Source organism: Brevundimonas sp. EU05-FHT14B07 (assembly GCF_058790795.1).
This window is the reverse complement of sequence record NZ_JBYTCZ010000001.1, coordinates 166398-221855: the sequence shown is the minus strand read 5'-3', so window position 1 is coordinate 221855 and position 55458 is coordinate 166398. Positions and strand designations below refer to the sequence as shown.

Here is a 55458-nt window from a genome sequence, read left to right as displayed (position 1 = left end):
CCAGGCTGTCGCCGACATAGTCGCCGACCCCGTGGAAGATCTCGGGCGTCATATAGTTGTGGGCCAGGATTACGGCGTCGCGCTCGCGCTTCAGCCGGTTGATCTCGCTGATCAGGCGCGCCTGTTCGGGCCACTCCAAAGGCGTGACGTGGTCCTTGACCTTGGCCCACACCCCGGCGGTTTCCCGCGCCAGCTCTTTCGTCAGACCAAAGGCGCCGTCAGCCATGATCATCTCCATACCCTTATGCTCACATTTAGCATAAGCAGGCGCAATGTAGGCCTATGCGGGCGCTGTGCAAGAGGAAATGCATGCCGCCTCCTATCCGCCACCGAAGACAAAGATTTGCAAAAACCGTTCCCATTTCGGCGAATATCGCCTAGACGGCAGCCCACTTCTTTGCTTCCAAGCGCCTATCCGCAGCATTTCCATGCAGGACACCATCCGCCGCATCCTCACCGCCCGCGTCTATGACGTGGCGGAGGAAACGCCCCTCGACCCGCTGCGCCGCCTGTCGGCCCGGCTCGACCGGCCCGTCCTGCTGAAGCGCGAGGACTTGCAGCCGGTCTTTTCGTTCAAAATCCGCGGCGCCTACAACAAGATCGCCGGCCTGTCGGAGGACGAACTGTCCAGGGGCGTCATATGCGCCTCGGCCGGCAATCACGCGCAGGGAGTCGCCCTGGCGGCCGCACGTCGCGACATTCCCGCCACCATCGTAATGCCCACCACCACCCCCGGCATAAAGGTCGCGGCCGTCCGCGCCCTGGGCGGCGAAGTGGTTCTGCGTGGCGACAGCTTCGACGAAGCCTACGCCCACGCCCGTGATCTGGAGGGCCGGACCGGCGCGGCGTTCATCCATCCCTTCGACGACCCCGACGTCATCGCGGGCCAGGGCACGGTGGGCCTAGAGATCGCCCGGCAGCACGCCGACCCGATCGAAGCCATCTTCGTGCCCATCGGCGGCGGGGGCTTGGCGGCCGGCGTCGCGGCGATCGTCAAATTCCTGCGGCCCGAGACCCGAATCATCGGCGTCGAACCGGTGGATGCCCCGACCATGAAGACCGCCATCGACGCGGGTGAGGTCGTGACCCTGAACGAGGTCGGCCTGTTCGCCGACGGCGTCGCCGTGCGGCGAGCGGGAACCGAGACCTTCCGCCTCTGCAAGGATTTGCTGGACGAGATCGTGTTGGTGGACACCGACGCCATCTGCGCCGCGATCAAGGACATCTTCGACGACAGCCGCGCCATCGCCGAGCCCTCGGGCGCCGTGGCATTGGCGGGGCTGAAGGCTTGGGCCGCCGCCCACCCCGGAAGCGGCAGTCTGATCGCCATCAACTCGGGCGCCAATCTGAACTTCGACCGGTTGCGCCACGTCGCCGAACGGGCCGAGATCGGAGAGGGTGCCGAGGCGCTGCTGGCCGTGGCGATGAAGGACGACCGCGACGACTACCGTCGATTCCTGGACAGTCTGGACGGTCGTTCGGTCACCGAGTTCAACTATCGCTGGTCCGGCGACGGGCAGGCGCAAATCTTCGTCGGCGTGGCCCTGCGAAACGGTCCGCACGAGCGCGACGACCTGATCGCGGCCCTGCGTTCGGGCGGCTACGCCGTCGAGGACATGAGCGACAATGAGACCGCCAAGCTGCATGTCCGCTACATGGTCGGCGGCCGCACTGTCGGCCTGCTCCACGAACGCATCCTGCGCTTCCAGTTCCCCGAACGCCCCGGCGCCTTCCTGCGGTTCCTGAACAGCCTCCAGCCCGCCTGGGCCCTGACGCTGTTTCACTATCGCAACCACGGCGACGACGTCGGCCGGGTGCTGGCGGGCATCAGCGTACCGCCCCGGGAACAGGGCCAACTGACCGCCGCCCTGGCCGATCTGGGCTACCCTTACGTCGATGAGACCGCCAATCCGGCGTGCCGGCTGTTTCTGGACGGCGCATGACTACGTAGCGCCGCCTTAACGGGGTGTTTGGGGAACGGGGCGCATAAGCGCGGGCCTACGGAGCCCGTCATGTCTGCGTTCAATCGCCTGTCCATCGCCCTGAAGCTCGCCGTCGTGGCGGGGCTCGCCATCGGCGCCTTGATGATCGTCGCGGCCATCTGCGTGACGGCCTATTCCGGCGCGATCGTCCGCGACATGGCGGGCCGGTACGCCGAAAGCGCTGCGCAAGAGGCCTCGCAAGAAATCCGCAACGAGATCGTCTCGGCGGGCACGGGCGCCAAAACCCTGGCGGCAACCCTGGGCGCCGCACGACAGACGGGCCTGACCGACCGCGCCGCTTATATGGCCCTGGTCAAGCCGAACGCCGAAGCGACCGATCAGGTCATGGGCGCCTGGTTCATGGCTGCCCCTGACGCCGTCGGCGCCGACGCCGCCCACATTGGTGATGCGGCGACCAGTTCGAACGTCAACGGACGACTTTCAGTCTATTGGGTGCGCCGCGACGGCCAGATTTCCCTGGAACCTGAGGCAGACGGCTCGGACTTCGAACAGGCCTATTACACCGAGCCGATGGCCAGCGGCGCGCCGGTCGTGGTCGAACCGTACGAAGAGAACATTGGCGGCGGCAAGGTCGCGATGACCTCGGTCGCCTATCCGGTGCACGCCAACGGCCGCATCATCGGCGTCGCGGGCCTGGATATCACCTTGGCCAACCTGTCGCAGCGTCTGGCGGCGATGAAACCGCTGGGCACGGGCCGCGTGACCTTGGTGTCGAACAAGGGCGTCTGGGTCGCCCATCCGGACGCCGCAGTGCGAGGTCAAGCCTATGCGGACGCTGGCGCGGACATCGTGCGCAACGTCATCGCCAAACGCCAAGCCCAGGCGGTCGAGGGCGTCAGCGTGAACGGCGAGCCGGTTCGACGTCTGGTCCAGCCCGTGATCCTGCCCGGCCAAAAGGCGACCTGGGCCGTCGTGCTGGACATCCCCGTCAAGACGATCGAGGGCCCGGCGCGGCAGTTGGCCTTGATGCTTCTGGTCGGCGGCGTTCTGATCATCGCCGCCATCATCGTCGCCCTTCTGATCACCAGTGACCGTCTGATCCGACGCCCACTGGCGCGTCTGACGGCCGATGTGCAGACCATGAGCGATGGACGCTATGACATCCCCGTGGCCGGCGCGGACAAGGCCGACGAACTGGGCCAGATTGCGCGGGCGCTCGAAGGGTTCAGGATCGAGCTTGCGGACGGTCTGACCCGTCGCGACCAGCAACAGCGCGAACGTGCGGCCGCCGAGACAGATCGTCGCCGGCACGCCGAGGAGACCGAGCTTTTCGCCGCCTCGCAAACCCGCGCCGTCGAGACTTTGGGCGAAGGTCTGTCGCGCCTCGCCGCCGGCGAACTGGCTTGGCGGATGCCGGAGGCGGGCTTCACCGCCGACACGCGTCGCATCCCGGAAGATTACAACGCCGCCCTGCATCAACTGCACACGACGATGACCGGCATCTGGACCACGGCCCAGTCGATGCGCGGCGGATGTCAGGACATCGCCGCCGCCGCCGACAGCCTGTCGCGCCGCACCGAGCAGCAGGCCGCCGGTCTGGAGCAGACCGCCGCCGCGCTGGACGAGCTGACTCAGACAGTGCGCAGTAGCGCCGAAAACGCCGAGCGCGCCCGAGACATCACTCAGGCCGCTCAGGCGGCGGCGGACAAGGGCGAGGCCGTCGTGCAAGACGCAATCGGCGCCATGTCAGAGATCGAGCAGTCCTCGACCCAAATCAACCAGATCGTCGGCGTCATCGACGAGATCGCCTTCCAGACCAGCCTGCTGGCCCTGAACGCCGGCGTCGAGGCCGCCCGGGCCGGGGAAGCCGGACGCGGTTTCGCCGTCGTCGCATCCGAGGTGCGGGGCCTGGCCGAACGGTCAGCCAGCGCCGCAAAAGAGATCAAGGCGCTGATCGCCCTGTCGCAAAGCAATGTGCAGCGCGGATCCGACCAGGTGTCGCTGACGCGCGATAGCCTCAGCGCCATCGCTGTCCAAGTGGCGGAGGCTAACGCCCTGGTTCGCTCCATCGCCGCCGCGACGCGCGAACAGTCGGTCGGCATCGGCGAGATCAATATGGCGATCAATCAGATGGACCAGTTCACGCAGCAGAACGCCGCCATGGTCGAGGAATCCACAGCCGCCAGCCACGCCCTGACGAACGAGGCCGGCGAACTGGAGGGTCTGATCAGCCGCTTCGACCTGGGTCAGGCGGCGCAGTCGAGACGCGCCGCCTGATCAAGCGACGGGCGCCACATTAGAGCCCGTCTGACAATCTTCACGCCTTGTCGATGGCGGCGGCGATCTGATCGCTGGAATGGCCGGTCAGATCCTTGGCGATCTCGCCGACCAGCTTGGCTTGAAGGTCCTTGTGCCAATGCTTGCGCAGTTCGCCGAGCGTCTTGGGCGCTGCGATCACGAGCAGTTCGTCGATCTTATTGGTGACCGACCATTTGTTCAGCACCTCGGCGACGCCCATGGCGAAACCGTCCTCGGCCTGGGTGTCATTGTCGGGGTTGGCTTCATTGGATCGGCGGCCGGCCGAACCCGAAACCCGATCCGCGATGGCCGGGGTTTCCAGCGGCGTCAGCTTGATGTCCGAAGCGTTCGTATTCTTGAACAGGGCCAGCTTCTCGCCATCGACCACCGCCACCAGCGCGCCATTGGAAAGTTTCATCGTCGATACTCCAGTCTGTAGGGATCGAGACAACGAACCGGGACGCAGGCCGTTGCCTCGCGCCGCCGATCCCATAGTGTCGCGCGACAAAACCGCCGGGAGATGAACCATGCCTGACGTCCTGCCGCTGGACCGCCGCCGCCTGATGGCCCTGGGCGCATCGGGCGCCGCGGCTGCGATCCTGCCGGGGTGCGCGACCATGACGGCTGCGTCGCCGCGCCAATCGATATGGACCTTCGATCGCCTGACCGACATCGGGGGGATCGAAACCCGCGTCGAGGGCGCGCCGAGCCTGATCGACAGTCCGTTTGGCCGAGCGGTTCAGTTCGACGGCGTGGACGACGCCCTGTTCATCAATCAGCATCCGCTGGCCGGGGCCGAAACCTTCACCTTCGAGGCCCTGTTCCGACCCGACGGCGGCGCCTTCGAACAGCGCTGGTTTCATCTCGCCGAAGAGGCGCCGGCCGATCAGCCGCCGTCGCAGACGCGCTTCCTGTTCGAGATCCGCGTGGTTCAGGACCGTTGGTACCTGGACGCCTTCACGCGCGGCCCCGGTTACAACCACACCCTGATCTTCCCCGAGCGGCTCCATCCCTGCGGACAGTGGTTTCACGTCGCGCAAACCTTCGACGGCGTCCTGTACCGCGCCTATGTAGACGGCGTCCTGCAGGGCGAGCACCCGCTGTCGTTCAAGCCGCAAGGGCCAGGCCGCGCCTCGGTCGGTTGCCGCATCAACCGCGTGAATTACTTCAAGGGCGCGGTGCGTCAGGCCCGCTTCACCCACGCCGCCCTGCCGCCCGAACGCTTCACGCGGGGCTAAAGCAATCGCCCGCCCGCCTCATGCGCCAGCAGCCAGCGTTTGCGCTCCAGTCCGCCCGCATAGCCGGTCAACGTCCCGTTCGCGCCGATCACGCGGTGGCACGGCACGATGACACCGACCGGATTGGCGCCGTTGGCCAGGCCTACGGCGCGGACGGCCTTTGGCGCGCCGATGGCCGCAGCGAGCTGACCATAGGTGCGGGTCTCGCCGGTCGGGATGTCGCGCAAGGCCTTCCACACTGCGCGTTGGAAATCCGTGCCGCCGGTGCGGACCGCAATGGCGTCGAAGGCGGTAAGCTCGCCGCCGAACCAGGCCTCGACCGCCCGACGGACCGGCTCCGGAGCGCGGCCTTCGGTCAGCACGACCTCACCGTAGTGTCGGCGCAACAACAGGCGCAGACGGGCTTCGTAGTCGTGGAAGTCCAAGGCCCGCACCGCGCCGTCGGCGTCGGTGACGACCAGCATCTCGCCTACAGGGGACGGTATGCGATCCAGGGTCAGATGCATGTCAGGCTGCTTGATCATCTCGCCGCTCCTCGCTCAGGGCCCAGTAGAGTCCGCCATAGGCCCGCCACGGCCGCCACCGCTCGGCGCGCGCCAGCAGCGCGGCGTCCGTCGTCGCCAGCCGGTCGCTGGGCGCATCCGCGCCGGCATCGATCCAGTCGCCCGCAAGTCTTAGCCCCGGCCTGGCCCTGATTGCGGCATGCAGAACGGGGTCGGCCGACAGGTCGCGCGTGATCGCCTCGGGGTCGGCGGCGAGGTCGAACACGCGTCGCACCCGCGCCAGCACGCCCGGCAAGGCTTTCAGATTGTCGATCCGCGCCTCGACCGCCGCCTTGCCCGGCTGAGCGGGGCGCACCGTCACCGCACCGTCCGTGCCATCCACGTCGGGGCGCAGCCGCCGGGTCCAGGCGCCGTTGACCACTGCTTCGCCCGCGACGCCGCGAGTCGCCAAGGTCGTCATCATGGCGTCCCAGTAATAGGGCGGGCGATAGGACAGACCGATCTTGATCACCCCGCCCGCTTCGGCCTCGACCTTGCGGTGCCGCAGCTCGGACGGCGCGCGGCCGTACAGGGCCTGAAACGTCTCGTTGAAGCGTCGCACGCTGCCGAAGCCGGAAGCCATCGCCACCTCGGCCATCGACAGGTCGGTCTCGTGGATCAGCTGTTTGGCCAGGAGGACGCGCCGTGTCTGGGCCACGCTGACCGGGGCGGCGCCCAGATGCTGGCGGAACAGGCGGCGCAGCTGCCGCTCCCCCATGCCCAGACGTGTCGCCAGGGCCTCCGCATTTCCGGTATCCAGCGCCCCCGCCTCGATCAGGGCCAAGGCGCGGCTGACAGTGTTCGACGTGCCGCGCCAGGCGCCCATTTCCGGCGCCGTCTCGGGCCTGCACCGCAGACAGGCCCGCAAGCCCGCCGCCTCGGCCGCTGCGGCGCTGGGGTGAAAGGCCACATTCTCGCGCTTCGGCGTCCGCGCCGGGCAGACGGGCCGACAGTAGATGCCCGTCGAGGTCACGCCGGTGAAGAAACGCCCGTCGAAACGGGCGTCCCGCGCCACGACGGCGCGCCAGCAGGCCTTCTGATCCAACAGCTGATCCATGCCCGCAGGATGCGCCGCCCGCCCGACGATGTCTCGCGGTTTTCGGACATGGATCGGATCAGTCTCTCAGGAAGAACAAGGCCTCCACCGTCGTGTCCAGGGCCCGCGCCAGTTCCAGGGCCAGCACGGTCGAGGGCACGAAGACGCCGTTCTCGACCGTGTTGATGGTCTTGCGCGAGACGCTGGCCTTGTCGGCCAGCCCCTGCTGCGTCAGGCCTGCGGCGGTGCGCGCCTCCTTCAGCCGCGAGCCGAGCCTGGGATCACCCATCGCGACCGGCCTCGCGATCCAGCCAGGCGAATCGCAGACCCGCTGACGCCCCGCCCAGCGCCAGGACATAGGGCAGAGCCAGCACGCCATAGTCCGCGCGCCACAGACCCAGACCCAGCGCTACGGTCACCCCGCCCATCAGCACGACGAAGGCCAGGATCATCGATCGCGCCCGCAGCACCTGCGTCAGCTCGTCTTCCATCAAGCGGCGATTTTTCTGCGCATTCCAATCCCAGCCCATGACGAGCACGGGAATCAGCCAGCCGTACAGAACCGGCAGCAGGATCTGCACATAGGCGCCGAGGTTGTGGTCGCCGCCCAGCACCCGCTGCATGGCCAGATGCGCCTGAGCCATGAAGAGCAGCAACACCAACGGATAGAGGACCAGCTGTTGCGTACGCCCCCGCTGCAGCTTTTCGCGGCGTGCGCCGTCCCGGCTCTCCGCCACACCGATCGCCTGTCCGGGGCGGCCGCACCAGGCCATCATGGCTCCGATGAGCATCAGCCCGAAGCCGAAGCCCGCCGCCACGCCCGCCGTCGTCGCCTGGTCGCCCTCTGTTCCATGCATGAGCGCGAAACCCGCCCCGCCCGCCAGGGCGGCGGCGCCAATGACGAGCATGGCGACGCCGCCCCACCAGTATCGACGCCGGCTCGATTGCACCCGCAGAACTGCGGCGTTTTCGTCCTTGTTCACGACTTCCTCCTGAAGTAACCTTGAGGTGACATATCACCTATAGGTTACACGCCGTCAAGAGGGGATGTCGCCTTATCGACCGACGACCAGTCGCGCCGCCGCGCGGATGACCCGCACCACCTCTGCGGCGAAGGCCCAGACGACCACGACCATCAGGATCGTCGCCACCCCGCCCACATCGTCGCCGGAGCGGCCGATCAGAACCCGAATCCGATCCACGAAATCGGTGGCGCTGCCGACCCAGATCAGCGGCGACAGCGCCGACCAGAACCAGACCCACAGCAGGCCCCAGGCGGCGGCGACACCGAACGCCAGGTCGCCCAGCGCCGTGACCCGCACATTGCCGCCCGACGCCGCCCGCATCAGATCGAAACCGATGCGGCAGGCGGCGAACAGGGCGACCGGCCAATAGGCGACCCGCACCATGTCGGCCAGAATGCGCCCATAATCGACGCCGTCGACGACTCCGGCCAGTTCCTCCGGCCGGATCGGCGCGACCTGCAACAGGCCCGTCCACCACAGCAGCACCACGGTCCAGCCGATGGCGCTGGCCACCGCACGCGCTACGGGCGACATCTCGGCGCTCTTGCGCACGGCGCGGCCTGACTTGGCCTGACCCATGTTCCGTCCCGACCAGTCGCCGTTCGCCAGCTTCTGTCCCCACTGTTCGGCGTCGAAATCGCCACCCAGCTCAAACAGGCCCAGATCCTTGACGCGCCATTTGGCGATGAAGTCCGGCTTCTTCGACTGACGCTCCAGAACGAAGCCGACGGCGGTGAGCAAACCGACGACCGTGATCGCACCGCTGATCAGACTGGCGATCCCCTGCCCGATCGCCTGGCCCACATAGACATCGCCGACCAGAACCCGCACCGCCAGGCCGATCAGGGTGACGGCCGCCATGACCGTCAGCCCGACCTTCAGCCCGAACATCCACCACGGATAAAGCTCAGGCCCGATCAGCGCCTGCGGTCCTGCGCGATAGCGCGCCGCTACGCTCAGCGGGTGACCGACTTCGCGCAGCAGGCCCTCGACCTCGTCGTCGGTCGGCGCCCGGCGCAGATGCGCCTCCAGCGCCTCCAGACGCCCCATGATCTCGTCGCGCAGCTCGGCGACGATGTCGTCACGGTTGTCCTTCGGCAGCTGGGCCGCCACGGCCTTCAGATAACGCTCGACCAGGTCCATGCCGGTCTCTCCCTCTTTCCCGATGTTCACAGCATCTTCTCCAGCGAGGCCGACAGGCCGCGCCATTCCACAGCGAGCCTTTCCAGCATCGCCTCCCCGCGCGGCGACAGGCGGTAGAACCGCTTCTTGCGCCGCTCCTCCTCGCGCCATTCGCTGTCCAGCAGCCCCTGGCTCTCCAGCCGGCGCAGCAGCGGATAGAGGGTGCTCTCCTCCATCTCGACCCCGACCTCGCCCAGGGCGACCCGCAGCGAATAGCCGTATTGCTCGCGCCGCAAGCTCGCCAGCACGGCCAGGATCAACGACCCCCGCCGCAGCTCCAGCCGCAGACTCTCGAACAGCAACGCCTCGTCGTTCTCGCTCACCCGCCAACCTCCATGCGTCACATAGTGTGTGACGCACAGTGTATGGGACATACTGTGTGAGGGAGTCAAGAGGAGATCACAGCCTTGCAACGCCAAGATGAAATGGGCTTAGGTCGCCCGGCCTCGGGGGACGCCAATGAGCCAACTACTGATCACGGAATATCTGAACGATCTGGCGACGCTGAAGCGCGTCTCCGGCGCCCAGCGAGAGTCCGTGGTGCGCGAGGCCTTCAAGGACCTGCTGAAAAAGTGGGGCCGGTCACAGAGCCTGGTCTTCATCCCCGAGCACGAGATTATCACCACGGCCAAGGTCCGAAACTACGTGGACGGCGCCCTGATGCACGATCTGCGCGTCCCCTTCGGCTACTGGGAGGCCAAGGACGCGGACGACGATCTGGACGAGGAGATCACCAAGAAGTTCAGGCGCGGCTACCCCAACACCAACATCATCTTTGAAGATTCGACCCAGGCTGTCCTGATCCAGAACGGCGCTGAGGTGATGCGGTGCAAGACCGACGACGGGCCAGGGCTGCAACGCCTGCTTGAGCTGTTCTTCGGCTGGCAGCGGCCCGAGATCGCCGAGTTTAGAAAGGCCATCGCCCAGTTCAAGGCCGACCTGCCGGCGGTTCTGACGGAACTGCGCCGCCGCATCGACGAGGCGCAAGGCTCAAACGCCGCCTTTCAGGCCGACGCCGCCGCCTTCCTGAAACAGGCCAAGTCCGCGATCAATCCGTCGGTGACGGCCGATGATGTGCGCGAAATGCTGATCCAGCACATCCTGACGGAAGACATTTTCGCCCGCGTGTTCGGCAATAATGATTTTCACCACGAGAACAACGTCGCCAAGGCCCTACATGCCTTGGACTCCAGCTTCTGGCGCGGCGACGTCAAACGCCAGACCTTGGCGGCGCTGGAGCCCTATTACGCCGCCATCCGCTCGACCGCCGCCCTGATCAGCTCCCATTCGGAGAAGCAGGGCTTCCTGAAGGCGATCTACGAGAACTTCTACAAGGTCTATAATCCCAAGGCGGCCGACAAGCTGGGCGTGGTCTACACCCCCAACGAGATCGTGCGCTTCATGATCGAGTCGACCGACTGGCTGTGCGAGCGGCACTTCAAGAAGTCGCTGATCGACCGGGACGTGAACATCCTGGATCCCGCTACCGGCACGGGCACCTTCATCGTCGAACTGATGGAGCATTTCCGGGGACGGCCTGAGAAGCTGGTCTACAAATATCTGACCGAGCTGTACGCCAACGAAGTCGCGATCCTGCCCTACTACGTCGCCAATCTGAACATCGAGGCGACCTACGCCGCCATCGTGGGCAAGTATGAGGAGTTCCCGGGCCTTTGCTTCGTGGACACCCTGGATAACGTCGCGGCGCTCGGCATCTATTCCGGTCACCAGCACGACCTGTTCGCCACGATTTCGGACGAGAATTCCGAGCGGGTGCGGCGTCAGAACAGCCGCAAGATCAGCGTCGTCATCGGCAATCCGCCCTACAACGCCTGGCAGGAAAACTACAACCAGAACAACGCCAATCGGCCCTATCACCGGGTCGATCAGCGGATCAGCGCCACCTACATCAAGGAAGGCACGGCCCAGAACAAGAATAGCGTCTATGACATGTACACCCGCTTCGTCCGCTGGGCCTCGGACCGGGTGAAGGACGAGGGCGTCATCGCCTTCATCATCGGCCGCAAACCCTTCGCCAAGGCCGCCTACGACGGGTTCCGCAAGGTGATCGCGCGCGAGTTCGCGGAAATCTGGGTCTTCGACCTGGGCGGCGACGTTCGCGACAACCCTAAGCTGTCGGGCACCAAGCACAATGTCTTCGGCATCCAGACCGGCGTCGCCATGATGTTTCTGGTCAAGAAGAAAGGTCACAAGGGCGGGGCCGTCATTCGCTACGCGCGGCGGCCTGAGATGGAGACGGCCGAGGACAAACTTCAGGCGATCTCGTCCATCGGCGGGCTGCGGCAGTTGCAAGTGGAGACCATCCAACCGAACCGGAAGAACGATTGGCTCGATGTGAGCGAAAACGACTGGAGCCAATTCCTCCCTGTTGTTTCCTCTTCAACGGGTACGGTGAGCACCCGGAGCGATGACCGGGCCCTGTTCGGATTGGCGACGCAAGGCGTCGAGACTAAGCGAGATGAGTGGTCTTACGATCAATCGGATTTAGCGCTGACCAATAAGATCAGGTTTTTCATCGACGGGTATGAGCGACGACGTCGAGGTGATTCAGAAACTGGTATTGCACCGATCAAATGGGATCGAGAATTGGATAAGCACGTGAAACGTGCCGTCCAAAAGCAGTTCAACGACCGTCAGATTAGACGTGCGGAGTACCGCCCATTCTCACCAAGATTCATTTACTACGACCGCCACATAAACGCTTTCCATTTCCAAACACCCGCCGTCTTTCCAGATAGCGCACCACATCCCGCCATCGTTTTCACCGACCCGCACGCGCAAAAACCCTGGATGACCCTCGCGACAGCGTGGATTCCTGATCGCCATTTTGTTGGCGCGGCGGCGGCGGCAATCTGCGCTAGTCGATCACGCTTCAACAAAGAAGGCGACCGCCTCGACAACATCACCGACTGGGCGCTGAAATCGTTCACCGACCGCTACGGCAAAGCCGCCGCGCTCACCAAGGACGACATCTTCGCCTATGTCTATGCGGTGCTGCACGACCCGTTATACCGCGAGACCTACGCCCTGAACCTGAAGCGCGAGTTCCCGCGCATTCCCCTCTATCCCGACTTCCGCCGCTGGCGGGACTGGGGCCAGGCCCTGCTGGACCTCCACATCGGCTACGAGGCCGTCGAACCGCATCCCCTGACCCGCACCGATGCGCCCGACCCCAAACGGGCCGAGGGCACGACCCCGGCGGTCAAGCTGAAGTCCGATCCGGACAAGGGCGTCGTCGTCCTGGACGCCGACACCCAGCTGTCGGGCATACCGACCGAGGCCTGGCGTTATCGCCTGGGCAACCGCTCGGCCATCGACTGGGTGCTGGACCAGCACAAGGAAAAGACGCCGAAGGACCCGACCATCCGCGAGAAGTTCAACACCTACCGCTTCGCCGACTACAAGGAGACGGTCATCGACCTGCTGGCCCGCGTCGTCACCGTCAGCCTGCAAACCCTCGCCGTCACCGACGCCATGGCGGATTTGCCTACATCCGCCAGAGAACAGAAGAAAGTCGAAGCCTGATGATTGCTCCGTCAGACATACCGCCCATGGAAGCCTTCATGTGGCCGATCATCGAGCGACTTAAGGCGCATGGCCGATCGTTAAGCAACGCGGAGATGCTCCAAGACGTAGCGCAGCACATGGCCCTCTCCGAAGAAGCGATGTCGGTCCGGCATGGCAAGTGGAATCAGCTGGTCGTCGATCAACGGCTGGGTTTCGCGCGCAGCTGGCTGAAACTCGGAGGGGCGATCGACAACAGCCAACGCGGAGTTTGGAGTCTAACCGCTGACGGGCTTGCTATGACGCCCGACCAAGTCGCGGCCATCCCCAAGCAGGTCCAGAAAGCTTATAGCGACGCCAAGAAGGGCGCCGCCAACCCCGAGGACGCGGGCCAGCCGCCGGCGGTCGTAGCCGAGTTAGAGGGCGGGGATTGGAAGGACAGGCTGCTGTCCGTCCTTACGACCGTTGATCCCGCCGCATTTGAGCGGTTGTGCCAGCGCCTCTTGCGTGAGTTTGGCTTCATCAAAGTCGAAGTCACTGGCAAGTCGGGCGACGGCGGCATCGACGGCACGGGCGTGCTGCGGGTCAATCTGCTGTCCTTCCACGTGCTGTTCCAGTGCAAACGCTATTCCGGCTCGGTCGGCGCGGGGGCAGTGCGCGACTTTCGCGGCGCCATGGTCGGGCGGACCGACAAGGGACTGATCATCACAACCGGGACCTTCACCGCCGATGCGCGGCGCGAGGCCACGCGCGATGGGGCGCCCGCCATCGATCTGGTGGATGGTGATGCCCTGTGCGATCTGCTCAAGGATCGCCGCCTGGGCGTGGTCGTGGAAATGGTCGAACAGGTCACGGTGAACGAGGCCGCCTTCGCGGGGTTCTGACCGCGCAACCCTTGCGGTCGTGCGGCGCTATGGCGAGAGACCTCCTCACGCACTAAGTTCTGTTCATGAACCGTTCTTCGACGCCGAAGCCCGCCGCCGCCAAGCCGGCCAAGCCCGTTCACGTGCCCAATCCGGGAGTGCAGGAGGCCTCGGCCGCCTTCATCCGCGACACGGGCCAGAAGTGGGGCAAGATGCCGATGTTCGCCCCGGTCGCCGGGCCACGCCTGACGCCGGAGGAGCCGGTCGCCGCGCCCGCCGACTGGGTGCCGCACCGCCCCTCGCACGAGGGCAAGAAGAAGGGCGGCCGCTTCCGGCTGGAGACCAAATACACCCCCGCCGGCGACCAACCCGCCGCCATCGCCGAACTGGTGGCCCAGGCCCAGGCCGGGGACCGCGACCAGGTGCTGCTGGGCGTCACCGGCTCGGGCAAGACCTTCACCATGGCCAAGGTGATCGAGGAAACTCAGCGCCCCGCCCTGATCCTGGCGCCGAACAAGACGCTGGCGGCCCAGCTCTATTCCGAATTTAAGTCTTTCTTCCCCGACAACGCGGTCGAATACTTCGTCAGCTACTACGACTACTATCAGCCGGAAGCTTATGTTCCTCGGACTGACACCTACATTGAAAAGGACTCGTCGATCAATGAGCAGATCGACCGGATGCGGCACTCTGCGACTAGAGCTATACTAGAACGCGAAGACGTCATTGTTGTGGCGTCGGTGTCCTGCATCTACGGCATTGGATCGGTTGAGACCTATACGGCGATGACGTTCACGCTGAAGGTGGGGGATCAGATCGACGAGGCGAAGCTGCGGGCGGATCTGATCGCACTGCAGTACAAGCGCAACGACCTGAACTTCGACCGGGGGATGTTCAGGAAGCGGGGCGACGTGATCGAAATCTTCCCGGTCCACCTGGAAGACCGGGCGTGGCGCATCAGCCTGTTCGGGGACGAGTTGGAGGCGATCCAGGAGTTCGATCCGCTGACGGGCAAGAAGACGGCCGATCTGAACGAGATCACCGTCTATGCGGCCAGCCACTATGTGACCCCGCGCCCGACGCTGAACCAGGCCGCCGCCGGCATCAAGGCGGAGCTGAAGGAGACGCTGGACTGGATGGTCGAGAACGGCAAGCTGCTGGAGGCCCAGCGGCTGGAGCAACGCACCCGGTTCGACCTGGAGATGATGGAGGCCACAGGCAGCTGCGCCGGCATCGAGAACTACAGCCGCTGGCTGACCGGCCGCGCGCCGGGCGAGCCGCCGCCGACCTTCTTCGAATACATCCCCGACAACGCCCTGCTGTTCGTGGACGAGAGCCACGTCACCATCGGCCAGATCAACGGCATGTTCCGGGGCGACTACCGCCGCAAATCGACGCTGGCGGAATACGGCTTCCGCCTGCCCTCCTGCATCGACAACCGCCCGCTGAAGTTCGAGGAATGGGAGGCCATGCGCCCCCAGACGGTGCACGTCAGCGCCACCCCCGGCCCGTGGGAGATGGAACAGGCGGGCGGCGTCTTCGTCGAACAGGTCATCCGCCCCACCGGCCTGATCGACCCGCCGGTCGAAATCCGCCCCGTCTCGGGCAAGACCCGCAACCAAGTCGACGACGTCATCGACGAGGTCAAGGCGACGACGGCCAAGGGCTATCGCAGCCTGGTCACCACTCTGACCAAGAAGATGGCCGAGGACCTGACCGAATACATGCATGAGCAGGGCATCCGCGTCCGCTACATGCACTCCGACGTCGATACGCTGGAGCGGATCGAGATCCTGCGCGACCTGCGGCTGGGCACGTTCGACTGCCTGATCGGCATCAACCTGCTGCGCGAGGGTCTGGACATCCCCGAGTGCGGCCTGGTCGCCATCCTGGATGCGGACAAGGAGGGCTTCCTGCGCTCGGAGACCTCACTGATCCAGACCATCGGCCGCGCCGCGCGCAATGTGGACGGCCGCGTCATCCTGTACGCCGACCGCATGACCGGCAGTATGGAGCGCGCCATCGCCGAGACGGACCGCCGTCGCGAACGCCAGGTCGCCTACAACACCGAACACGGCATCACGCCCGAAACGGTCAAGCGCGACATCAAGGAGATCATGGACAGCCCCTATGAGTCGCGCGAGATGGATCGCTTGACCAAGCCGGGCGTGGCCGAAGCCTCCAAACCCTTCGTCGGCTCCAACTTCCAGGCCGCCCTGCGCGACCTGGAAGGCCGCATGCGCGAGGCCGCCTCCAACCTGGAGTTCGAGGAAGCCGGCCGCCTGCGCGACGAGATCAAGCGCATGAAGCTGATGGACCTGGAGTTCGCCAACGAAGCCCTGACCGGCGCGGGGGAAGCGGTCGACAAGTCGGCGCCGAAGCGCTGGCGCGCGGAAGCGGCGGCGGAGGCGCAGGAGCGGTTCAGGAAGGGGCGGCTGTAGGTAGCGACCTTAAAACGCGCGCTATCTCACCCCAATTACGAAGTGGGATTTACAGAGTTTATGACTTTTAAATATAGCGGGTCTTGAATATATTTCAGAAGATCATTTTTTAAGTTCACTCTCATCGAGACGCTTAGCTTTTTACAGATAAGAACATGAAGAGCTAAAAGAAATCTGTCTATTGTGTAGTTAGACTTGTTTTTTCCGTTCAGGATATACATCCTGACTTCCGGGTCCAGTTTAGGCGCTGTCTCATATATGTGGTCTAGAGACATAATAACGGAGTTTGCAGACGACATCCGATGCGCTTCAATAGTCTTGCGGACAGCCAATTTTGAAGACGATGTGCGAAATTTTGGCAGTGATGCCGCAACCTGCCGTGACATCGATTCAGACACCGACCATAACTCTTTGGTGTCTTTCAGCATCTTATGAAGATCAGCTGCATACCCGTATTTCGCGATAAGTCTTAAAGCACCGATAAAATAGAACTCGCTTCTTGCAACAAAAATCTTTTCGCTCAGCGTTTGCCCTAACAACTTAGCGCCCTTATGAACTGTTGAACTCGGCTGAACTGGCCAGTTGAGGATCACGTTTACAGACTGAAAAACTGAAGCGTCATCAAGAGCGTGTTCACTAATTAGATATTTTTTAATAACGTCAAATAATTTTTTAGACGGACCGATCGCTGCAAAGTATCTCCAGACCGAATCTCTTAATGTCGGCTGATCGATTATTGCTTTAGAACAATAATCTACGAGCGAATCGTCTTTCAGATTTGTGAATAGGGTAATATATCGCTTTGCGACCTTGTCCCAATGCCCAGTTTTTGGCATCACAGAAAAAGCTAGAAAATTTTTCTTGGCTCTTTTTATCAATGCTAATTTACGGGCTGGATCGTTAGCGAACTTATTCGCTTTTATTATTTCATCGTCTAGGTATGAATTTTCCGCTTGATAGAAATATTTCTTTGCTTGAGCTGCGCTTAGGACGCTAGTCTTTCCAGCGTTTAGGCGTAACCCTCGTGTCATTAGTAGCTGATCCAAATCTCTGGCTGTAGTTTTTGCCTCTTCATAACTTGAAGCTGGTATCGTCATGTCATCGACCCACCTCACAAATGTGTCGTTAGTTTTGAACTTCAGGTAGCTATCTATCTCGTAAAGATACGCGTGCGCCAATAAACGTGGCGCATCAAAATTTACCTGCGGCAGGCCCCGGCCGGATGGAGGAAGGTAATCCGGCCTCCAACTGACAGCATCAAGCACTTTAAACATAACATCCAACACAACTTCATCTATTCTCGCCACAGACGACAATATACTTCTGAGATGGATATAATCGATATTATCGAAATAATTTGCGACGTCGGTTGTGCATATATGCGAGTAAGATTTCGCTAAATTGAACCTCAAACTGGCGAATTTTTTCCACCTCCGAAACCATATATAATCTGAGTCAAATCCGACAGTCGCCCCAGCAAAGCCATGACTCCGGCTGAAAAATGCGTTACTAGATGGCTGTTTCGCAAGAACCCGCTTTAATATGTGCTCAACGACGCATTGCAAGACGACGCAGTCTTGAGCACACGGTATTATCAAAGTTCGATTTACGCCATTTGATTTTTCAACTCGAACGGGCGTGGAAGCGCTGGGCATATAAGTGCCGTCAAGAATTTCCGAGCGCAAACTTTCGAAGTATGTTTTCCGCCCCCAGTGGAAATCGTTATAATCATATAGGTCTAGAACTTCCTGATCGCGTAATCCGGGTCGGACATATTTAGTCCAGCACCTTTCCATCTCAGAAAGTGAAAACGCTTGCTGAAGTACAGCTCGCCGCGCCGCTAATCTGGGCGTATTTAGAAGAGCCTTGCCGCTGCTAGATGGTGTGAGTGCCACTGAATCCCCCCGCGCTTTTAACTATGGGCAGGAATTACTAGCAAGAGTTCATAAGGCAGCCAGCCGACTTTGACCAAACCTACAATGCTCGCGCAGCGTCTTTTCCGCACGGCTCTTGCCGACCAGCGTCACGTTCGATGCCTCCGATTTCAACACCCGTTTCAGTTGTGCCCAGATGGTCTCTATTTCCGGGCCATGGCGGCGCGGGTCAGGCCCTGAGCCTTCATTGCCTTTCTGATCCTTCTCCCCTTGCGGGAGAAGGATCAGACGTCAGAGTTCATCCAGCGTCTTGTCCCATTCCTCCATCGTCACGATTCCCCGCAGCGGGCCCAGATAGAGGTCGAGGCCCTGGGAGATGCGGCGGTCTTGTTCGCGTTCGATGACGGGGTCGAGGCCGGCGGCGCGGAGCTGGTCCTCGAGGGCGGCGATGCGGCGGTCCAGCTGGACGCGGCGGGCCAGTTGGGCGCTGCTCCATTCATCGTTGGCGCGGGTCAGCTTCTGCTTCGCCTGCCAGTACTGGCCGCGCAGTTCCCATTCGCTCTTGTCGCTGGTGTTCATGGCGAAGCGGTTCTCGGCTTCGGCCTCATTGGTCAGGATGTCGAAAACCAGTTGCAGGGGGGCGTTTTTTCACCGTCAGGCGGGCGGCCCGGCCGGGGCCGTCGCGGTCGGCCAGTTTGCGATAGGTCTCGGCCAAGGCCGCCAGGGCGCGGGCCTGGGCGAAGTCCTGGGCGTGCAGGGCGCGGCCCGAGGCCTGGGCGGCGGCGCGGGCCAGGGCCGCCGGGTCATTCGGGTCGTCGGGCGACAGGTCGGCCGCGTCGTGGGGCGACAGGGGTTGGGGCGCGGGCGTCGCGGCCTCGCTGCGCGGATGGCGGGACCAGCCCTGCTTCGTCGCGCGGGCGCGAATGGCGGCCTCGGTCACGTCGTGGCGGGCGGCGACGGTCTTGGCGTCGAGGCCGGACAGATAGTCCTTTCGGACCTGGGTCCAGACCTCGGGCGGTTTGATCTTGTAGCGGCGTTTTTCCATGCGGACATTATGGGGCGGTCTTTACCCCAGGCCGGGAGAAGGCCGATTTTCGAGGCTAGAGATCTGATTTTCCACATCGCGAGATGTGAGGTGTTGCGCGCCAGCTGTGCATGAGGCGCGGGTGCGACCGATGATGACGCAGGGGCGTGCGACACCCCTGTCGCATGAGCCAGGGCATACATCGCAAGATCCGGCCGGACGCCGTCTGGGCCGAGGTCAGGAAGGCGTGGGAGGACGGCGAGACCGCGCGGTCGGTCGCCGCGCGCTATGACGTCGGGGTGCCCGCCCTGTGGAAGCGGCGCGAGGCGGAGGGCTGGAAACGGCCCGAGCCGACGGTGGCGCCGATCGAGCCGGCCGAGGGCTGGGACCGGCATATCCAGGCGCGGCGGGACGCCTTCAACGCCCAGCTGGAGGACGCGCGGGCGCTGGCGGAATGTCTGGCGGCGGCGATGACGGACGAGCGGCTGAGCCGGGCGCCGCACTGGCATATTCCGTGGCTGTATCACTGGCGCGCGACGCATCTGGGGCCCGAGGCGACGGCGCGGGACCGGGCGCGGGCGATCGAGATGGGCCAGCCGTGGGCCGAGCGGTTCTGGGACGCGGACGGGGCGCTGAAGCCGCTGGCGTGGCTGGATCTGGAGATGGCGCGGCTGCATCCCGAGGACTGGCGCGCGGCCATCGGCCTGCCCGACGGCCTGCCAGAGGCGGCGACGCGATACGCGCCCTGATGGGCGCCGCAGTTGACTTATCGGCGATAAGCGCCCATTTGCGCGGCGTCGCACACTCGCGATCTCCGGCGTCTCCAGCGCGTGTGGGTCCCCTTCGGACCTGTCTGTAGAAGCCGCCGGCCCCTCATATCCATTCGCTGCCCGGACACGCGGGGCGGCGCCCGATCCACCCCGCAGGCCTCCTCCCCGAGGCCCCGTCGGGACTGGCGGTGCGCGGCCCGACGGCGTCATGCCATGGCTGATAGCGCCCTGCCGCTACGCGAAAGACAGACTGCTGTGAGCACCACATTCGAATCCATGGGCCTGAACAAGGCCCTTCTCCAGGCGCTGGCCTCGACCGGCTATACCAAGCCGACCCCGATCCAGGAAAAGGCCATCCCCGACGTCATGGCCGGCAAGGACCTGCTGGGCATCGCCCAGACCGGCACCGGCAAGACCGCCGCCTTCGCCCTGCCGATCCTGCATCGCCTGGCCGAAAACCGCATCGCGCCCAAGCCGCGCACGACCCGCGTGCTGGTCCTGAGCCCCACGCGTGAGCTGGCCACCCAGATCGGCGACAGCTTCAAGGCTTACGGCGCGCACCTGGGCTTCCGGGTCGCGGTGATCTTCGGCGGCGTGAAATACGGCGGTCAGGAGCGGGCCCTGCAACAGGGTCTGGACATCCTGGTCGCCGCGCCCGGCCGCCTGCTGGACCACATCCAGCAGAAGAACCTGGACCTGTCCTCGACCGAGATCTTCGTCCTGGACGAGGCCGACCAGATGCTGGACCTGGGCTTCATCAAGCCGATCCGCCAGATCGTCTCCAAGATCCCGGCCAAGCGTCAGAACCTGTTCTTCTCGGCGACCATGCCCGGCGAGATCGGCAAGCTGGCGGGCGAACTGCTGAAGGACCCGGTCAAGGTCCAGGTCACGCCGCAGTCGACCACGGTGCAGCGCATCAGCCAGTCGGTCGTCTATATCGAACAGGGCCGCAAACGCGCCCTGCTGACCGAGATGTTCAGCGATCCCGAGTACACGCGCTGCCTGGTCTTCACCAAGACCAAGCACGGCGCCGACAAGGTCGCGGCCTATCTGGAAGCCGGCGGCGTCGAGGCCGGGGCCATCCACGGTAACAAGAGTCAGCCCCAGCGTGAACGCACCCTGGCCGCTTTCAAGGCCGGCAAGCTGCGCGTCCTGGTCGCCACCGACATCGCCGCGCGCGGCATCGACGTGGACGGCGTCTCGCACGTCGTGAACTTCGAACTGCCGCACGTGCCGGAAAGCTATGTCCACCGCATCGGCCGCACCGCGCGGGCGGGCAAGGACGGCACCGCCGTCAGCTTCGTCGCCGGCGACGAGATGAAGCTGCTGCGCGACATCGAGAAGGTCACGCGCCAGAAGATCCCGGCCATCGACCGCCGTAACGATAAGGCCCTGGGCCACCTGGACGCCACCATCATGGCCACCGGCGTCGGCAAGAAGGCGACGATGCCGGAACGCGAGGGCGGCGAGCGCAACGAGGGCGGCCAGGGACGGGGCGGTCGCGGCCGTCGCGCGCCACACCGCGAGGGCGTGCGTCCGGAAGGCGGCGGCCAGCCGCACCGCCAGCGTCGCAACCGCCCGGGCGAGACCCCGGCGGCCCCGCGTCCCGAGCGCGCCTACAACCCCCTGGCTGGCGAGCGCGTCCCCTCCATCAACGATAACGTCAAACCGGCCGAGGGCGAAATGAAGCGCCGCCCCCGCCGCCGCCCGTCGAACGGCGGCAAAGGCTACGGCGGCGCCGCCAAGGGCTGAGCCTGAGGATCGGGGAGCGTTTGCTCCTCACCGCCTTCATGTTGAGGCGATAAAAAAAACGGCGGCTCCTGCGAAGGAGCCGCCGTTCTTATGTCAGCCGGTGCTGAGCGGAACTTAGAAGTTCCAGGTCGCGCCCAGCGAGAAGCCGACGCCCGAGCCTTGCGCTTCGCCGCGCAGGTTCGAGACGACAAGGCCGTTGCCATAGACGTCGCGCGTGTCGTTGATCGTCGCGGTGTCGATGTCGATGTAGGTCACAGCGCCGTCGAAGGTCATCGAACCGATCGTCTTGGACAGACCGGCGGCGTAGAGCCAGCGGTCGCCGTCCGGAATACGGGCGGTGCGGTGATCGTCCGGCGTCGGGGTCGGGTCGTAACCCAGGCCGGCGCGGAAGGTCATCGACGGATCGATCTTGTAGTCGAAGCCGATCGCGCCGGTGGTGACGTCGTCATAGTCCTGAACGATGGTCGAGCCGCCGCCGGTGTAGGCGACGCGGATGGCGTCGAACTCGCTCCAGCCGATCTGGTTGACCTGGGCGTTCAGGGTCAGGCGATCGTTGACGGCGTAGCGGGCCGAGACGGTGGCGTACCAAGGCGTGGTGAAGGAGGCGCCGCCATCGGTAGAGACGTTGGCGCCGGCCAGGACGCCGGTGAGGCCCGAGATGTTTACCGAACCTTCCAGCTCGTGTTCGATCTTGGAGCGGTAAGACAGACCCAGGTCCAGCTTGCCGAAGTGCATCTGGGCGCCGGCGTTCCATCCGTAATCCCAGCCGTCGCCTTCCAGTTGGTTGCGGCCATCGGTCGACGGCGAGACGACATAGGCGGGCGACAGGACGGCCGGGATCGGCACGTTCGGCAGGGCCGACGACAGGGTCGCCTTGGCGTATTGGGCGTCGAAACCGGCGCCGATGTCCAGCCAGTCGGTGACCGTCATGGCGGCGACCAGGCTGACGTTGGCCGAGCGCAGTTCCGACGTCAGAGCGTCGTAACGCGCGAAGTCGGTCGGCTCATATTTGGTGGTGAAGTTGTAGGGCGCCTGGACGGCCAGGCCGACGTTGAAGCGGTCGCCGATCGGCATGGAGACGGCGAAGTTCGGCACGATGCCGCTTTCGACCACGTCATGGACGTGCGGGTCGCCGTTGACGGGAGCCGAGCGGCTGACGACGCCGACGCCCGGAACCGGAACGTTGTAGGTCAGGCTCGAGCCGGTGTTGTCGACGTCGGAGTCCAGGATCAGGCCGTGGGCGCCGAGGTAAACTTCGCGCTGGGTTCCGGCGATGGCGGCGGGGTTCCACCACAGCGACTGGACGCCCTTATCGGCGCCGACGCCGGCGTTGGCGCGACCCTGGCCGCGGGTCGATTGTTCCTGGACATAGAAGGAGCCGGCCATGGCCGGGGCGGCGACGCCGGCCAGCAGGGCGGTCGTCAGGGCGATCCCGCCCACGCGGGCGAAGTTCCTGGAGGTCATTTCATACACCTAAGTAAGCGCCGGCCGCATTACGCGCGGTCGATCAGGGGAGGAGCCCTCTCAGCGTTCGCGGCGCGAAAGCGTTGCGGGCAAGGCCCCCATCGGACCGGAAACAGGCGAAACCGTGGCGCCCGAGCCGCACACGATCACGGCTTTGCGAGGTTACGCAGCGGCAACGTCGATGCCCAGATTACGCAGTTCTGCGATCAAATCATGCGCCGCCGCATGGATCTGATCGGCGTTGCGGCCACGAATAACCAGATGGATTCCCATCTCGCCGACGCTGCCATGGCCGAAGGGGTAGCTGCCGAAGGACAGGTCGCGGCGCTGGTTGGCTGCTGCGCGTAACACATCCGCCACAGCCCCCTCGCCCACGCCTCTGACCTTCAAGGTCTGGGCATGAACGATGGCGCTGGTGCGCAGGCGCGGGGCCACATCCTCCAGCATCGCCTCCATGATCTTGGGCACGCCGGCCATGACGAAGACATTGCCAATCTGGAAGCCGGGCGCATCGGTGACCGGATTGGCGATCAGAACGCCGCCTTCCGGGATGCGCGCCATGCGACGGCGCGCGGCGTTGAAGTCGTCGCCATAGCGGCGCGACAGGATCGCCAGCGCGTCGGGATGTTCAGGCAGGGCCACGCCGAAGGCGGCCGCCACGGCGTCGGCGGTGATGTCGTCATGGGTCGGACCGATGCCGCCGGTGGTGAAGACATAGTCCCAGCGTGAGCGGAGGGCGTCCAACGCCTCGACGATCCGGCCGTGATCGTCGCTGACGACCCGCGCCTCCATCAGGTCGATCCCCAACGCCGCCAGAAAGCGGGCGATGGTGTTGGTGTTGGTGTCCTGGGTCCGGCCCGACAGGATTTCGTCTCCAATGACCAGCACGGCAGCGGTCGGGCCGGAACGGTCGGTGTCAGCGTCGGTCATGCGGGAATCCGGGGGCAGGCTTGAGGTTTCATGCTATAACGCCCATCTGCGGCGAACGGATTGCGCCGTATCCCGCCTTTTGCAGACCGATCGCCCCATGTACGAAACGCCCGAACTCGAAACCGACGTCCTGGTCCGCTCCAGCGCCATCCGCATCCATGAGGCGGAAGACTTCGAGGGCATGCGCAAGGCCGGCCGTCTGGTCGCCGAGGCGCTGGACATGATCGCGGCGCATGTGAAGCCGGGCGTCCTGACCAGCACGATCGACGATCTGGTGCGCGAGTTCACCCTGGACAACGGCGGCCTGCCCGCCTGCCTGGGCTACAAGGGCTACGAGAAGACCGTCTGCACCTCGATCAACCACGTCGTTTGCCACGGCATTCCCGGCGACCGGGTGCTGAAGGACGGCGACATCGTCAACATCGACCACACCGTGATCGTGGACGGCTGGCACGGCGATTCCAGCCGCATGTATGCGGTGGGCGAGATCAATGCGCGGGCCAAGAAGCTGATTGACGTGACCTATCAGTCGCTGGATCTGGGCCTGGAGCAGGTCAAGCCGGGCAACACGTTCGGCGACATCGGCTATGCGATCCAGAAGTTCGTCGAGGCCCAGCGGATGAGCGTGGTGCGCGACTTCTGCGGCCACGGCATCGGCCGAGTCTTCCACGACAGCCCCAACGTCCTGCACTACGGCCGTCGCGGCGAGGGCGCGGTGCTGAAACCCGGCATGTTCTTCACCGTCGAGCCGATGGTGAACCTGGGCAAGCCGCACGTGAAGGTGTTGTCCGACGGGTGGACCGCCGTGACGCGCGACAAGTCCCTGTCGGCCCAGTGCGAGCACACCATCGGGGTGACGGAAGACGGACTGGAAATCTTCACGGCGTCGCCGGCGGGGCTGTTCCGACCGAACTGACGGACGGCGGCGGCGCGCTTTAGAGACAGGCACTTTCTCGATCGATAGCGCGACGCTAGGTTGCCGGAACGCAACCTGATGGATTCGCCGATGAGGAATGTCTGCGCTATGATAGGCCTAGCGGTGCTGCTGCTGGGCTGCGCCGCTGATCGCGCGCCTTCCAAGCCAAGCGCCATCGGAATGATGTCTGATCAGGGCACAGAGCTCGAGCGCTGCGTTCCGCTGAAAACCAAGGTCATATTCAGTTGCTGGTGGTCGGGCCCTGACGCCCCGCTAACCCACTGCGTCAACTACGCCGAAGACGAACCTTCCTGCGGCTTGAAAGCTCAGGTCGGCGCCTATCTCAACAGAGGCGCGCCCGGCGGCGGCAACGCCTACGAGCGCAAAAGTGGGACGTGGCAGCTCATATCGTTCTATGCGGACAGCGAAGGCCGCGTCGGCATGGCGGCGGAGCGCATGGATGGAACGCGGTTCCTCAGCCGTCACGACCAATCTCCCCCCGCAAGCGGATCAACGGTCCCGCCCGTATGGCCTCGTTGGCCGCGTGGGTTGGAGTTTGGCCCTGAACAGGCTGCGCCGTGACCACGCCGGAGACCGGGAAACCGACGCAGGCCGACACTGAAGTGAAGCCCAAACCGCGCCACAGCGGTCATCGCGACCGGCTACGTGAGCGGGCGGCCAAGGGCGGCCTGGGCGCCCTGCCCGACTATGAGTTGCTGGAGCTGCTGTTGTTTCGCAGCGTGCCGTACAAGGACACCAAGCCGCTGGCCAAGGATCTGGTAGCGCGGTTCGGAGGCCTGGAAGGCATTGGGGCGGCCAGCCATGAGGCGATTGAGGATCAGGTGGCGCGGTCGATGGGATACGCCGTCGGCAAGGCGACGCGGGCGGTGGCGCTGGACCTTCAGCTGATCTTCGACGTGACGCGGCGGATCGCGAAGGAGCCGACGGCGAAACGGCCGGTGATCTCGTCGTGGACGGCGCTCTTGGCCTATGTCCGCGTCGCCTTGCAGCACGAGCCGCGCGAGCAGTTCCGGGTGCTTTATCTGGACAAGAAGAACCAGTTGATCCTGGACGAGGTGCAGAACCGCGGCACGGTCGATCATGCGCCGGTCTATCCGCGCGAGGTCGTGCGGCGCGCGCTGGAGCTGTCGGCCAGCGCCCTGATCCTGGTGCATAACCATCCGTCGGGCGATCCCACCCCCAGCCACCCCGACATCGAGATCACGAAACAGGTTGTGCAGGCCGGCCGCGCCCTTAACGTCGAGGTTCACGACCATCTGGTCGTCGGCCGCGACGGGGTGGCCAGCTTCAAGCAACTGGGCCTGATGTGAACGACAGGATTCTGACGACCGAGCGACTGGTGATGAGCCCCGTCTCGACCGACGATTTCGGTGAGCTGCTGACGCTGTGGTCCGATGAGGACTTCACGCGCTACATCATGGGCCGGGCGCTGGGGCGGGAAGAGGTGTGGTTCCGGCTTCTGCGCGATCTCGGCCATTGGGGGGCGATGGGCCATGGCAACTGGACGATCCGGCAGCGGGACGGCGGCGCCTATCTGGGCAGCGTCGGGGTGTTCGACTATCGCCGCGAGATGGAGCCGCCGTTCGATGCGCCGGAGCTGGGCTGGGGCGTGGCGCCGAGGTTTCAGGGGCGGGGCTATGCGGCCGAGGCCCTGACGGCGGCGCTGGCCTGGACCGACTGGAGGCTGGAGGGGCGAACCGTGTGCATGATCTCGCCCGAGAACCTGGCCTCGCTGAAGCTGGCGGCGCGGGTCGGTTATCGTCCCTATGCGCGCGCGACCTACAAGGATCATCCGGTCCAGTTGTTCGAACGCCCCCGCCGCGCGCCGTAGGTCGGCATTAAGGATTATCGGGCAAACTGGCGTCCAACGAAGTGTGAGTGCCCGCCATGCCCATGTCCGTGGAAACACTGCGCCAGCATCTGGTCGAAGCCTTCGCCGACGCCGAGATCGAGATCGAGGATCTGGCGGGCGACGGCGACCACTATCGCGCGCGGATCGTGTCGAGCGCCTTCACCGGCCTGCCGCGCGTGCGTCAGCACCAGATGGTCTATGCCGCGCTGAAGGGTCAGATGGGCGGCGAACTGCACGCCCTGGCGCTTGAGACCTCCGCGCCGGTCAAGGAGGGCTGACGGCCATGCGCTATCGCCCTTTCGGCGTCTCCGGCGCCGCCATCTCCAACCTGACGCTCAGCTTCGGCGCCGACGTGCTGAAGCGCGGGCGCGAGGCCGGGCTGGACCTGCTGTATTCGGCGCTCGAAGCCGGGGTGAACAGCTATCGGCTGGAGACCGCCGACCCGGTGGCGGCCGAGGTGCTGGGCGAGGCCTTGTCGCACGTCGACCGCAAGCTGGTCTATGTCAGCCTGACCCTGGGCGCCGGCGACGGCCGCGACCAGCAGCGCGACTTCTCGGCACAAGGCATGACGGCGGCCATCGACCGGGTGCTGCACTTCTCGGGGCTGGGCTGGATCGACGTGGCAGTGCTGCACGAGCCGGGCGAGACCGAACTGGCGCAATCGTCTCTCAGCGCGCTGAAGGCCATGCGCGCCACCGGACGGATCAAGCTTTTGGGCATCGCCGGCGGCGGCGACGTGATGGACGCCTATGTGTCGACAGGGGCGTTCGACGCCCTGCTGACGCCATTCGACATCAACGCCGACTGGAAGATCCGAAACCGCATCCGCTCGGCGCGCGAGCAGGACATGGCGGTCTTCGCCTATGACTTCTACGCCGACCGGCGCGCGCGGGCGCCCGATGCGCCGATCTTCAAAAAGGGTCTGTTCGGCTTCGGCAAGGACAAGCGTCCCGTCGATACGCCCAAGAAGGACGCCTTCGGCTTCTTGTACCGCACCCAAAACTGGACGGCCGAGGCGATCTGCCTGTCCTACGTGCTGACCGACCCGTCGGTATCCAGCGTGATCGTCAATCCGACCGACACCGATCGGTTGGCGACATTGGCCGCCGCGCCCGAGCGGGACATGCCGCCGGGCTTGGCTGCGCAGATCGAGATGGCGCGCGTCGTGGCCAATCAGGCGGCCTGACCGTACTTCCCGGCTGTGCAGAACGTCGCGGACGCCTTGACCGCGCCCGTTTGGCTCCCTAGCTGACGGGCTTCACGAAAGGCCCGTATCCGTGACCGACACCGCCCAAGCCGCCGATCCCGTCCACGCCTTCATCGGCGAAACCGTCGCCCAGAACGACGTGGTTTTGTTCATGAAGGGCACGCCGGACCAGCCGCGCTGCGGCTTCTCGTCCCTCGCGGTGCAGATCCTGGACCATGTCGGCGCCGGCTTCGTGGGCGTGGACGTGCTGCAGGACGAAGCCCTGCGCGAAGGCATCAAGAGCTTCACCGACTGGCCCACCATTCCGCAGCTCTATGTGAAGGGCGAGTTCGTGGGCGGATCGGACATCATCCGCGAGATGTTCCAGGCCGGCGAACTTCAGGCCCTTATGGTCGAGAAGGGCGTGCCGCTCGGCGAGGCCTGATGGCCAGGAAGACCCTCACGCCGCGCGAGGACCGCGAGGTCTTCGTCGTGCCGCTGGACGTGCGGCCCGAGCACATCGACGCCAACGGCCACGTCAACAACGTCGTCTATGTCGGCTGGCTGCAGGATGCGGGCACGGCCCACTGGAACGCGCGCTTTGACGAGGCGACGCGGTCGAAATGGTCGTGGGTCGCGACCCGGCACGAGATCGACTATCTGCGCGGCATCGAGCCCGGCGCAGAGGGCGTGGTCGCCCGCACTTGGGTCGGCGATCCGCAGGGACCGCGCTTCACCCGCTATGTACGGATCGAGGACGCCCAAGGCCGCGTCTGCGCCCAAGGCGTCACCGAATGGGTGCTGGTGGACGCTGCGACCCTGAGGCCGCAGCGCATTCCGCCAGACATGCTGCCCGTGTTCGAGACGCCTACTTCAGCGCATTGAGGATGCGGGCCGGCGTGCCGGGCTCCAGGCCCAGGTCGACATAGGTCCAGCGCAATTCGACGCCGTCCGGGACCAGGGCCTTGCACAGGTCCTGTTTGGTGCGGCGAAGCGTGATCTCGGCTGGCGAGCCGTCCGACACCGACACTTCGAAATCCGACGCCTGGGTGCAGCCGTTGGAATCGACGCGCGCGACCAGGGCGCCGTCGGCGAACCGGGCTTCGCGGATGGCCTCGGCCGGCGGGGCGTCGTCGCGGCGCAGGTTCACCGAGACATTCTCGCCCGCGTCGCTGTCATAGATGACGCAGGCCGACAGCAACGGCGCGACCAGGGCCGCGACCGCCAGACCCTTGATCATCTGGCCCTTGATCATCGGGCCCTTGACCAGGCTGCGCATCACTGGCCCGAGGCCGGCGCGGTGATGACGCGCGTGGTCGGCTTTTCGGTCGAGACGATGATGCAGCCCGACAGCAGCGGGGCGGCGATGGCGATGGCGAGAGCGAGACGAAGCATTGGTGTGTTCCCCAGTTGAAGCTTGACCCTTTTGTGCCGCGCGGGCCGGGCGCGCACACGTGAATAATCGGAAAGCTGGGTGAACAATCGGAAAGGATCGGGGTTGAACGTGACCGCAACCGCCATAGCTACAGTCCCCCCTCTCCTGCCCCACGGATCGTCCTTCATGAGCCAGCTGTTCTCGCCCCGCGCCGTCGGCCCCCTGACGCTGAAGAACCGCGTCGCCATCGCGCCGATGTGCCAGTATTCGGCCATCGACGGCGTGCCTCAGCCCTGGCACGTGCAGCATCTGGGACGACTGGCGATCTCCGGCGCTGGACTGATCATCGTCGAGGCGACGGGGGTCGAGGCGGCGGGACGGATCACGCCGGACGACACCGGCCTGTGGAACGACGGCCAGGAAGAGGCCTTCGCCCGGATCATTCGCGACATCCGCACCTACAGCGACACCCCGATTGGCATCCAACTGGCCCACGCCGGACGCAAGGCTTCGACCAGCGCGCCGTGGAAAGGTGGCGGCGCCCTGACGGCCGAAGACGGCGCGTGGGAAACCTTCAGCGCCTCGGCCGAACCGTTCAAGGATGACTGGCACACGCCGACCGCCATGACCCCGGCCGACATGGACCGCGTGGTCGCCGCCTTCGAGGACGCGGCGAGGCGGGCGGACCGGGCCGGGTTCGATCTGGTCGAACTGCACGCCGCCCACGGCTATCTGCTGACCCAGTTCCTGTCGCCGGTGTCCAACCACCGCACCGACGAGTTCGGCGGATCCTATGAGAACCGGGCGCGATTCCCGCTGCGGGTCGCCCAGGCCCTGCGCGACGCCTGGCCCCGGACCAAGGCGCTTGGCGTACGCTTCAACGGCTCGGACTGGGTCGAGGGCGGCATCGCCCTGGACGAGGTGACGGCAATTGGTCAGGCGCTGCACGACATGGGCTACGACTATCTGCACCTGACGTCGGGCGGGAACGTCGCGCAGGCGCAAATCCCGGCCGGTGAGCCGGGCTATCAGCTGCGGTTCGCCCAGGCCGTGAAGGCGGCGACGCCTCAGGCCAATGTCATGGCCGTCGGCATGATCTTCGATCCGCAGCAGGCCGAGGACATCGTGGCGTCCGGTCAGGCGGACTTCATAGCCATTGCACGCGCGGCGCTGGACGACCCGCACTGGGCGCACCATGCAGCCGTAGCCCTGGGCGAGGACGAAGGCCTGCCGGTCCAGTATCGCGGCGCCGGCAAGGGCGTTTGGCCGGCATACGGCAAGGCCGACGTTTAAGGCCTGATCAGGCGGCCTTTTCCATCGACGGATCGACGGCCCATAGAACGCGTGCAGCGGCTTGAACCTCTGCATCGGCCGTCTTTTGCGGGCGGCCGAGCAGATAGCCCTGGACCTCGTCGCAGCCCTGGTCGCGCAGGAAGGCCAGCTGCTCCAGCGTCTCGACGCCCTCGGCCAGGACGGGGATATGCAGGCTCTCGCCCAGGGCCAGGACGGCGCGAATGATGGCGGCCGATTGAGGTCCGCCGTCCAGTTCGGACATGAAGGAGCGATCCAGCTTGATCTTGTCGAACGGGAAGGCGCGCAGGGTCGACAGCGATGAATAGCCGGTGCCGAAGTCGTCCATGGCGATGGAGACGCCCAGCAGCTTCAACTGACGCAGGACGTGGGTCGTGCGCTCCATGTCGGTGATCATGGCCGTCTCGGTGATCTCCAGCTCAAGCCGCGACGGCGCCAGGCCGGTCTCCACCAAGACCTGATGCACCAGGCGCGGCAGGTCGACGTGGCCTAGCTGCACCGGCGACAGGTTGACGGCGATCTTGTGCGGTTCGGTCCAGCTGGCGGCCTCGGCGCAGGCGGTGCGCAGCACCCATTCGCCGATCGGCAGGATCAGACCGTTCTCTTCAGCCAGAGGAATGAAGTCGGCCGGCGAAATGAAGGTCCCGTCCGGCTGGATCCAGCGCAGCAGCACCTCGTAACCCGTGATGTCGCCGGTATCGACGGCGGCCTGCAGCTGCCAGTTCAGGCTGAACTGGCCCTGATCCAGAGCCTCGCGCATCTGCTGGGCCATGCGACGGCGATTGCGCACCGCCTCGTCCATCTCCTCCTCGTAGAAGCAGACGTCGGTCCCCAGCGAGGCCTTGGCGCGGTACATCGCTAAGTCTGCGTCATTGATTAGGGCCGACGGATCGTGGGCGTCGTCGGGCCAGATCGCGATGCCGGTGCTGAGACCGCAGGCGACCTCGGCATGGTCCAGCACGACCGGGGCGGTGACGGCGTCGCGCAGGCGCGCGACCAGATCCAGGGCGTCGTCCTTGTGCTGGATCGGCACGACGGCGACGAACTCGTCCCCGCCCAGGCGGGCGATGAACTCGTCGTGGCGCAGGCAGGCGCGCATCCGTTCGGCGATCTGGATCAGCAGTTGGTCGCCGGCGGCATGGCCGTGAACGTCGTTTACCTCCTTGAACCGGTCCAGGTCCATGGCCAAGAGGGCGACCTTGCTCGGAACGGTCAGATCGGCGGTCTGGCGCGTCAGCCATTCCAGGAAGGACGAACGGTTGGGCAGGCCGGTCAGGCCGTCGTTGCGCGCCAGATGGGCGATGCGACGCTCCTGCGCCTGACGCATGCGCAGATCGCGCACGGCGTAGATCATGACGTGATCCATACCGCAGTCGCGGCGCACGGCGATCTCGACGGGGATGTCCGCCCCGCCTTCGGCGACCAGTTTGGACTGGCTCAGGCCGTTGACCGCCAGATCGGCGACGCCGGCGATCCAGCGCGACAGCGGTTCGCCGATCAGGGCGTGGTGAGGGACACCCGCCAGATCGGCGAAGGCGGCGTTGGCGGCCAGGATCACGCCGTCCTGTTCGACCACCATGCCATCGACGCTGCCCTCGATCAGGTGATCCAGGCGCGCCTTGGCCTGCAGACGGGACTGGACGTCCAAGGCGTGGCTGGCGACGCCGGTGCCCAGCATCATCAATCCGACGGCGGAGACGGCGAAGGCCAGGACCAGATTGGTCGATCCGACAGCGCCCATATCGACCAGCGCGCCGACCGGCACGATCGTCATGGCGGCCATGCCGGTGAAGTGCAGGGCCACGATGCCCAGGACCATCAGCACGACCGGGACGACCTTGCCGGACTGCCGGGCGCGATTGAACGCCAGGGCGCCCAAGACGACCGCCCCCGCAACTGAAGCGGCGACATATGGGGCCGACCAGTGGATGACGGCGTCGGTCGCAAAGGCCGCCATGCCGGTATAGTGCATGGCCACCACGGTCAGGCCGAACAGCACGCCGCCGATCTCGGCCGAGGCCGGCATCCGGCGCGAGGCCACCCAGAGCGCCAGCGCGCTGCCGGCGATGGCGACGCCCAGGGACAGGCCGGTCAGCACGGGGCCATAGCTGATGGTGACGCCGGGCTCATAGGCGATCATCGCCACGAAATGGGTGCACCAGATCGTCGCCCCCGTCGCCACCGCGCCCATGAAGGCCCAGGCCAGACGCGTGCCCTTTTCGGCGGCGCGCAGGCGGCGATACAAGCGGAAGGTGATGATCGAACCGATCAGGCACAGGCCGGCGGCCAACGCGACGAGCCAGAGATTATGGTCGTCGGTCAGGCAGGTGAAGAAGCGCATGAAGCTACAGACCTTGGGGGGACGGTCTGTCGTCGTAACGGACGTTGCTTAATCAGACGCGCTCGAACAGGCTTAACGAAACGCTACGCTCGTTTTCAGGAGCGAGGCATCTGATAGGGGTTGTTGACGCTGACGGGCGAGCCGGGCGTCAGGCCCAGTTCCTCGAACGACCACTTCAGCTCGACGCCTTGGACCAGGTCCTGCTTGCACTTGTCTTCGTCGATGCGGCGCAGGGTGATGACGGCGCTGCCGCCCTGCAGGCTGACGATCGGGATCAGGTCTTCCTTGGCCGTGCAGCCGTTCGAACTGACCCAGAAGACGGCCTGGTCCTTGGTAAAGGCGGCGGCGTGGATCGGCTCCAGCGCGCCGGGCATTCCCGCGGTGGAGACGGTGGGCTCGCCGCGGCTGGCGCAGGCGGCCAGGCCCGCCGATGCGGCGGCGATCAAAGCCAAGCGTTTCATGATGGAGTCGCGCAACTGACGACCTCCCCTGCCTCAAAGCCTGAACCAGCCGAGAATGCGCCTGTTCGCCCTTGGAGGGAACAGGATAAAAAACGAAAGGCCCCGGACGAATCCGAGGCCCTCCAAACTCAAATCCAGAAGCGGCTCAAGTAGGCCGAAGGCCGATAGCCGCTCTGAAGAAAACTCCGCTTACGAAGCGTAGTATTCGACGACCAGGTTCGGTTCCATCTTCACGGCATACGGCACGTCCGACAGTTCCGGCACGCGGACGTAGCGAACCGAGAACGAGCGGTCCGACAGTTCCAGGTAATCCGGCACGTCGCGTTCCGACGACTGCTGGGCTTCGAGCACCAGAGCCATGTTGCGCGACTTTTCCTTCACGGTGACGACGTCTTCCGGCTTCACGCGGTAGGAGGCGATGTCGACCTTCTTGCCGTTGACCAGGACGTGGCCGTGGCTGACGAACTGACGGGCGGCCCAGACGGTCGGGACGAACTTGGCGCGGTAGACGACGGCGTCCAGGCGCGATTCCAGCAGACCGATCAGGTTTTCCGAGGTGTTGCCCTTGCGACGCGCAGCCTCGTCATAGGTCTTGGCGAACTGCTTCTCGGTGATGTTGCCGTAGTAGCCCTTCAGCTTCTGCTTGGCCTTCAGTTGCAGACCGAAGTCCGAAACCTTGGACTTGCGACGCTGACCGTGCTGGCCGGGACCGTAAGAACGCTTGTTGACCGGCGACTTGGCGCGGCCCCACAGGTTCTCACCCATGGCCCGGTCGATTTTGTACTTGGCGCTGTGGCGCTTGGACATTCTATTCTCTTTTCGACGATACGGCCCGGCATCCCCTGGATTGGGAATGCGATCTCAACGGCGGTCCACGCATCTTCCGTCATTCATCCCGGCCCCGCCGAAGCGGACCCGTGGAAGGCGGCGCTTATGGCCAGCGAGGGCGGCGGAGTCAAGCACGGCGGGCCGTTAAGCACGATGGAATGGAACGATCCCGTCGCCCCACCCTTCCCTTGACGCAACCAAACCACGCATGAGGACAAGGAGGAGTGGAATGCAGACCGAACCCAACAGCTTTCAGACCGGCCTGTCCGACAAGGCCATGCAGACGCTGAAGACGCAGCTGGTCGATCTGGTCGAGCCTTTGAGCGATCATCAACTGCTCGATCTCGCCGACGGCATCCACGAGATGCTGCGCCAGCGCCGCATGGTTCGCCAGCACCATGCCGAGCGCATGAACGAGCGCACCCGGCACGGCGTGGATCTTCGCATCTAGTCCTTAGCGACCTAATCCTTTGCGGACTGGGCTTCGGAGATGAACATGGCGCGACCTTCGCGGGTCGCCACCTTGCCCAGGCCTGGGAACGGGAAGTGATACGCGTAGATGTGGGCGCCGGAGTTGCGCAGCGCCGTCACCTCGTCTAGCCGCGCCTTCAGGCCTGCCGCCTGATCGTCGTCATAGCCGACCTTCCAGTCCGGATGTTCGACCGACAGAATCCAGTGATGCATCAGGTCGCCGGTGTAGAGCAGCTGGTTCTGGCCGTCGGCGATCAGATAGGCGACGTGGCCCGGCGTATGGCCGGCCGTGTCCTGGGACTGGACGCCCGGCGCGACCTCGCCGCCCGGCTCGAAGGCCTGGACCTTGGGCGTGATGATCCGCACCAGATCGGCCAGTTCGGGATTGGCGCGGATGGACGCCCACTCCGCCTGCGACATCCGGATCGCCGCATTGGGGAAGGCCAGGCCGCCGTTGCGGATCAGGCCGCCGACATGGTCAGGGTGGCCGTGCGAGATCAGCACGTCGGTGATCGAGGCCGGATCGACGCCCGCCTTTTGCAGGCTGTCCATCAACTGGCCCTTGCCCTCGCCCAGGCCCGTGTCGAACAGCATCGTGCGGGCGCCGTTCCTGACCAGAAGCGGATGGATTTCCAGCATGATCGGATCGGCCGGCTGTCCGGCGGCGGTGAGCGGCGCGGCGACCGCCTGTGGCGTCAGGCCGACGCCGAAGGTCTGGTTGTCGTTCTTGACCGGGTTCTCGCCGTCGAACAGGGCGATGGCGTCCAGCGCGCCGATCTTGAAGCGATAGACCGGCTTCTCGGCTGGCGCGGCGACGGTCTGGGTGGGATTGGGCGGCGCGGGATCGCCGGGCTTCTGTGCGTTTGCGTTGGGGTTACAGGCCGCCAACATCAGGGCGGCGAAAGCAGCCCCCGTCATCATAATCCGCATCGCTTCGATCTCCGTTTGCGATGACGCAATCGAAAACGCCCGCCGGAGGTTCCGGCGGGCGTCGTCATCTCTCGGTCTCTGGTCTGAGCCGACCTTATTTGGCGGCGGCGTAGAGTTCGTTGACCTTGTTCCAGTTCACCACCGTCCAGAACGACTTCAGATAGTCGGCGCGGCGGTTCTGGTATTTCAGATAATAGGCGTGCTCCCAGACGTCGGCGCCCAGGATGACCTCGCCGCGCTCGTCCACGACGTCCATCAGCGGATTGTCCTGGTTCGGGGTCGAGGTGATCTTCAGCTTGCCGTTCTGCACGATCAGCCAGGCCCAGCCCGAGCCGAACTGCGCGGCGCCGGCGGCGTTGAAGTCTTCCTTGAACTTGTCCATGCCGCCCAGATCGGCGTCGATGGCGGCCTTAAGCTCTGCCGACGGCTCACCCGCCTGATCGGCCGGGGCCAGCAGTTCCCAGAACAGGCTGTGGTTCCAGTGACCGCCGCCGTTGTTGCGCACGGCCTTGGGCGCAGTGGAGATGCTGGTGAAGATTTCCTCCAGCGACTTGCCCTTCAGGTTTTCGTCGGCGTCGACGGCCTTGTTCAGGTTGTCGACATAGGTCTGGTGATGCTTGTCGTGGTGGAAGGTCATCGTCTCCTTGTCGATGGCCGGCTCCAGCGCGTCATAGGCGTAGGGCAGCGGGGGCAGGGTGAAGGCCATGTCAGTCTCCTGAAAACGGGTTTGTTCGTGAACCCCATTTAGGCGCTATGGCGTCTGACCCAAGCGATTTCGTCGCGTTTTTGTTCAGCTTGGCCATTTGCATTGGCCCATGATGCGCACGATTGTCTATCCGTCAATCGGAGGCTGTCATGTCGCGTATCGGATTAATCGCCCTGCTGGCGCTGGCCTTTTCAGGAAGCGGTTGCGCTGGTTTCAAGGCGCTGAACAAGGCGGCGGCGGATATGGCGAGTCAAACGCCGACCTGCACCCGAGACCCCGCAATCGGCGCGGACAATTATGGCGGTAAGACCTGCCGCGTCAGTCATACTGTTTGGTCTTCGACGACGACGACCGTCGAGGAGACTGGCAAGGCGCCCGTCACCATCCGCATTGTCACGACGCCCGCGGGAACCACGACCGAGATTGTTCCGACGCCCTGACAAGATCAGGTTAGGCGGCTGGCAAGTTCGCCTTCAGGCAATCGCGAACGGCCCGCTTCACATCGCCCGGCGCATTGGGTTCATCCACGCCCTCGGCCGCGAAAACGGCGCGCACGGCGGCGTCCAGCCCCTTGGGCAGGGCCTCGATGACCCGCTTCTGGCCCTTGGCGTGCAGGCAATAGCCCACCTCGCGGCACAGGGCGGAAAACATCGGTTCGTAGGGATCAGAAGCGCTCATGGCGGCCGCTTAGCACCGATGACGGCTCAGGTCTTCAAACGTTCGGCGTGGAAGGCGATGTGGTCCGCGATGAAGCTGGCCATGAAGAAGTAGGAGTGGTCGTAGCCGGGCTGCATTCGGATCGTGACCTTCTGGCCTGCAACGTCGGCGGCGGCTTGAAGCAGCTCGGGCTTCAGCTGGTCGGTCAGGAAGCTGTCGGCGTCCCCTTGGTCGATCAGGATGTCGTCATAGACGCCGCGCGCCGCGCCGGCGGCGATCAGCTTGGCGGCGTCGTGGCGGTCCCACGTCGCCCGGTCGTCGCCCAGATAGGCGGTGAAGGCCTTTTCGCCCCAGGCGCACCGGGTCGGCGAGCAGATCGGCGCGAAGGCGGAGACCGATCGGAACAGGTCGGGGTGGTTCAGCGCGAGGGTCAGGGCGCCATGGCCGCCCATCGAATGGCCGCTGATCGAGCGGACGCCCGTGGTCGCAAACTCGGCGTCGATCAGGGCGATCAGTTCCTCGGTGACATAGGTCTCCATGCGGAAATGCGGCGCCCAGGGCGCCTGTGTCGCATCCACATAGAAGCCCGCGCCCTGACCGAGGTCATAGGCGGGATCGTCGGCGACGCCCTCTCCGCGCGGGCTGGTGTCGGGCGCCACGATGATGACGCCGTGTTCGGCGGCGGCCTGGTAGGCCCCCGCCTTGGTGGTGAAGTTATCCTCGGTGCAGGTCAGGCCCGACAGCCAGATCAGCACCGGGAAAGGCCCCTCGCCGGCCGGCGTGAAGACCGACAGCCTCATCGGCGTGCCGGTCGCTGTGCTGTCGTGCTTCAGATAGCGCAGGGTTCCGCCGTGGACGGCGTGGGTCTTGGTGATTTCCACTCAGTCGGTCTTTCGATGCATGGCGCAGATCTTGTTGCCCGAGGGATCGCGCAGATAGGCTAGAATCATGGGGCCGAAGGGGCCCTTGCGTTCGCCGGGCGGGTCCTCGATGGCGCGACCGCCGGCCGCGACGCCGGCGTCGTGGAAGGCCTGGACCATCTCGGCCGTCTTGGCGTGAAAGCCGATGGTGCCGCCGTTGGCGTGGCAGGCCGGCTCCCCGTCGATGGGCGCGCCGATCGCAAAGGCGCCCATGCGGGTGCGCCACCAGTAGCGCCCCTTGGGGTCCGGCCCTTGGCCCGGCTCGACGCCCAGGGCGCCGAGCGCGGCGTCATAGAATTGGCGCGACGCCTCGATGTCGTTGGCGCCGACGGTGACGTGGGTGAACATGGTCAGACCTCCCTCTCTCAGTCCGTTTTCTTAAACAACGAACCCGGCGGCGCGCAAGGCGTCAGAACACCACGACCGAGCGGATGCTCTTGCCCTCGTGCATCAGGTCGAAGGCCTTGTTGATGTCGTCCAGGGCGAAGGTGTGGGTGATCATCGGGTCGATCTCGATCTTTCCGTCCATATACCAGTCGACGATCTTGGGCGTGTCGGTGCGGCCGCGCGCACCGCCGAAGGCCGAACCGCGCCAGACACGGCCGGTCACCAGCTGGAACGGGCGGGTGGCGATCTCCTTGCCGGACTCGGCGACGCCGATGACGACGCTCTCGCCCCAGCCGCGGTGGCAGGCCTCCAGCGCCTGGCGCATGACAACGGTGTTGCCGGTGCAGTCGAAGGTGTAGTCCGCGCCGCCGTCGGTCAGCTGGACCAGATGGGTCACCACGTCCGGCACATCCTTCGGATTGACGAAATGGGTCATGCCGAAGCGACGGCCCCATTCTTCCTTGTCGCCGTTGATGTCCACGCCCACGATCATGTCGGCCCCGACCATCTTCAGCCCCTGGATGACGTTCAGGCCGATGCCGCCCAGGCCGAAGACGACGCAGTTTGCGCCGGGCTCGACCTTGGCCGTGTTGACCACGGCGCCCACGCCGGTGGTCACGCCGCAGCCGACGTAACAGGCCTTATCGAAGGGCGCGTCCTTGCGGATCTTGGCCACCGCGATCTCGGGCAGGACGGTGAAGTTCGAGAAGGTCGAGCAGCCCATATAGTGGGCGATGGCCTGACCCTTGTAGCTGAAGCGGCTGGTGCCGTCGGGCATGACGCCCTTGCCCTGGGTGCCGCGAATGGCGGTGCACAGGTTGGTCTTGCGCGACAGGCACGACTTACACTGGCGGCATTCCGGCGTGTACAGCGGGATGACGTGATCGCCGACCGCGACCGAGGTCACGCCCGGCCCCACCTCGACCACCACGCCCGCGCCCTCGTGGCCTAGGATCGAGGGGAAGACGCCCTCGGAGTCCAGCCCGTCCAGCGTATAGGCGTCGGTGTGGCAGATGCCGGTGGCCTTGATCTCGATCAGCACCTCGCCCGCGCGGGGCCCCTCCAGATCGACCTCGACGATCTCCAACGGACGTTTGGCCTCGAAGGCGACGGCGGCGCGGGTTTTCATGGCGGGGGCTCCTGAACGATTCCCTCCTCTTCTAAGGCAGGCGCAGGATGGTATGAAGCCGTCATGTCACACACAAACCTCGTCGTCCTGACCGGGGCCGGCATATCGGCCGAGAGCGGCGTGCCGACCTTTCGGGCGTCGGACGGGCTGTGGTGCGGGCATCGGGTCGAGGATGTGGCGACGCCCGAAGGCTATGCGGTCGATCCGGCGCTGGTGCAGGACTTCTATAATCAGCGGCGGCGGCAGTTGGCCGATGTCCGGCCCAATGCGGCGCACCGAGCGTTGGCGGACTTGGCGGCGCGTTGGGAAGGCGACTTCCTGCTGGTGACGCAGAACGTCGATGATTTGCACGACCGGGCGCATGAACAGACGCCGCCGGCCGCCGGGTTCGAGCTGATCCATATGCACGGCGAACTGCTGAAAGGCCGCTGCACCCGGTCGGGCGTGGTGATGGGCTGGGCCGGCGACATGGCGGCGGATCAGGCCTCGCCGCATCATCCCGAAGGCGTCATGCGGCCGCACATCGTCTGGTTCGGGGAGATGCCGCTTCAGATGGAGCGGATCGAGCGGGCGCTGGAGGCCTGCGACCTGTTCGTGTCCATCGGCACGTCGGGCGCGGTCTATCCGGCGGCGGGGTTCGTGCAGGCGGCGCGGTATGCCGGGGCGCGGACGGTGGAGATCAACCTGGAGCCGACCTCGGTGGCGCGCCTGTTTGACGAAGGCGTTTACGGGCCGGCGACGCAGGCCGTGCCGGCCTTCTTCGACACGCTGTAGAGACGAAAACGGCGGCCGCTGCGAAGGCGGCCGCCGTTCCGGTGTTCGAGGTCGAGGCGGCTTAGGCCAGGACGACGATGGTCACGCGGCGGTTCTGCGAACGGCCCTCGGGCGTGTCGTTCGAGGCCACCGGCTGTTCCTGGCCATAGGAGATGGTGGCCATGCGGTTCAGGGCGACGCCCTGGCGGTTCAGGAAGCGACGCACCGCCTCGGCGCGTTGCTCGCCCAGCTGGTCGTTATGCTCGGGCGTGCCGGTCGAGTCGGTGTAGCCCTGGATTTCCAGATAGACGTTCTTGTTCTCGCCCTGCAGACGCTGGGCGAACTGAGCCAGGCGCTGCTCGGCCTCGGGCGACAGGGCCGCCGCGTCGGTGGGGAATTTCACGGAATCGTCCGACAGCACGACCTGATAGAGGAACTTGCCCTCGGCCAGTTTGTGCGCGTCGTTGGCGCGTTGCAGGGCCTGGCCTGCGGTGCCTTCGACGGTGGTCACGCGGTTGTCGACGACTTCGACCTGATCACGCACGAAACGATGGCTGGCGCAGCCGCTGGCCGCAAAGCCGAGGGCGATGAGGGCGCCGCCGACGACCGCCGTCCTGAGTTTCGATCTGCTCAAGTTCTGTCTCCTTCTTGCCGGGAGCGCCACACCCAGTTCATGCGCAAGATGAAAATGGCGTATGAGACAAGGCAGAGTAATGACGCGCTTTGGGCGGCATCATGTCAGCTTGACCATAAGCAGATCGAATATTCGCGTTATTCTTGCATGAGGGCGGAACCATCGCCTCAATGAAGGCGTTGCGCCGCCGACGGCCAATGCCGGAGGGCGGACACGCTCATCTATCGCCGCTCTGCGCCGTCGCGCGGTTGTATTCACGACGACGCCACTTTCCTGACGCGACCGAATGTTTTCAACGGGGCATGGCGGTTTTTACAGGCGTTTTGTCCCGATGACCATGCGGCGGCGTGTTCAACTCCCATCACGGATAGGCGATTGAGCGCGGCGCGCACACGGCGCTGGGCGCTGGCGGCGACGCCGATCCTGGCCGCGCATCTGGGGCTGGCGCTGCTGATGCACGGCGGTGCGGAGCCGATGGTCGAGACGCCGCAGACGCCGCCGATGATGGTCGAACTGGTCGAGCCGCCCCCGCCGCCTCCGCCGCCGCCCGCGCGCGTGATCGCGCCCGATCTCTCGCCAAAGCCCGACGCGCCGGCCGCCGCCGCCCAGGCGGCCGCGCCGGCCAAGCCCGCGCCCCAGCGGCGACCGCCGGCCGTGGCGGCGGCGCGACCGAGACTGGTGGTCAGCAGACGCCCGCCCGACGTCGAACCCCTGCCCGCCGCGCCCGCCCCGCCGGGTCCGCCCCTGCCCCTGCTGGGCGCGGCCCAGATCGCCGGCGCCATGACGGTGGGCGCGGGACAGGGCGGCGGAGGCGGATCGGGGGTCGGCGGCAGCGGCGGATCGGGCGGAGCCGGGTCCGGCCCCGGATCGGGCGGCGGATCGTGCGACATGGTGCGCTGGGTCCAGGACGCGGTGCGCGACGACACCGCCGTGCGCCGCGCCGTCATCGACGCGTCCCAGGACATGGACGCCAATGGACGCGCCATCCTGGTCTGGAACGGCGACTGGCTGCAAAGCCGCAACCAGGCGGGCAAGGGTCTGGCCGGCGTGCGCCAGGCCATCGCCCTGGAAGTCGCCTTCGCCCCGGCCGAGTGCAAGAGCCAGCGCATGACAGGCCTGGCGGTCCTGAAGCTGGAAGACCGCCCCGGCGGCGCGCAACTGGCCCTGGGCAAAGGCAGCTGGCGCTGGTCGGACCTGCTGGGCGCGGGCTGACGCGCCATCGTCGATTCAGACGGTCGCATCGGAAAAACACCGTCTAATTCGTCTGATCTCGGCCTCCCCGACCGTGCGATGCATCCGCTGCGGGCGAACCGAGACAGGATCGCACGGCCTGAGGGCGCGGGCAGGAAGATGACGCTGACGCGAGACAAAAGTTTGAAATGTCTGCGATTGTGTCTCTCAGTTCAGCTGGCTAGGCCCTCGGGCCGAATAGAATGAGCCCGGCGCCGACCAGGCAGACAAGGCCGCCCAGGATGTCCCAGCGATCCGGCGGGGTCTTCTCGACCAGCGCCATCCAGATCAGGGAGGCGCAGATATAGACGCCGCCGTAGGCCGCGAAGGCGCGGCCCGCCGCCTCGCTGGGGACCAGGGTCAGCAGCCAGGCGAAGGCGATCAGGCAGACGACGCCCGGGATCAGCCACAGGGGCGAACGATCCAGCTTCAGCCAGCCCCAGAAGGCGAAACAGCCGCCGATCTCCGCCAGCGCCGCCAACGGATAGATCAGCAGAAGCTTCACTCAGGCGCGTCCGTCTTGGCCTTGGCCGCCCGCTCGGCCGCCAGCTTGGCAAGGACCCGGCCCCGACCGCGCGACAGGGCGTGGATGGCGCCGCGCATGGTGGCGACCTCTTGCTCCGAGAAGGCGGCGCGGCCCAGCATGACGCGCAGGTTCTGGCTCATCGAACGCTTCTTCTCGGGCGGATAGAAGAAGCCGCCGTTTTCCAGCTCTTCCTCCAGATGTTCGTACATGCCGATCAGCAGCTCGTTCGACGCCGGCGGTTCGCTGTCGCGGAAGCGCGGCGGCGGGGCGTCCAGGATCAGGGTGCGCCATTCATAGGCGTTGATCGCCACCGCCTGGGCCAGGTTCAGCGAATGGTGCCGGGGGTCGATGGGGATGGTGACGATGCCGGCGCACAGGGCGATGTCGGTCGTCTCCAGCCCGGCGCGCTCGCCGCCGAACAACAGGCCGGTCTTCAGGCCCGAGGCGGTGTCGTCATAGAGGACGCGGCCGGCCTCGCGCGGGGTGCGGACCGGCTGGCGTGTCTCGCGCGGGCGCGCGGTGGTGGCGAAGACGGTGTTCAGGTCGGCGACGGCGTCCGCGACGCTGTCGAACACCCGCACGCCGTCCAACACCCAGTCGGCGCCCGAGGCCGTGGCCCAGGCCCGCTCTTGGGGCCATCCGTCGCGGGGTGTGACCAGGCGCAGGTCCGTCAGGCCGAAGTTGGCCATCACCCGCGCCACGGCGCCGATGTTCTCGGCCATCTGCGACTTGTCGAGGATGACGGCGGGTGGAGGAAGGTCGGACATTGGCGCTGCTTACCGCCTCAGCCCACGCGCGAAAAGGACCCCTCTTCTTTCGTCATCCTCCGGGCCGCGAAGCGGAACCGGGGGACCCAGCGGCGCGCGAGAGCGCGAAACTGTCGCGGACGCGACCCTCAGGCATCGCGCGGGGGACACATCGCCGTTGGCGCCGCTGGGTCCCCCGATCTCGCTGCGCTCGTCGGAGGATGACGAAAGTAGGTTGAAGGGCTTCAGTCCTCGCCCACCATGGCGATCCAGGGGTCGGCGGTTCCGGCCTCGACCTCGGCGACCTTGACGGCGGGCCAGCCGATGGAGGCGCTGCCCGAGGCGGTCCAGGCAGTGACGATGAAGTCGCGCAGTTCGCCGGCGCCCGCGCCCAGGCGTTCGTTGACGAAGGCCGCGCCGCGCGGGTCGCTGTCGCGGAAAGCCCCCGCCTTCTCCAGACGATAGAAGGGGATCACCGTGCCGAGCGTCGTGGTCAGGTAGGAGACGGTGCGCGCCTTGACGTCGAACCCGTCCAGTTTGGCGGCGGGCATGGCGGCCTCAACGGCGTCCAGGCGGGCGACGCGATTGGTGAACTCGCCCTCGAACAGGGCGTGGGTCTGGCGCGAGTTGGTGAAGCCTTCCGGGTTCGGGAAGTCGCCCCAGCCGTTGTAGTGAATGCTGGTGTGATGCGGTTGCGAACCGTCGCCGACATAGTGGCCCATGACGCCGATGTCGCGCAGGATCAGGGCCTCGCGGCGGATGCGGTCGGCGCGATACCAGGCCTGACGCTCCATGTTGGTCTCGCGCTTTTCGGCGGCGTTCAGCACGCGCCAATAGGCGAAGTCGCGGCCCAGCTGCTGCCAGGCGTCCATCATGGCGTAGGGCAGATAGCCGGCGTCGTTGACATCCAGACCGGCCTTGGTCAGGGCGGCGTCATATTCGGACTTCAGGCGCGGCAGGTCATTGAGGCTCATGCCGCGCTGGTCGTAGACGCGCCCCTGGTCGTCCAGGTCGACGAAGTGGGCGGTGTCGCGCTCGCGGTCGTGCGGCTGGCCCGCGCCCTTCCAGCGGTCGGGCTCGCGCGCCAGCTCGCCCACGTCGGCGATGGCGGCCGGGGTGCGCAGGAAGGCCGGCAGTTCGTCCGGCAAGGCCCGCATCGCCGCCACGCCGATCAGGCGGTGGCCGGTGTTGCCCCAGGCGGTGACGGTGACAGCCGGCGCGGCGACCGCGACGAGGGCCAGGGCGGCGATGGCGAGACGTTTCATGAGGCGACCTCGGAAAGACGGGAAGGCCTCGCTCTAGCGCATCGTCACGCCCGCCTCCACCCGCCTCAGACGTCGGCCGTTTCGCGGGGCGACGGCGGCCCCTGTTCGTCCTCGTTCAGCAGACGGCCTTCGCGACGGGGCTTGATGTAGGGTGCGGGCTGGGGCGTCGGCATATTGCCGCGCATCAGCTGACGGCCGGCCTTGAGCCCGCCGGTCAGCTGCAGGTCAAGGCGGGCCTCGTCGCGACGGCGCACGTCGCCGATGGTCTCGGCCGCCTCATGCTCGTCCAGCCCCAGTTCGACCAGGGCGCGCTCGCCGAACTTGAGCGCCGACTCGAAGGTTTCGCGGATCTGGTAGTCCACCCCGGCCTGGATCAGGCGCATCGAATGCCCTCGGTCGAAGGCGCGGGCCATGATCCGGGTGGTCGGGAACTCCGACTTGACCAGTTCGACGATTCGGTCGGCGGCCTCGGGCTTGTCGACGCAGACCAGGACCATCTCGGCCTCCTCCGCGCCCGAAGCGCGCAGGGTGTGCAGCTGGGTGCCGTCGCCGTAGTAGACCTTGAACCCGAACTGGGAGGCGGCCTGGATCATCTCCACGTCGTTCTCGATGATCGACACGTCGACGTCGCGGGCCAGCAGGGGTTGAGACACGACTTGGGCGAAACGGCCGAAGCCGATGATCAGCACCTGGCCGCGCAGGTCCTTGGCGAAATCCACGCCCTCGGCGCTTTCGGCGTCCTGGACCGGCTTGGGCGACAGCCGTGCAATCAGCAGCGAGGTCAGGGGCGTCAGGGCCATCGACAGGATGACCACCGCCGACATCATCGCCCCGATGCGCGCGTCGAACAGGCCGGCGGCGACGGCGGCGCCATACAGGACGAAGGCGAACTCGCCGCCTTGTGCGAACAGGCCTGCACGCTCGATCGCCTCATGGTGCGAGGCCTTGAACAGGCGCGCGACGGCATAGATGCCCACGCCCTTGACCAGCATAAAGGCCACGACCCCGCCCAGCACCAGACGCCAGTCGGCGACGACGACCGAGACGTCCAGCGACATGCCGACGCTGAGGAAGAACAGGCCCAGCAGAATGGCCCGGAACGGCTCGACGTCCGCCTCCAGCTGATGGCGGAAAGTGGATTCCGACAGCAGGACCCCGGCCAGGAAGGCGCCCATGGCCATGGACAGGCCGCCCAGCGACATGGCCCAGGCGGCGCCGACTACGACCAGCAAAGCCGCCGCCGTCATCACCTCGCGTCCGCCATATTGGGCCAGCAGGCGGAAGACCGGATTGACCAGATATTTGCCGGCCAGCAGCACACCGCCGACCGCCGCGACCGCGAAGCCGACGGTCTGCCACAGGGGCGGCGCCTGTTCGTTGGCCACGCCCAGCACTGAGGCCAAGACGGCGACGATGGCCAGGAGCGGCACGATGGCCAGATCCTCGAGCAGCAGGATGGAGACCGCCCGCTGGCCCGGCCCGCCCGCGATCTCGCCGCGCTCCTCCAGCATCTGCATGATGACGGCGGTGGACGACAGGACAAAGCCCATAGCGCCGACGAAGGCGACAGGTGCTGAGAAGCCCGCCAGCATGGCGGTCAGGGTCAGGATCAGGCCGCAGAACAGCACCTGGGCCGCGCCGAGGCCGAAGATTTCCTTGCGCAGTCCCCACAGACGTTTGGGCCGCATCTCGAGCCCGATAATGAACAGGAAGATGACCACGCCGAACTCGGCGACGTGCAGGATGGTCTCGGGCTCGCGGAACAGCTTCAGACCGAAGGGACCGATGGCGAGGCCCGCCGCCAGATAGCCAAGCACCGATCCCAAGCCGATGCGCTTGAACACCGGGACGGCGAGCACGCCCGCGGCCAGCAGAGCGGCCGCCGCGCCCAGATCCAGTCCCGTCGTCGCCTCAGCCATCGCATTCCCCCAAGCTTGGCCTCTATTGTGGAGGTCCTGAGCGGCGATTGCGAGAGGACACGAAAGACACGCTGGAAGATCATCGTGCGTCGAGCGGTATCTGGCGCCACAGTTTCGCCCCAGGACGACCCGCGACTGGCGTCAAGACAACAACCGGAGGAAGCCATGTCACGCATCGTCAGGATGGCGGCGCTGTCCGTTCTGAGCCTCTCGTTCGCCGCGCCGCCGGTCGCCGTGCCGAGCGTCGCCCTGGCCAAGCCGTTGGATGGCGAACCGACGCCGGCGGCGTGCCGGCCTCTTGGTTTTGAGCTGGGATCGCCTGAGCCCGTCGCCGCACCGCCGGCGCCGCGCACCGGTCCGCCGACCCCGCCGGTGAGGATCACACCGACACGCAAGGAGGATCGCGTCCCCTACGGCGCGCCTCCGCCTCCTCCTCCTCCTCCTCCTCCTCCTCCTCCGCCGCCTCCATCGCCCGCCCCCGCGCCGTCATCGATGGCGCCGCAAGATATTGTCGTCACAGGCTCCCGGATCACGCGATCACCAGGCGCCCCGACGTCGCCCGGCATGATGACGCCGCCCCCTGCCGACACCGAACGCTACCCTGATGCGACGCCCAATCCGGTGAAGCGGACCAGCGATCAGCCGGTCTCGACCTTCTCCATCGACGTGGACACGGCGTCCTATTCGAACGTGAAACGCTTCATCGACGAGGGTCGTGCGCCGCCCAAGGATGCGGTGCGGGTGGAGGAGCTGATCAACGCCTTCGACTATGATTATGCCCGGCCGACCAGCCAGACCCGGCCCTTCGCCATCACGACGGCGGTCGCGGCCTCGCCCTGGGCTGACGGGCGTCAAATCGTGCACATCGGCCTGCAAGGTTACGAACTGCCGGCGGGCGAGCAGCGGCCGCTGAACCTGACCTTCCTGGTCGACGTCTCCGGCTCGATGCGGAGCCCCGACAAGCTGGACTTGGCCAAGAAGGCAATGAACCTGGCCATCGATCGGCTGAGGCCGCAAGACACGCTGGCCGTCACCTATTACGCGGAAGGCGCCGGCACGACCTTGCAGCCCACGAAGGGCGACGAAAAGCTGAAGATGCGCTGTGCGGTCGCCAGCCTGAAGGCCTCGGGCGGCACGGCCGGGGCGACCGGCATGACCAACGCCTATGACCAGGCCCAGGCGAACTTCGCGCGTGACAAGGTCAACCGCATTCTGATGTTCACCGACGGCGACTTCAACGTCGGCGTGACCGACGACAAGCGGCTGGAGGACTATGTCGCCGACAAGCGCGGGACGGGCATCTATCTGTCGGTCTATGGCTTCGGGCGCGGCAACTATCAGGACGCGCGGATGCAGACCATCGCGCAGGCGGGCAATGGGGTCGCGGCCTATGTCAGGGACCTGAGGGATGCGCGCCGGCTGTTCGGGCCGGCCTTCGACAAGGGGGCCTTCCCCATCGCCGACGACGTCAAGATCCAGGTCGAGTTCAATCCCGCCCGCGTCGCCGAATGGCGGCTGATCGGCTATGAGACCCGGCTGCTGAACGAGGAAGACTTCAACAACGACCAGGTCGACGCGGGCGAGGTCGGATCCGGCGCCAGCGTCACGGCCCTGTACGAAATCACCCCCGTCGGCGGCCCGACCCAGGTTCCCGAAAGGCGCTATCCCGATAACCGTATCGGGGTCGGCGGCGGCGATCCGAACGGCGAGATCGGCTTTATCCAGGTGCGCTACAAACAGCCGGGCCAGAGCCGCTCGGACCTGATCCAGCAGCCGCTGACCAACCGCGCGGGCGGGTCGGTCAGCGCCCAGCCGCCCGAGGCCACGCGCTGGGCGATCGCGGTCGCCGGCTTCGGTCAAAAACTGCGGGGCGATCCGTGGATGACGGCCGACTATGGCTGGGATCGGATCATCGATCAGGCGCAAGGAGCCAGGGGCGAAGACCCCTATGGCGATCGGGCCGAGTTCGTTCAGATGGTGCGGGCGGCCCAAGGCCTTCCTCCGATGCGGACGCCCTGACCGGAACCGCCACGCTCGCGGCGGGTTTTTGAGCGCAACGCTTCAACCAAGGGAAACCCGCCATGAAGATCCGCGACGTGATGACCAAGGACGTGCATCTGGCCCGCCCCGCCGACACCATCCAGGACGTGGCCAGCCGCATGGCCAAGGGCGGCTTCGGCTTCGTGCCTGTGGCGGACGGCGATCAGCTGATCGGCACCATCACCGACCGCGACATCGTGGTGCGCGCCCTGGCGACGGGCGCCGCCTCCAGCGCCTCGGTAGTGGAGTTCATCACCCGCGATCCGCAGACGGTGCTGGACACCGACGACCTGAAGGTCGTGCTGGACCTGATGGGCGCCAAGCAGATCAGACGCGCCCCGGTCGTGGACAAACATGGCCGCGTGGTCGGCGTTGTATCGCTGGGCGACCTGTCGACGCGCGTGAAAGAGAAATACGCCGGCGAGACGCTGGAAAGCATCTCGCGTTAAGACCTGCGTAACCGCGCCCCGACACCGGGCGTCAAGGATCGTCGTTCATGCTGATCCTTCGGATATCGGAGGATGGCATGGCGCGCGCGCAGTTCCAGAAGGGTCAGAAGGTCTGGGTCGAGTGCGTCGGCGCCTGGGCCTTTATCGAACAGGTCCAGCCCGTCTGGGCCAAGGGATTCGAAGAGCCCGTACGCGTCACCTATGACGTCGGTCTGGGGCGCGAGTTCACCGCCAACGAACTGTTGTTGGCGACCGACGATCCGGCCTCGGACCAAGGCTTGGGCGACTGGCGGCTGCTGCGCGCGCGCAACAAATGGCAGTTGCCCGAGGATTGCCTGCATCACCCCCATCCCGGCACCTATCCGGTCGTCGTCACCGATCGGGCGGACTGGGGTGGTTGGCGCGTGCCGGGCGCCGAATACGACCGTGATCCTCAGCATATCGAGTTTCAGGCCCGCCTGATCGCCGCCGCGCCGCAGCTGATGCGCGTGGCCCAGGATCTGGTGGATCTGGTCGCCGAGACGCCGGACGATGCGCCGCCGGCCGTCCTGACCCTGGCCCGACAGGCGCGCGATGTGCTGCATGGGGTGACGCGTGTGCTGGAGCCCGCGCCCGACCGCCTGCTGTCGCCGGTCGCCGCCGCTTAAAAACCCGTTAAAAGCGCGCGCCGAGCCTCGACACGAATCCGCGACGCAGCCTAGATTCCCGCAACGAAGTGTTTGTCGGAGGGTCGGGGCTTGCGGGACGAGGAGCGGCGGGAAAATCGGTCGGGGCGTCGCGCCTCCGATCGCGCCGCCGGCGCGCCCGCCTGGTTGCGGATCGCCGTCCTGGTCCTGGCGCTGATCGCGGCCGCCTATGCCCTGATGGCGTCGCGCGAGTTCAGCCGGCCGACCCGCGAAATCAGCCGCCTGGAAGCCGAAAATCTGAAGCTGAGCGCCGAGTTGGTCGCCAGCCAGACCGCGGCGCTGATCCAGTCGGCCGATGCGGGCCTGGCCGCGGGTCGCACCGCCATTGTCGCCAAACGCGCCCCCATAGAGGTCGTGGAAACCGCGCAGGCCGCCGCGCCCAAGGTCGCCTTCACCCTGGTCGGTCCCGGCGAGACGGTGCAGGCCGCCAAGGGCGAAGGATCGGTCGCCGCCGGCCAGGCCAATGCCGACGGTCTGAGGCTGGAGGCGCGGATCGCGCCGGTCCTGCCGACAGGCGGCGAGACGCGGATCGTGTCGGCGGGCGGCGTGGTGCTGGCCTCGGCTCGCGCCGCCGAGATCGGCCAACCCATCCGCACCCTGATCGGCGTCGATGCCTCGGCCCTGGTCGGTCAGGCCGAACCGCGCGCCGTGACGCTGGGGGGGCAGGCCGGCCTCGCTGCGGCCGCTCAGGCCCGGGCGGGCGGCCCTTATGTGGTCGCAATCTCGGAAGGGACGACCGCCTCCGTCTTCGACGACGCCTGGGTGGTGCTCGCGCCGCTAATGCTGGGTGTCGGGGTCGTGGTTCTGTTCGTCCTCTACGGCCTGCGCCAGACGCGCCAGCACCGCGAACGGGTGGCGACCGAAAAGCGGTTCCGCATCGCCGTCGAAGCCGCGCGGTGCGGGGTGTGGGAGTGGGATCTGGCCAAGGGCGAGGTGTCGCTGTCGGACTATATGGCCGCGCTGCTGGGCTTTTCGCGCGGCGGTGTGACCGACGCCGAAGATGTGATCGGCCGCGTCCATCCCCGCTTTCAGGAAGATTTCCGCCACGCCCTGCGCCAGGCGGCGGCCTATGGCGCCTTTGAGATCACCTTCCCGGTGGCGGGACCGGACGGGCGGGCGCGGTGGATCGACGCGCGGGGCCAGGCGCGCGGCGAGCGCGGCGACATGGGCTTTTCCGCAATCCTGGGCGTCGCGCTGGACATCACCGAGGCCCGCCGCGCCAAGGCCGCCGCCCAGGCCGCCGAAAGCCGGCTGCGCGACGGGGTGGAGAGCATCTCCGAGGCCTTCGTCCTGTTCGATCGTCAGGGGCGGCTGATCCTGTGGAACCAGGCGTTCGAGGACGCCTTCGGCTTCGATCACGGCGTGGTGCGGCGCGGCGCCATGAAGGACGAGCTGAACCGGATCGCCGGCCTGGCCATCAAGGCCGAGCATCGCCCGGCCAGCGGTCGTGCGGGCCTGCGCGAGGTCGAGCTGAACGACGGGCGCTGGCTGCAACTGTCCGAGCGGTTCACCTCCGAAGGCGGCTCGGTCGTCACCGCCGCCGACATCACCGCGATCAAACGCCAGGAGGCCGAGCGCCGCCGCGCCGCCGACGATCTGCGGGCCACCGTCGATCAGCTGGAATCCAGCCAGGAGAAGCTGTCGCTGCTGGCGCGCAAATACGAGGTCGCCATGACCCGGGCCGAGGCCGCCAACCAGGCCAAGTCCGAGTTCCTGGCCAATATGAGCCACGAACTGCGCACACCGTTGAACGCCATCAACGGCTTCTCGGAGATCATGGCCAGCGAGCTGTTCGGGCCGCTGAACGAGAAATACAAGGGTTACGCCGGCGACATCCTGAAGTCGGGCCAGCACCTGCTCAGCCTGATCAACGACGTCTTGGACATGGCCAAGATCGAGGCCGGCAAGATGACTTTGCACTATGAGCCGGTGTCCTTGCGCGAGGTGTGCGAGGACGCGGTGCGGCTGATGCGCGGCAAGGTGCAGGAAGCGGGCCTGAAGATCGCGGTCGAGGCCGGCGACCTGCCCGACATCGAGGCCGATCAGCGCGGCGTCAAACAGGTGATGCTGAACCTGATCTCCAACGCCGTGAAGTTCACGCCCGAGGGCGGCGTCATCGTCGTGTCGCTGAAGCCCTTCGTGGGCGCCGAGGGCGAGGACCGCGTCCGCGTCGCCTGCGCCGACACCGGCATCGGCATCGCGCCCGAGGACCTGGTGCGCCTGGCCCGCCCGTTCGAACAGGTCGAGGGCCAGCATTCCAAGACCACCCAAGGCACCGGCCTGGGCCTGGCCCTGACCAAGTCCCTGATCGAGATGCACGGCGGGCAGCTAAGCATGGAAAGCCAGCCGGGCGTCGGCACGGTCGTCAGCTTCGACCTGCCGGTGAAACGCCCGGACCAGACGGTTCAGCCGATCCGGGCGGCGTTCGCGGCTTAGGGCGGTTGCCTGACGCTATACTGGTCCTGAAAGCGATGTCGCTTTTCGATCCAATGCGGACCTTCGAGCGAGTGTCGCAATGCGGAGCTTTCCGCCTCGCCACAAACGAGTGTAGCGTCGCAACTCACGCTTGGGGGCGACGATGTATTGCACTAATTGCGGGTCAACCTTGCCCACCGGGGCGAGGTTTTGCGGAGCGTGTGGAATGGCGGTTGGCTCGCCGCAGGGAGCTAATTCGGTTCAACCACACAAGTCGCCGGACGATAGGCCGACGCTCGCCGAAGGTTCACCCCTCTCATCCTGCGAGCCTGATCTCCCCGACGACTTGATTTGGGAGAGTTCGCGCGAGCGAGAGGAAAAATCCGCCATCGCTTCCTCTCCACCGAGACCTTGGATTCGCTATTGGGCTAAACTCGTTGACGTCTGGATCATTGTTATCGTCTTGGCCGTGTTAGCCGAAATGCTGTTCCCGCGTTGGACAAGCGAAACAAGCGACACGATCGTAGGACTAGTCCTGCTGGCCCTTGCCGTTCCTGTTCAGGCTTTGCTGCTCTCCACCTGGGGTACGACGTTCGGAAAATCATTGCTCGGCATCAAGGTAACTAAAGACGGCCGAAAGCTGGATTTTGGCGGAGCCTTCAAGCGCGAGCTTGGGGTCTATTTGGTTGGGTTCGGTCTCGGCATCCCGATCGTAGCGTTCTTCACGCAAATCGCGGCTTACAATCACCTCAAAAAGCAGGGTGCGTCGAGTTGGGACCAAGACCCCGGCAACGTGGTGACACACAGCGATCCAAGCACGACAGGCATTGTCGCTGTGGTCGCCATATTGTTGCTCGGCGCCGTTCTGATCGGATACGGCAACAGCGTCAGCCAAGGATATTAGATTTCTTACGCGGGCGTATATCTGTCCGTTGTTTTGGCAACGTCTACGAACAGAATTCGCGCTCTGTTAAGGCCTTGCTCAGTTCTAGGCCTGCACGATATGGTGGGGTGGGGAAGTCTCTATGAACATTCTACTTTCAGCATTGATCTGTGGCGTCATCGCCGGCGTCGGAGCAGGCCTCGCATGGGTTGCACACAAACATCTCGGCCTTAGCGCGAAGGGACAAAGGATTGCTCAGTTCGTAGCGCTCATGGTGGGGATCGCCGTGGTCCGTATAGCGCCCATCGACCAGTTGTCTCTTTATGTTCAGCCCAATAGTTCGATCCAAGCTAAAGCGGACGCAGAGTTGGCGGTGATTCCTGCGTTCAAGGTTCTGCACGACTACTACCCCGCCGATTATGCGGTAATGCGCGACACTGCTGTTGAAAGTATCAAAGCAGGCGAGACAAACCTGCAGACGATCAATCGCATCCGCCCTCGCCTTTTAGGGATTTTTAGCCTGCAAATGGTGAAGGCGAGCGATGAGACGATCAGCCGTCAACTTGCGTTCATTGTAAAGCAGGCGACATTCTTGCAAGGCCAGAACCCGCAGTACTGCCACGAACTGCTCAACACGCCGGGGCACGTTTCGTTTGATCCAACAAAGGTGTTCCCTCGCGAGATGGCTGACGAGGAAATGGCCCTGATGGCTGACATCCTGAAAGAGACCGCAAGCCTGCCGACCGTAACGCCGGAGCCAATTGATGAGGCAAAATTCCAGCCTCTCGCCGAACGAACCTTCGGTCGGTTGTCATCCGCTGACGTGACGGCTCTGACGTCTATCGATTTCCAACCAGCACTGGCCACGACCGTGGATCAGAAGGCAGCCAGTTGCCATTTTGCTTTGGGCATCATGGAAGAGATCAACGCACTGCCGCCCGCCGAAAGGGCTCGAACGTTCCGCAGCGTGATAGCTGAGGGGCAGAAAGCATCAGGAATCTAAGCGTCCGCTTCCCACCCTTAGCTGACGCTCGCTACGTCCGCTAAAGCAACCCGCAGGACGCACTACACCAACTCTACGCCCATCGCCGTCGCTTCGCCGCCGCCGATGCACAGGGCGGCCATGCCCTTGGTCTTGCCGTGGGCTTTCAGGGCGGACAGCAGGGTGGTCAGGACGCGGGCGCCGGATGCCCCCAGCGGGTGGCCCAGGGCGCAGGCGCCGCCGTTGACGTTGATCTTGTCGTGGGGAATGCCGAGTTCCTGCATGGCGATCATCGGCACGATGGCGAAGGCCTCGTTGACCTCCCACAGATCCACGTCGTCGGCGCTCCAACCCGCCTTCTTCAGCGCCTTTTGCAGGGCGAAGACCGGGGCGGTGGTGAACAGGTGCGGCTCGTGGGCGTGGGCGGCTTGGCTGACGACGCGGGCGACCGGCGTCAGACCCAGGGCCTGGGCGGTCGACTGGCGCATCATGACCAAGGCGGCGGCGCCGTCCGAGATCGAGGCGGCCGAGGCGGCGGTGATCGTGCCGTCCTTGCCGAAGGCGGGCTTCAGGTTGGGAATCTTGGACGGGTCGGACTTGGTCGGCTGTTCGTCGCGGTCGACGGTGACGGGCCCTTTGCGGGTCTTGACCTCCACCGAGGCGATCTCGGCGTCGAAGGCGCCTGAATCCTGGGCGCGCTTGGCCCGGCCGGCGCTTTCGATGGCGTAGGCGTCCTGCTGTTCGCGGGTGAACTGATAGTCCTTGGCCGTGTCCTCGGCGAACTGGCCCATCAGTTTGCCGGGGGTGTAAGCGTCCTCCAGCCCGTCCAGATACATGCTGTCAGAAATGACGTCGTGGCCGATGCGCGCGCCGCCCCGGTGCTTTTGCATCAGATACGGGGCGTTGGTCATGGACTCCATGCCGCCCGCCACGATCACATCGGCCGAACCGGCGGCAAGCGCATCGTGCGCCATCATGGCCGCCTGCATGCCCGAGCCGCACATCTTGTTGATGGTGGTCGCCTCGGTCGAGGTGGGCAGACCCGCGCCCATGCCCGCCTGACGCGCCGGCGCCTGGCCCAGGCCCGCAGGCAGGACGCAGCCCATGATGATCTGCTCGACCTTCTGCGGATCGAGGCCCGCGCGGTCCAGCGCCGCCTTGACCGCGACGGCACCCAGGTCAGTGGACTTGGCGTCGGACAGCGCGCCCTGGAAACCGCCCATCGGGGTGCGGGCGTAGGAGACGATGACGACGGGATCGGCGGACGTGGTCGCGGACATGGGACGGCTTCCTCTATATTCGGGCGAGAGATAGCGATCCCGGCCGGTCAGGAAAAGTGCAGCCGCCGATACTTGCCCCGGAAATAGAGCAGCGGATCGCGGCGCGGCTCGAACCGGGCGCGCCTGACCCGGCCGATGATGACAAGGTGATCGCCCGCCTCGACGATCTGTTCGGTTCCGCATTCGAAACTGGCCAGGGCGCCTGAGAGGATGGGCGCGCCGGTGTCCCATGTCTCCCACGCCACGTCCTGA

Annotated in this window: 57 protein-coding genes and 1 pseudogene (2 of these 58 running past the window's edge); 28 read left to right on the top strand and 30 right to left on the bottom strand. The window is 65.6% G+C overall.

From position 1 onward, the window contains the following. Positions 1 to 226 carry the start of a quinolinate synthase NadA gene (gene nadA / locus AC3WRC_RS01120; protein WP_492302533.1) on the bottom strand. The gene continues 854 nt to the left of window position 1, outside the view, so the window shows 226 of its 1080 coding nt (coding positions 1-226); its start codon is at positions 224 to 226; its stop codon lies beyond the left edge, outside the window. A 202-nt stretch (positions 227 to 428) separates the two neighbouring features. Between nadA and ilvA the strand changes: the two genes are divergently transcribed. Then, positions 429 to 1943, top strand: coding sequence for a threonine ammonia-lyase, biosynthetic (gene ilvA / locus AC3WRC_RS01115; RefSeq protein ID WP_313007154.1), 1515 nt, complete (start codon positions 429 to 431; stop codon positions 1941 to 1943). Between the two features lie 69 nt (positions 1944 to 2012). Beyond that, positions 2013 to 4220 (top strand): methyl-accepting chemotaxis protein, encoded by a 2208-nt coding sequence (locus AC3WRC_RS01110; protein ID WP_492302531.1) that lies wholly within the window; start codon positions 2013 to 2015, stop codon positions 4218 to 4220. 40 nt (positions 4221 to 4260) lie between these two features. Here the strand turns inward: AC3WRC_RS01110 and AC3WRC_RS01105 are convergent, their stop codons facing one another. After that, a complete protein-coding gene (locus tag AC3WRC_RS01105; RefSeq protein WP_017504716.1) occupies positions 4261 to 4659 on the bottom strand; it encodes a host attachment family protein in 399 nt (132 codons plus the stop codon). 109 nt (positions 4660 to 4768) lie between these two features. Here AC3WRC_RS01105 and AC3WRC_RS01100 point away from each other — a divergent pair, with 109 nt between their 5' ends. After that, entirely contained in the window at positions 4769 to 5479 is a 711-nt protein-coding gene (locus AC3WRC_RS01100) for a LamG-like jellyroll fold domain-containing protein (protein WP_492302529.1), read from the top strand. Here AC3WRC_RS01100 and AC3WRC_RS01095 read toward each other — a convergent pair. The 6 genes from AC3WRC_RS01095 to AC3WRC_RS01070 all read right to left on the bottom strand — a co-directional run bounded on the left by AC3WRC_RS01095 (position 5476) and on the right by AC3WRC_RS01070 (position 9587). After that, positions 5476 to 6003 carry a methylated-DNA--[protein]-cysteine S-methyltransferase gene (locus AC3WRC_RS01095; protein ID WP_492302527.1) on the bottom strand — a complete coding sequence of 176 codons (528 nt, stop codon included), beginning with the start codon at positions 6001 to 6003 and terminating at the stop codon, positions 5476 to 5478. The genes AC3WRC_RS01100 and AC3WRC_RS01095 overlap by 4 nt on opposite strands. Further along, on the bottom strand, positions 5987 to 7066 hold the full coding sequence (locus tag AC3WRC_RS01090; protein WP_492302525.1) for a bifunctional transcriptional activator/DNA repair enzyme AdaA: 1080 nt from the start codon (positions 7064 to 7066) through the stop codon (positions 5987 to 5989). The genes AC3WRC_RS01095 and AC3WRC_RS01090 overlap by 17 nt, the downstream gene beginning before the upstream one ends. A gap of 70 nt (positions 7067 to 7136) precedes the next feature. After that, the gene (locus AC3WRC_RS01085) at positions 7137 to 7346 is read right to left on the bottom strand and encodes a helix-turn-helix transcriptional regulator (protein ID WP_017504712.1); all 210 of its coding nucleotides are present in this window, start codon (positions 7344 to 7346) and stop codon (positions 7137 to 7139) included. Then, positions 7339 to 8040, bottom strand: a complete 702-nt coding sequence (locus AC3WRC_RS01080; protein WP_492302523.1) for a hypothetical protein — start codon at positions 8038 to 8040, stop codon at positions 7339 to 7341. Before AC3WRC_RS01080 ends, AC3WRC_RS01085 begins: the two co-directional genes overlap by 8 nt. 72 nt (positions 8041 to 8112) lie before the next feature. After that, positions 8113 to 9255, bottom strand: a complete 1143-nt coding sequence (locus AC3WRC_RS01075) for an HAAS signaling domain-containing protein (protein WP_492302522.1) — start codon at positions 9253 to 9255, stop codon at positions 8113 to 8115. Next, a complete protein-coding gene (locus tag AC3WRC_RS01070; RefSeq protein ID WP_091749647.1) occupies positions 9252 to 9587 on the bottom strand; it encodes a PadR family transcriptional regulator in 336 nt (111 codons plus the stop codon). Before AC3WRC_RS01070 ends, AC3WRC_RS01075 begins: the two co-directional genes overlap by 4 nt. Positions 9588 to 9723: 136 nt before the next feature. Here AC3WRC_RS01070 and AC3WRC_RS01065 point away from each other — a divergent pair, with 136 nt between their 5' ends. The 3 genes from AC3WRC_RS01065 (at position 9724) to uvrB (ending at position 16093) form a co-directional block, all read left to right on the top strand. Continuing rightward, entirely contained in the window at positions 9724 to 12810 is a 3087-nt protein-coding gene (locus tag AC3WRC_RS01065) for a type ISP restriction/modification enzyme (RefSeq protein WP_492302521.1), read from the top strand. After that, a complete protein-coding gene (locus AC3WRC_RS01060) occupies positions 12810 to 13673 on the top strand; it encodes a restriction endonuclease (protein WP_174085293.1) in 864 nt (287 codons plus the stop codon). The genes AC3WRC_RS01065 and AC3WRC_RS01060 overlap by 1 nt, the downstream gene beginning before the upstream one ends. Before the next feature lie 191 nt (positions 13674 to 13864). Continuing rightward, positions 13865 to 16093 carry an excinuclease ABC subunit UvrB gene (gene uvrB, locus AC3WRC_RS01055; protein WP_307513193.1) on the top strand — a complete coding sequence of 743 codons (2229 nt, stop codon included), beginning with the start codon at positions 13865 to 13867 and terminating at the stop codon, positions 16091 to 16093. A 35-nt stretch (positions 16094 to 16128) separates the two neighbouring features. Here uvrB and AC3WRC_RS01050 read toward each other — a convergent pair whose 3' ends face one another. The 3 genes from AC3WRC_RS01050 to AC3WRC_RS01040 all read right to left on the bottom strand — a co-directional run bounded on the left by AC3WRC_RS01050 (position 16129) and on the right by AC3WRC_RS01040 (position 19012). After that, the gene (locus AC3WRC_RS01050; RefSeq protein ID WP_492302519.1) at positions 16129 to 17379 is read right to left on the bottom strand and encodes an RNA-directed DNA polymerase; all 1251 of its coding nucleotides are present in this window, start codon (positions 17377 to 17379) and stop codon (positions 16129 to 16131) included. Between the two features lie 879 nt (positions 17380 to 18258). Continuing rightward, entirely contained in the window at positions 18259 to 18546 is a 288-nt protein-coding gene (locus tag AC3WRC_RS01045; protein ID WP_492302517.1) for a hypothetical protein, read from the bottom strand. Between the two features lie 25 nt (positions 18547 to 18571). Beyond that, positions 18572 to 19012 (bottom strand): hypothetical protein, encoded by a 441-nt coding sequence (locus AC3WRC_RS01040; protein ID WP_492302515.1) that lies wholly within the window; start codon positions 19010 to 19012, stop codon positions 18572 to 18574. 164 nt (positions 19013 to 19176) lie between these two features. On the opposite strand from AC3WRC_RS01040, the gene AC3WRC_RS01035 reads away from it, so the two are divergent. Both AC3WRC_RS01035 and AC3WRC_RS01030 read left to right on the top strand, forming a co-directional pair. Beyond that, positions 19177 to 19740: a hypothetical protein gene (locus AC3WRC_RS01035; RefSeq protein WP_492302514.1), complete on the top strand. Its 564-nt coding sequence runs from the start codon at positions 19177 to 19179 to the stop codon at positions 19738 to 19740. 276 nt (positions 19741 to 20016) lie between these two features. Continuing rightward, positions 20017 to 21513: a DEAD/DEAH box helicase gene (locus AC3WRC_RS01030; RefSeq protein ID WP_492302512.1), complete on the top strand. Its 1497-nt coding sequence runs from the start codon at positions 20017 to 20019 to the stop codon at positions 21511 to 21513. Between the two features lie 114 nt (positions 21514 to 21627). Here AC3WRC_RS01030 and AC3WRC_RS01025 read toward each other — a convergent pair whose 3' ends face one another. Continuing rightward, on the bottom strand, positions 21628 to 22977 hold the full coding sequence (locus AC3WRC_RS01025; protein ID WP_055806944.1) for an OmpP1/FadL family transporter: 1350 nt from the start codon (positions 22975 to 22977) through the stop codon (positions 21628 to 21630). Positions 22978 to 23139: 162 nt separating this feature from the next. Further along, on the bottom strand, positions 23140 to 23907 hold the full coding sequence (locus AC3WRC_RS01020) for a competence/damage-inducible protein A (RefSeq protein ID WP_492302511.1): 768 nt from the start codon (positions 23905 to 23907) through the stop codon (positions 23140 to 23142). A 97-nt stretch (positions 23908 to 24004) separates the two neighbouring features. On the opposite strand from AC3WRC_RS01020, the gene map reads away from it, so the two are divergent. From map to AC3WRC_RS00980, 8 genes are all read left to right on the top strand, one after another. Further along, the gene (gene map / locus AC3WRC_RS01015; protein WP_017504701.1) at positions 24005 to 24823 is read left to right on the top strand and encodes a type I methionyl aminopeptidase; all 819 of its coding nucleotides are present in this window, start codon (positions 24005 to 24007) and stop codon (positions 24821 to 24823) included. A gap of 60 nt (positions 24824 to 24883) precedes the next feature. Further along, positions 24884 to 25405, top strand: coding sequence for a hypothetical protein (locus tag AC3WRC_RS01010; protein ID WP_492302509.1), 522 nt, complete (start codon positions 24884 to 24886; stop codon positions 25403 to 25405). Beyond that, positions 25402 to 26154 (top strand): RadC family protein, encoded by a 753-nt coding sequence (gene radC, locus AC3WRC_RS01005; RefSeq protein ID WP_492302507.1) that lies wholly within the window; start codon positions 25402 to 25404, stop codon positions 26152 to 26154. Before AC3WRC_RS01010 ends, radC begins: the two co-directional genes overlap by 4 nt. Continuing rightward, the gene (locus AC3WRC_RS01000) at positions 26151 to 26675 is read left to right on the top strand and encodes a GNAT family N-acetyltransferase (RefSeq protein ID WP_492302506.1); all 525 of its coding nucleotides are present in this window, start codon (positions 26151 to 26153) and stop codon (positions 26673 to 26675) included. Before radC ends, AC3WRC_RS01000 begins: the two co-directional genes overlap by 4 nt. A gap of 56 nt (positions 26676 to 26731) precedes the next feature. Then, positions 26732 to 26974 (top strand): BolA/IbaG family iron-sulfur metabolism protein, encoded by a 243-nt coding sequence (locus AC3WRC_RS00995; RefSeq protein WP_492302505.1) that lies wholly within the window; start codon positions 26732 to 26734, stop codon positions 26972 to 26974. Positions 26975 to 26979: 5 nt separating this feature from the next. Next, on the top strand, positions 26980 to 27882 hold the full coding sequence (locus tag AC3WRC_RS00990; protein WP_055806130.1) for an aldo-keto reductase family protein: 903 nt from the start codon (positions 26980 to 26982) through the stop codon (positions 27880 to 27882). Between the two features lie 91 nt (positions 27883 to 27973). After that, on the top strand, positions 27974 to 28327 hold the full coding sequence (gene grxD, locus AC3WRC_RS00985; RefSeq protein WP_017504696.1) for a Grx4 family monothiol glutaredoxin: 354 nt from the start codon (positions 27974 to 27976) through the stop codon (positions 28325 to 28327). Beyond that, a complete protein-coding gene (locus AC3WRC_RS00980) occupies positions 28327 to 28767 on the top strand; it encodes an acyl-CoA thioesterase (RefSeq protein WP_492302503.1) in 441 nt (146 codons plus the stop codon). Before grxD ends, AC3WRC_RS00980 begins: the two co-directional genes overlap by 1 nt. On the opposite strand, the gene AC3WRC_RS00975 is transcribed toward AC3WRC_RS00980, so the two are convergent. Then, positions 28751 to 29161, bottom strand: coding sequence for a hypothetical protein (locus AC3WRC_RS00975; RefSeq protein WP_492302502.1), 411 nt, complete (start codon positions 29159 to 29161; stop codon positions 28751 to 28753). The two genes, AC3WRC_RS00980 and AC3WRC_RS00975, sit on opposite strands and share 17 nt — an antisense overlap. A 282-nt stretch (positions 29162 to 29443) precedes the next feature. Between AC3WRC_RS00975 and AC3WRC_RS00970 the strand changes: the two genes are divergently transcribed. Then, on the top strand, positions 29444 to 30550 hold the full coding sequence (locus AC3WRC_RS00970; protein ID WP_492302500.1) for an NADH:flavin oxidoreductase/NADH oxidase: 1107 nt from the start codon (positions 29444 to 29446) through the stop codon (positions 30548 to 30550). 7 nt (positions 30551 to 30557) lie between these two features. Here AC3WRC_RS00970 and AC3WRC_RS00965 read toward each other — a convergent pair whose 3' ends face one another. The 3 genes from AC3WRC_RS00965 to rpsD form a co-directional block, all read right to left on the bottom strand. Next, positions 30558 to 32909: a bifunctional diguanylate cyclase/phosphodiesterase gene (locus AC3WRC_RS00965; RefSeq protein ID WP_165118117.1), complete on the bottom strand. Its 2352-nt coding sequence runs from the start codon at positions 32907 to 32909 to the stop codon at positions 30558 to 30560. Positions 32910 to 33004: 95 nt separating this feature from the next. After that, complete coding sequence (locus AC3WRC_RS00960; RefSeq protein ID WP_055753328.1) at positions 33005 to 33370, bottom strand: hypothetical protein; 366 nt, start codon at positions 33368 to 33370, stop codon at positions 33005 to 33007. A gap of 189 nt (positions 33371 to 33559) precedes the next feature. Beyond that, a complete protein-coding gene (rpsD, locus tag AC3WRC_RS00955; RefSeq protein ID WP_055806141.1) occupies positions 33560 to 34177 on the bottom strand; it encodes a 30S ribosomal protein S4 in 618 nt (205 codons plus the stop codon). A gap of 250 nt (positions 34178 to 34427) precedes the next feature. Between rpsD and AC3WRC_RS00950 the strand changes: the two genes are divergently transcribed. Then, the gene (locus tag AC3WRC_RS00950) at positions 34428 to 34649 is read left to right on the top strand and encodes a hypothetical protein (protein ID WP_153925935.1); all 222 of its coding nucleotides are present in this window, start codon (positions 34428 to 34430) and stop codon (positions 34647 to 34649) included. Between the two features lie 11 nt (positions 34650 to 34660). On the opposite strand, the gene AC3WRC_RS00945 is transcribed toward AC3WRC_RS00950, so the two are convergent. Continuing rightward, entirely contained in the window at positions 34661 to 35599 is a 939-nt protein-coding gene (locus tag AC3WRC_RS00945; protein WP_492302497.1) for an MBL fold metallo-hydrolase, read from the bottom strand. 94 nt (positions 35600 to 35693) lie between these two features. Beyond that, positions 35694 to 36305 (bottom strand): superoxide dismutase, encoded by a 612-nt coding sequence (locus AC3WRC_RS00940; protein ID WP_017504687.1) that lies wholly within the window; start codon positions 36303 to 36305, stop codon positions 35694 to 35696. Between the two features lie 149 nt (positions 36306 to 36454). Between AC3WRC_RS00940 and AC3WRC_RS00935 the strand changes: the two genes are divergently transcribed. Then, positions 36455 to 36745 (top strand): hypothetical protein, encoded by a 291-nt coding sequence (locus AC3WRC_RS00935; protein ID WP_492302496.1) that lies wholly within the window; start codon positions 36455 to 36457, stop codon positions 36743 to 36745. 10 nt (positions 36746 to 36755) lie between these two features. On the opposite strand, the gene AC3WRC_RS00930 is transcribed toward AC3WRC_RS00935, so the two are convergent. The 4 genes from AC3WRC_RS00930 to AC3WRC_RS00915 form a co-directional block, all read right to left on the bottom strand. After that, entirely contained in the window at positions 36756 to 36983 is a 228-nt protein-coding gene (locus tag AC3WRC_RS00930) for a hypothetical protein (RefSeq protein ID WP_184279343.1), read from the bottom strand. 26 nt (positions 36984 to 37009) lie between these two features. Continuing rightward, the gene (fghA, locus tag AC3WRC_RS00925; RefSeq protein WP_492302495.1) at positions 37010 to 37843 is read right to left on the bottom strand and encodes an S-formylglutathione hydrolase; all 834 of its coding nucleotides are present in this window, start codon (positions 37841 to 37843) and stop codon (positions 37010 to 37012) included. After that, on the bottom strand, positions 37844 to 38230 hold the full coding sequence (locus AC3WRC_RS00920; protein WP_492302493.1) for a VOC family protein: 387 nt from the start codon (positions 38228 to 38230) through the stop codon (positions 37844 to 37846). 61 nt (positions 38231 to 38291) lie between these two features. Next, positions 38292 to 39398 (bottom strand): S-(hydroxymethyl)glutathione dehydrogenase/class III alcohol dehydrogenase, encoded by a 1107-nt coding sequence (locus AC3WRC_RS00915; protein WP_492302492.1) that lies wholly within the window; start codon positions 39396 to 39398, stop codon positions 38292 to 38294. Between the two features lie 63 nt (positions 39399 to 39461). Here AC3WRC_RS00915 and AC3WRC_RS00910 point away from each other — a divergent pair, with 63 nt between their 5' ends. Continuing rightward, on the top strand, positions 39462 to 40172 hold the full coding sequence (locus AC3WRC_RS00910; protein ID WP_066549832.1) for an NAD-dependent deacylase: 711 nt from the start codon (positions 39462 to 39464) through the stop codon (positions 40170 to 40172). Between the two features lie 61 nt (positions 40173 to 40233). On the opposite strand, the gene AC3WRC_RS00905 is transcribed toward AC3WRC_RS00910, so the two are convergent. After that, positions 40234 to 40785 carry an OmpA family protein gene (locus tag AC3WRC_RS00905; protein WP_039244254.1) on the bottom strand — a complete coding sequence of 184 codons (552 nt, stop codon included), beginning with the start codon at positions 40783 to 40785 and terminating at the stop codon, positions 40234 to 40236. 375 nt (positions 40786 to 41160) lie between these two features. Here AC3WRC_RS00905 and AC3WRC_RS00900 point away from each other — a divergent pair, with 375 nt between their 5' ends. Next, entirely contained in the window at positions 41161 to 41997 is an 837-nt protein-coding gene (locus AC3WRC_RS00900) for a hypothetical protein (protein ID WP_492302491.1), read from the top strand. A 199-nt stretch (positions 41998 to 42196) separates the two neighbouring features. Here AC3WRC_RS00900 and AC3WRC_RS00895 read toward each other — a convergent pair whose 3' ends face one another. The 4 genes from AC3WRC_RS00895 to AC3WRC_RS00880 form a co-directional block, all read right to left on the bottom strand. After that, a complete protein-coding gene (locus tag AC3WRC_RS00895) occupies positions 42197 to 42520 on the bottom strand; it encodes a YnfA family protein (RefSeq protein WP_492302490.1) in 324 nt (107 codons plus the stop codon). Then, on the bottom strand, positions 42517 to 43308 hold the full coding sequence (locus tag AC3WRC_RS00890; RefSeq protein WP_492302489.1) for an RNA methyltransferase: 792 nt from the start codon (positions 43306 to 43308) through the stop codon (positions 42517 to 42519). The genes AC3WRC_RS00895 and AC3WRC_RS00890 overlap by 4 nt, the downstream gene beginning before the upstream one ends. A gap of 224 nt (positions 43309 to 43532) precedes the next feature. Next, on the bottom strand, positions 43533 to 44552 hold the full coding sequence (locus AC3WRC_RS00885) for a phospholipase C/P1 nuclease family protein (protein WP_492302487.1): 1020 nt from the start codon (positions 44550 to 44552) through the stop codon (positions 43533 to 43535). A gap of 65 nt (positions 44553 to 44617) precedes the next feature. Beyond that, positions 44618 to 46471: a monovalent cation:proton antiporter-2 (CPA2) family protein gene (locus AC3WRC_RS00880; RefSeq protein WP_492302486.1), complete on the bottom strand. Its 1854-nt coding sequence runs from the start codon at positions 46469 to 46471 to the stop codon at positions 44618 to 44620. Between the two features lie 564 nt (positions 46472 to 47035). Here AC3WRC_RS00880 and AC3WRC_RS00875 point away from each other — a divergent pair. The 7 genes and pseudogenes from AC3WRC_RS00875 to AC3WRC_RS00845 all read left to right on the top strand — a co-directional run bounded on the left by AC3WRC_RS00875 (position 47036) and on the right by AC3WRC_RS00845 (position 53947). After that, the gene (locus AC3WRC_RS00875; RefSeq protein WP_492302484.1) at positions 47036 to 48490 is read left to right on the top strand and encodes a vWA domain-containing protein; all 1455 of its coding nucleotides are present in this window, start codon (positions 47036 to 47038) and stop codon (positions 48488 to 48490) included. Positions 48491 to 48552: 62 nt separating this feature from the next. Next, a complete protein-coding gene (locus AC3WRC_RS00870) occupies positions 48553 to 48960 on the top strand; it encodes a CBS domain-containing protein (RefSeq protein WP_055752885.1) in 408 nt (135 codons plus the stop codon). A gap of 77 nt (positions 48961 to 49037) precedes the next feature. After that, the gene (locus AC3WRC_RS00865; RefSeq protein WP_055805273.1) at positions 49038 to 49607 is read left to right on the top strand and encodes a hypothetical protein; all 570 of its coding nucleotides are present in this window, start codon (positions 49038 to 49040) and stop codon (positions 49605 to 49607) included. A gap of 90 nt (positions 49608 to 49697) precedes the next feature. Next, positions 49698 to 52082, top strand: a complete 2385-nt coding sequence (locus AC3WRC_RS00860; protein WP_492302483.1) for a PAS domain-containing sensor histidine kinase — start codon at positions 49698 to 49700, stop codon at positions 52080 to 52082. Between the two features lie 142 nt (positions 52083 to 52224). Further along, a pseudogene (locus AC3WRC_RS00855) lies at positions 52225 to 52287 on the top strand (zinc-ribbon domain-containing protein); the annotation flags it as partial. Beyond that, positions 52288 to 52965, top strand: coding sequence for an RDD family protein (locus tag AC3WRC_RS00850; protein WP_492302987.1), 678 nt, complete (start codon positions 52288 to 52290; stop codon positions 52963 to 52965). It begins immediately after the preceding pseudogene. A 121-nt stretch (positions 52966 to 53086) separates the two neighbouring features. Then, entirely contained in the window at positions 53087 to 53947 is an 861-nt protein-coding gene (locus AC3WRC_RS00845; protein ID WP_492302482.1) for a hypothetical protein, read from the top strand. A 62-nt stretch (positions 53948 to 54009) separates the two neighbouring features. On the opposite strand, the gene AC3WRC_RS00840 is transcribed toward AC3WRC_RS00845, so the two are convergent. Then, positions 54010 to 55206 (bottom strand): acetyl-CoA C-acyltransferase, encoded by a 1197-nt coding sequence (locus AC3WRC_RS00840; RefSeq protein WP_492302481.1) that lies wholly within the window; start codon positions 55204 to 55206, stop codon positions 54010 to 54012. 47 nt (positions 55207 to 55253) lie between these two features. Then, positions 55254 to 55458, bottom strand: partial view of a flavin reductase family protein gene (locus AC3WRC_RS00835; RefSeq protein WP_492302480.1) — the 3' end only. It continues 767 nt past the right edge of the window; 205 of the gene's 972 nt are visible here — the last part of the coding sequence; its start codon lies off the right edge, out of view — the gene reads right to left on this strand; it ends in the stop codon at positions 55254 to 55256.

What these genes read in the sequence shown, in the direction of transcription:
- ilvA (WP_313007154.1), top strand. Translation starts at nt 429, where the DNA reads ATGCAGGACACCATCCGCCGCATCCTCACCGCCCGCGTCTATGACGTG.
- AC3WRC_RS01110 (WP_492302531.1), top strand. Translation starts at nt 2,013, where the DNA reads ATGTCTGCGTTCAATCGCCTGTCCATCGCCCTGAAGCTCGCCGTCGTG.
- AC3WRC_RS01105 (WP_017504716.1), bottom strand. Translation starts at nt 4,659, where the DNA reads ATGAAACTTTCCAATGGCGCGCTGGTGGCGGTGGTCGATGGCGAGAAG.
- AC3WRC_RS01100 (WP_492302529.1), top strand. Translation starts at nt 4,769, where the DNA reads ATGCCTGACGTCCTGCCGCTGGACCGCCGCCGCCTGATGGCCCTGGGC.
- AC3WRC_RS01095 (WP_492302527.1), bottom strand. Translation starts at nt 6,003, where the DNA reads ATGATCAAGCAGCCTGACATGCATCTGACCCTGGATCGCATACCGTCC.
- AC3WRC_RS01085 (WP_017504712.1), bottom strand. Translation starts at nt 7,346, where the DNA reads ATGGGTGATCCCAGGCTCGGCTCGCGGCTGAAGGAGGCGCGCACCGCC.
- AC3WRC_RS01065 (WP_492302521.1), top strand. Translation starts at nt 9,724, where the DNA reads ATGAGCCAACTACTGATCACGGAATATCTGAACGATCTGGCGACGCTG.
- AC3WRC_RS01060 (WP_174085293.1), top strand. Translation starts at nt 12,810, where the DNA reads ATGATTGCTCCGTCAGACATACCGCCCATGGAAGCCTTCATGTGGCCG.
- uvrB (WP_307513193.1), top strand. Translation starts at nt 13,865, where the DNA reads ATGCCGATGTTCGCCCCGGTCGCCGGGCCACGCCTGACGCCGGAGGAG.
- AC3WRC_RS01045 (WP_492302517.1), bottom strand. Translation starts at nt 18,546, where the DNA reads ATGAACACCAGCGACAAGAGCGAATGGGAACTGCGCGGCCAGTACTGG.
- AC3WRC_RS01040 (WP_492302515.1), bottom strand. Translation starts at nt 19,012, where the DNA reads ATGGAAAAACGCCGCTACAAGATCAAACCGCCCGAGGTCTGGACCCAG.
- AC3WRC_RS01035 (WP_492302514.1), top strand. Translation starts at nt 19,177, where the DNA reads ATGAGCCAGGGCATACATCGCAAGATCCGGCCGGACGCCGTCTGGGCC.
- AC3WRC_RS01025 (WP_055806944.1), bottom strand. Translation starts at nt 22,977, where the DNA reads ATGACCTCCAGGAACTTCGCCCGCGTGGGCGGGATCGCCCTGACGACC.
- AC3WRC_RS01020 (WP_492302511.1), bottom strand. Translation starts at nt 23,907, where the DNA reads ATGACCGACGCTGACACCGACCGTTCCGGCCCGACCGCTGCCGTGCTG.
- map (WP_017504701.1), top strand. Translation starts at nt 24,005, where the DNA reads ATGTACGAAACGCCCGAACTCGAAACCGACGTCCTGGTCCGCTCCAGC.
- AC3WRC_RS00995 (WP_492302505.1), top strand. Translation starts at nt 26,732, where the DNA reads ATGCCCATGTCCGTGGAAACACTGCGCCAGCATCTGGTCGAAGCCTTC.
- AC3WRC_RS00990 (WP_055806130.1), top strand. Translation starts at nt 26,980, where the DNA reads ATGCGCTATCGCCCTTTCGGCGTCTCCGGCGCCGCCATCTCCAACCTG.
- AC3WRC_RS00980 (WP_492302503.1), top strand. Translation starts at nt 28,327, where the DNA reads ATGGCCAGGAAGACCCTCACGCCGCGCGAGGACCGCGAGGTCTTCGTC.
- AC3WRC_RS00975 (WP_492302502.1), bottom strand. Translation starts at nt 29,161, where the DNA reads ATGCGCAGCCTGGTCAAGGGCCCGATGATCAAGGGCCAGATGATCAAG.
- AC3WRC_RS00970 (WP_492302500.1), top strand. Translation starts at nt 29,444, where the DNA reads ATGAGCCAGCTGTTCTCGCCCCGCGCCGTCGGCCCCCTGACGCTGAAG.
- AC3WRC_RS00965 (WP_165118117.1), bottom strand. Translation starts at nt 32,909, where the DNA reads ATGCGCTTCTTCACCTGCCTGACCGACGACCATAATCTCTGGCTCGTC.
- AC3WRC_RS00960 (WP_055753328.1), bottom strand. Translation starts at nt 33,370, where the DNA reads ATGAAACGCTTGGCTTTGATCGCCGCCGCATCGGCGGGCCTGGCCGCC.
- rpsD (WP_055806141.1), bottom strand. Translation starts at nt 34,177, where the DNA reads ATGTCCAAGCGCCACAGCGCCAAGTACAAAATCGACCGGGCCATGGGT.
- AC3WRC_RS00950 (WP_153925935.1), top strand. Translation starts at nt 34,428, where the DNA reads ATGCAGACCGAACCCAACAGCTTTCAGACCGGCCTGTCCGACAAGGCC.
- AC3WRC_RS00945 (WP_492302497.1), bottom strand. Translation starts at nt 35,599, where the DNA reads ATGCGGATTATGATGACGGGGGCTGCTTTCGCCGCCCTGATGTTGGCG.
- AC3WRC_RS00940 (WP_017504687.1), bottom strand. Translation starts at nt 36,305, where the DNA reads ATGGCCTTCACCCTGCCCCCGCTGCCCTACGCCTATGACGCGCTGGAG.
- AC3WRC_RS00935 (WP_492302496.1), top strand. Translation starts at nt 36,455, where the DNA reads ATGTCGCGTATCGGATTAATCGCCCTGCTGGCGCTGGCCTTTTCAGGA.
- AC3WRC_RS00930 (WP_184279343.1), bottom strand. Translation starts at nt 36,983, where the DNA reads ATGAGCGCTTCTGATCCCTACGAACCGATGTTTTCCGCCCTGTGCCGC.
- AC3WRC_RS00920 (WP_492302493.1), bottom strand. Translation starts at nt 38,230, where the DNA reads ATGTTCACCCACGTCACCGTCGGCGCCAACGACATCGAGGCGTCGCGC.
- AC3WRC_RS00915 (WP_492302492.1), bottom strand. Translation starts at nt 39,398, where the DNA reads ATGAAAACCCGCGCCGCCGTCGCCTTCGAGGCCAAACGTCCGTTGGAG.
- AC3WRC_RS00910 (WP_066549832.1), top strand. Translation starts at nt 39,462, where the DNA reads ATGTCACACACAAACCTCGTCGTCCTGACCGGGGCCGGCATATCGGCC.
- AC3WRC_RS00890 (WP_492302489.1), bottom strand. Translation starts at nt 43,308, where the DNA reads ATGTCCGACCTTCCTCCACCCGCCGTCATCCTCGACAAGTCGCAGATG.
- AC3WRC_RS00885 (WP_492302487.1), bottom strand. Translation starts at nt 44,552, where the DNA reads ATGAAACGTCTCGCCATCGCCGCCCTGGCCCTCGTCGCGGTCGCCGCG.
- AC3WRC_RS00880 (WP_492302486.1), bottom strand. Translation starts at nt 46,471, where the DNA reads ATGGCTGAGGCGACGACGGGACTGGATCTGGGCGCGGCGGCCGCTCTG.
- AC3WRC_RS00875 (WP_492302484.1), top strand. Translation starts at nt 47,036, where the DNA reads ATGATGACGCCGCCCCCTGCCGACACCGAACGCTACCCTGATGCGACG.
- AC3WRC_RS00870 (WP_055752885.1), top strand. Translation starts at nt 48,553, where the DNA reads ATGAAGATCCGCGACGTGATGACCAAGGACGTGCATCTGGCCCGCCCC.
- AC3WRC_RS00865 (WP_055805273.1), top strand. Translation starts at nt 49,038, where the DNA reads ATGGCGCGCGCGCAGTTCCAGAAGGGTCAGAAGGTCTGGGTCGAGTGC.
- AC3WRC_RS00850 (WP_492302987.1), top strand. Translation starts at nt 52,288, where the DNA reads ATGGCGGTTGGCTCGCCGCAGGGAGCTAATTCGGTTCAACCACACAAG.
- AC3WRC_RS00845 (WP_492302482.1), top strand. Translation starts at nt 53,087, where the DNA reads ATGAACATTCTACTTTCAGCATTGATCTGTGGCGTCATCGCCGGCGTC.
- AC3WRC_RS00840 (WP_492302481.1), bottom strand. Translation starts at nt 55,206, where the DNA reads ATGTCCGCGACCACGTCCGCCGATCCCGTCGTCATCGTCTCCTACGCC.